General features: G+C 69.9%; 33 protein-coding genes. 12 read left to right on the forward strand and 21 right to left on the reverse strand.

The annotated features are described in order from the left end of the window. Positions 1–268: 268 nt before the first annotated feature. Positions 269–2113: a phosphoenolpyruvate carboxykinase (GTP) gene (locus ACFXDJ_RS08530; protein WP_384650637.1), complete on the reverse strand. Its 1845-nt coding sequence runs from the start codon at positions 2111–2113 to the stop codon at positions 269–271. A 218-nt stretch (positions 2114–2331) separates the two neighbouring features. On the opposite strand from ACFXDJ_RS08530, the gene ACFXDJ_RS08535 reads away from it, so the two are divergent. After that, a complete protein-coding gene (locus tag ACFXDJ_RS08535) occupies positions 2332–3018 on the forward strand; it encodes a hemolysin III family protein (RefSeq protein ID WP_384650636.1) in 687 nt (228 codons plus the stop codon). Positions 3019–3093: 75 nt separating this feature from the next. Continuing rightward, entirely contained in the window at positions 3094–3654 is a 561-nt protein-coding gene (locus tag ACFXDJ_RS08540) for a hypothetical protein (protein WP_384650634.1), read from the forward strand. 3 nt (positions 3655–3657) lie between these two features. Here the strand turns inward: ACFXDJ_RS08540 and ACFXDJ_RS08545 are convergent, their stop codons facing one another. From ACFXDJ_RS08545 to ACFXDJ_RS08570, 6 genes are all read right to left on the reverse strand, one after another. Beyond that, complete coding sequence (locus ACFXDJ_RS08545; RefSeq protein WP_384848484.1) at positions 3658–6081, reverse strand: galactose oxidase-like domain-containing protein; 2424 nt, start codon at positions 6079–6081, stop codon at positions 3658–3660. 52 nt (positions 6082–6133) lie between these two features. Next, complete coding sequence (locus ACFXDJ_RS08550) at positions 6134–7372, reverse strand: glycosyltransferase (RefSeq protein WP_384650630.1); 1239 nt, start codon at positions 7370–7372, stop codon at positions 6134–6136. A 5-nt stretch (positions 7373–7377) separates the two neighbouring features. Continuing rightward, the gene (locus ACFXDJ_RS08555; protein ID WP_384650639.1) at positions 7378–9015 is read right to left on the reverse strand and encodes an ArnT family glycosyltransferase; all 1638 of its coding nucleotides are present in this window, start codon (positions 9013–9015) and stop codon (positions 7378–7380) included. 83 nt (positions 9016–9098) lie between these two features. Continuing rightward, positions 9099–10439, reverse strand: a complete 1341-nt coding sequence (locus ACFXDJ_RS08560; RefSeq protein ID WP_384650628.1) for a glycosyltransferase — start codon at positions 10437–10439, stop codon at positions 9099–9101. A 298-nt stretch (positions 10440–10737) separates the two neighbouring features. Beyond that, positions 10738–12792, reverse strand: coding sequence for a thioredoxin domain-containing protein (locus ACFXDJ_RS08565; RefSeq protein ID WP_384650626.1), 2055 nt, complete (start codon positions 12790–12792; stop codon positions 10738–10740). Positions 12793–12839: 47 nt separating this feature from the next. Further along, complete coding sequence (locus tag ACFXDJ_RS08570; RefSeq protein WP_384650625.1) at positions 12840–14156, reverse strand: recombinase family protein; 1317 nt, start codon at positions 14154–14156, stop codon at positions 12840–12842. A gap of 247 nt (positions 14157–14403) precedes the next feature. On the opposite strand from ACFXDJ_RS08570, the gene ACFXDJ_RS08575 reads away from it, so the two are divergent. Further along, positions 14404–17649 (forward strand): tetratricopeptide repeat protein, encoded by a 3246-nt coding sequence (locus tag ACFXDJ_RS08575; RefSeq protein WP_384650623.1) that lies wholly within the window; start codon positions 14404–14406, stop codon positions 17647–17649. Positions 17650–17757: 108 nt separating this feature from the next. On the opposite strand, the gene ACFXDJ_RS08580 is transcribed toward ACFXDJ_RS08575, so the two are convergent. Both ACFXDJ_RS08580 and mca read right to left on the reverse strand, forming a co-directional pair. Beyond that, the gene (locus tag ACFXDJ_RS08580; protein ID WP_384650621.1) at positions 17758–17976 is read right to left on the reverse strand and encodes a hypothetical protein; all 219 of its coding nucleotides are present in this window, start codon (positions 17974–17976) and stop codon (positions 17758–17760) included. Between the two features lie 2 nt (positions 17977–17978). After that, positions 17979–18860 (reverse strand): mycothiol conjugate amidase Mca, encoded by an 882-nt coding sequence (gene mca / locus ACFXDJ_RS08585; protein WP_384650619.1) that lies wholly within the window; start codon positions 18858–18860, stop codon positions 17979–17981. Between the two features lie 123 nt (positions 18861–18983). Between mca and ACFXDJ_RS08590 the strand changes: the two genes are divergently transcribed. Both ACFXDJ_RS08590 and greA read left to right on the forward strand, forming a co-directional pair. After that, on the forward strand, positions 18984–19397 hold the full coding sequence (locus ACFXDJ_RS08590; RefSeq protein ID WP_384650617.1) for a DUF4307 domain-containing protein: 414 nt from the start codon (positions 18984–18986) through the stop codon (positions 19395–19397). A 208-nt stretch (positions 19398–19605) separates the two neighbouring features. Next, the gene (gene greA, locus ACFXDJ_RS08595; protein WP_330298260.1) at positions 19606–20103 is read left to right on the forward strand and encodes a transcription elongation factor GreA; all 498 of its coding nucleotides are present in this window, start codon (positions 19606–19608) and stop codon (positions 20101–20103) included. A 110-nt stretch (positions 20104–20213) separates the two neighbouring features. On the opposite strand, the gene ACFXDJ_RS08600 is transcribed toward greA, so the two are convergent. The 3 genes from ACFXDJ_RS08600 to ilvA all read right to left on the reverse strand — a co-directional run bounded on the left by ACFXDJ_RS08600 (position 20214) and on the right by ilvA (position 23492). Next, entirely contained in the window at positions 20214–21071 is an 858-nt protein-coding gene (locus ACFXDJ_RS08600; protein ID WP_384650614.1) for an ABC transporter permease, read from the reverse strand. After that, positions 21068–22099 (reverse strand): ATP-binding cassette domain-containing protein, encoded by a 1032-nt coding sequence (locus ACFXDJ_RS08605; protein ID WP_384650612.1) that lies wholly within the window; start codon positions 22097–22099, stop codon positions 21068–21070. Before ACFXDJ_RS08605 ends, ACFXDJ_RS08600 begins: the two co-directional genes overlap by 4 nt. A gap of 160 nt (positions 22100–22259) precedes the next feature. Further along, a complete protein-coding gene (gene ilvA, locus ACFXDJ_RS08610) occupies positions 22260–23492 on the reverse strand; it encodes a threonine ammonia-lyase (protein ID WP_384650611.1) in 1233 nt (410 codons plus the stop codon). A gap of 268 nt (positions 23493–23760) precedes the next feature. On the opposite strand from ilvA, the gene ACFXDJ_RS08615 reads away from it, so the two are divergent. Genes ACFXDJ_RS08615 through ACFXDJ_RS08625 form a run of 3 tightly spaced genes read left to right on the forward strand, consistent with a single transcriptional unit; the run spans position 23761 to position 25097 of the window. Then, the gene (locus ACFXDJ_RS08615) at positions 23761–24318 is read left to right on the forward strand and encodes a MarR family winged helix-turn-helix transcriptional regulator (protein WP_384650609.1); all 558 of its coding nucleotides are present in this window, start codon (positions 23761–23763) and stop codon (positions 24316–24318) included. A 48-nt stretch (positions 24319–24366) separates the two neighbouring features. After that, the gene (locus ACFXDJ_RS08620; RefSeq protein ID WP_384848487.1) at positions 24367–24852 is read left to right on the forward strand and encodes a sigma factor-like helix-turn-helix DNA-binding protein; all 486 of its coding nucleotides are present in this window, start codon (positions 24367–24369) and stop codon (positions 24850–24852) included. Further along, positions 24849–25097 (forward strand): hypothetical protein, encoded by a 249-nt coding sequence (locus tag ACFXDJ_RS08625; protein ID WP_384650605.1) that lies wholly within the window; start codon positions 24849–24851, stop codon positions 25095–25097. The genes ACFXDJ_RS08620 and ACFXDJ_RS08625 overlap by 4 nt, the downstream gene beginning before the upstream one ends. A 112-nt stretch (positions 25098–25209) precedes the next feature. Here ACFXDJ_RS08625 and ACFXDJ_RS08630 read toward each other — a convergent pair whose 3' ends face one another. Further along, a complete protein-coding gene (locus ACFXDJ_RS08630) occupies positions 25210–26367 on the reverse strand; it encodes a cystathionine gamma-synthase (RefSeq protein ID WP_384650603.1) in 1158 nt (385 codons plus the stop codon). A 119-nt stretch (positions 26368–26486) separates the two neighbouring features. Here ACFXDJ_RS08630 and ACFXDJ_RS08635 point away from each other — a divergent pair, with 119 nt between their 5' ends. Beyond that, positions 26487–27593, forward strand: a complete 1107-nt coding sequence (locus tag ACFXDJ_RS08635) for a hypothetical protein (RefSeq protein ID WP_384650601.1) — start codon at positions 26487–26489, stop codon at positions 27591–27593. Positions 27594–27679: 86 nt separating this feature from the next. Here ACFXDJ_RS08635 and ACFXDJ_RS08640 read toward each other — a convergent pair whose 3' ends face one another. Then, positions 27680–31954 carry a ricin-type beta-trefoil lectin domain protein gene (locus ACFXDJ_RS08640; protein ID WP_384650599.1) on the reverse strand — a complete coding sequence of 1425 codons (4275 nt, stop codon included), beginning with the start codon at positions 31952–31954 and terminating at the stop codon, positions 27680–27682. A gap of 340 nt (positions 31955–32294) precedes the next feature. Continuing rightward, positions 32295–32582 carry a hypothetical protein gene (locus tag ACFXDJ_RS08645; protein ID WP_384650597.1) on the reverse strand — a complete coding sequence of 96 codons (288 nt, stop codon included), beginning with the start codon at positions 32580–32582 and terminating at the stop codon, positions 32295–32297. A gap of 160 nt (positions 32583–32742) precedes the next feature. On the opposite strand from ACFXDJ_RS08645, the gene ACFXDJ_RS08650 reads away from it, so the two are divergent. Beyond that, positions 32743–39543 (forward strand): polymorphic toxin-type HINT domain-containing protein, encoded by a 6801-nt coding sequence (locus tag ACFXDJ_RS08650; protein ID WP_384650595.1) that lies wholly within the window; start codon positions 32743–32745, stop codon positions 39541–39543. Next, complete coding sequence (locus tag ACFXDJ_RS08655; protein WP_384848489.1) at positions 39543–39989, forward strand: DUF6896 domain-containing protein; 447 nt, start codon at positions 39543–39545, stop codon at positions 39987–39989. The genes ACFXDJ_RS08650 and ACFXDJ_RS08655 overlap by 1 nt, the downstream gene beginning before the upstream one ends. Before the next feature lie 113 nt (positions 39990–40102). On the opposite strand, the gene ACFXDJ_RS08660 is transcribed toward ACFXDJ_RS08655, so the two are convergent. The 6 genes from ACFXDJ_RS08660 to ACFXDJ_RS08685 form a co-directional block, all read right to left on the reverse strand. Next, positions 40103–41410 (reverse strand): tyrosine-type recombinase/integrase, encoded by a 1308-nt coding sequence (locus tag ACFXDJ_RS08660; RefSeq protein ID WP_384650592.1) that lies wholly within the window; start codon positions 41408–41410, stop codon positions 40103–40105. Further along, positions 41410–41637 carry a helix-turn-helix domain-containing protein gene (locus ACFXDJ_RS08665; protein ID WP_384650590.1) on the reverse strand — a complete coding sequence of 76 codons (228 nt, stop codon included), beginning with the start codon at positions 41635–41637 and terminating at the stop codon, positions 41410–41412. The genes ACFXDJ_RS08660 and ACFXDJ_RS08665 overlap by 1 nt, the downstream gene beginning before the upstream one ends. Further along, complete coding sequence (locus ACFXDJ_RS08670; RefSeq protein ID WP_384650588.1) at positions 41637–43082, reverse strand: replication initiator; 1446 nt, start codon at positions 43080–43082, stop codon at positions 41637–41639. Before ACFXDJ_RS08670 ends, ACFXDJ_RS08665 begins: the two co-directional genes overlap by 1 nt. 151 nt (positions 43083–43233) lie before the next feature. Then, positions 43234–43971: a DUF2637 domain-containing protein gene (locus tag ACFXDJ_RS08675; protein ID WP_384650586.1), complete on the reverse strand. Its 738-nt coding sequence runs from the start codon at positions 43969–43971 to the stop codon at positions 43234–43236. Between the two features lie 39 nt (positions 43972–44010). Then, entirely contained in the window at positions 44011–45426 is a 1416-nt protein-coding gene (locus ACFXDJ_RS08680) for a cell division protein FtsK (protein WP_384650584.1), read from the reverse strand. Further along, the gene (locus ACFXDJ_RS08685; protein ID WP_384650582.1) at positions 45423–45749 is read right to left on the reverse strand and encodes a hypothetical protein; all 327 of its coding nucleotides are present in this window, start codon (positions 45747–45749) and stop codon (positions 45423–45425) included. The genes ACFXDJ_RS08680 and ACFXDJ_RS08685 overlap by 4 nt, the downstream gene beginning before the upstream one ends. A gap of 179 nt (positions 45750–45928) precedes the next feature. Between ACFXDJ_RS08685 and ACFXDJ_RS08690 the strand changes: the two genes are divergently transcribed. Beyond that, entirely contained in the window at positions 45929–46777 is an 849-nt protein-coding gene (locus ACFXDJ_RS08690) for a GntR family transcriptional regulator (RefSeq protein ID WP_384650580.1), read from the forward strand. Positions 46778–46937: the final 160 nt, after the last annotated feature.

A 46937-nucleotide genomic window follows, 5' to 3' on the forward strand; every position in this document is an offset into this window, starting at 1 on the left:
CGCGGCCCGGGGTGCCCCGCGCGCCGCCGGGGGGGGCCCGCGCGCCGGCGCGCGCGGGGGGGGGGCGTGTGTCGCTGGTCCCCGCCGACCAAAACCCCCCGCCCGCGCACCAGCTTCACCGGGGCCCCCCCCCGTCAGCAGACGCACACGACCTATTTGGAAGGTCGCAGGGAATCCTAGGTCGGGGAATCCCGCGTCAGCCTGTGGCCGGGGACAGCCGGCCGCAGGAGTTCGGTGGTGCCGGGGCTTCGCGGCCCCGGCGGTGGGCTCAGCCCAGGCGCTCGACGAGCGCCTCGTACTGGTCCCACAGCTCCTTCGGCGTGTGGTCGCCGTAGGTGTTCAGGTGCGCCGGGACCAGCGAGGCCTCGTCGCGCCAGACCTCCTTGTCGACCGTGAGCAGGAACTCCAGGTCGGCGGCCGGCAGGTCCAGGCCGTCGGTGTCCAGGGAGCCGACGGTCGGCAGGATGCCGATGGGGGTCTCGACGCCCTCGGCGGTGCCGTCGAGGCGCTCGACGATCCACTTCAGGACGCGGCTGTTCTCGCCGAAGCCCGGCCACACGAACTTGCCCGCGTCGTTCTTGCGGAACCAGTTCACGTAGTAGATCTTCGGGAGCTTGGACTGGTCCTTGCCCTTGGCGACGTCGACCCAGTGGCCCATGTAGTCGCCCATGTTGTAGCCGCAGAACGGCAGCATGGCGAAGGGGTCGCGGCGCAGCTCGCCGACCTTGCCCTCGGCGGCGGCGGTCTTCTCGGACGCGATGTTCGAGCCGATGAAGACGCCGTGGTTCCAGTCGAAGGACTCGGTGACCAGCGGCACCGCGGAGGCGCGGCGGCCGCCGAAGAGGATCGCGGAGATCGGGACGCCCTTGGGGTCCTCCCACTCGGGGGCGATCGTCGGGCACTGCGAGGCCGGGACGGCGAAGCGGGCGTTGGGGTGGGCCGCCGGGGTCTCGGACTCCGGGGTCCAGGCGTTGCCCTTCCAATCGATCAGCTGGGCGGGGGCTTCCTCGGTCATGCCCTCCCACCAGACGTCGGAGCCGTCCGGGGTGAGCGCGACGTTGGTGAAGACGGTGTTGGCGTACATCGTCTTCATGGCGTTGGCGTTGGTGTGCTCGCCGGTGCCGGGCGCGACGCCGAAGAAGCCGGCCTCGGGGTTGATCGCGTAGAGACGGCCGTCCTCGCCGAAGCGCATCCAGGCGATGTCGTCACCGATGGTCTCGACCGTCCAGCCGGGGATGGTCGGCTCCAGCATGGCCAGGTTCGTCTTGCCACAGGCGCTCGGGAACGCGGCGGCGACGTACTTGGCCTCGCCCTGCGGCGGGGTGAGCTTGAGGATCAGCATGTGCTCGGCGAGCCAGCCCTCGTCGCGCGCCATGACGGACGCGATGCGCAGGGCGTAGCACTTCTTGCCGAGCAGGGCGTTGCCGCCGTAGCCCGATCCGTAGGACCAGATCTCGCGGGTCTCCGGGAAGTGCGAGATGTACTTGGTGGTGTTGCACGGCCACGGCACATCCGCCTGGCCCTCGGCGAGCGGAGCGCCGAGGGTGTGGACGGCCTTGACGAAGAATCCGTCGGTGCCGAGCTCGTCGAGGACGGCCTGGCCCATGCGGGTCATGGTGCGCATGGCGACGGCGACGTAGGCGGAGTCGGTGATCTCGACGCCGATGGCGGAGAGTTCCGAGCCCAGGGGGCCCATGCAGAAGGGCACGACGTACATCGTGCGGCCCTTCATGGAGCCGCGGAAGATGCCGCCCTCTTCGCCCTTGCCGGCGAAGAGCTCCTTCATCTCGGCCGGGGCCTTCCAGTGATTGGTCGGGCCCGCGTCCTCCTCCTTCTCGGAGCAGATGAAGGTCCGGTCCTCGACGCGCGCGACGTCGGAGGGGTCGGAGGCCGCGTAGTACGAGTTCGGGCGCTTGGCCGGGTCGAGCTTCTTGAAGGTGCCCTTGGAGACGAGCTCCTCGCAGAGGGCCTCGTACTCGGCCTCGGACCCGTCACACCAGACGATGCGGTCCGGCTGGGTGAGGGCTGCGATGTCGCCGACCCAGGAGACGAGCTCCCGGTGTTTGGTCGGGACGTCGGAAGTAGTGGTGGGAGCCGCGATGTCGCGCGCCACGATCGCTCCTTGTTGAGGGGTTGTTTGGTATTGCCCCGTGGGGGCTGCGACCCGGACGCTTCGCGCTCCGCTCATCCGGTGCCGACCGCACTCATCTGATCATCCGGTGGATGTGCGCATATGTCCAGGGGGCTTCTCACGTGAGCATCGCCACTCCGGTCAATCTTCCGTAAAGCGCACTAACGGAAACCTACGCAACCGTAGGTAGCATGGTCGACATGACTTCTGACGCCGCTGACGTGGCCGCTCCGGTGGTCGAACCCGCCGATCAGGAGGCCAAGCCGCTCATGCGCGGCTGGCTGCACACCGGCATGTTCCCCGCCGTGGTGATCGCCGGTCTCGTACTGATGGCCTTCACCGACTCGACCCGGGCCCGGGTGGCGTGCGGGGTGTACGTCCTCACCGCGTGCCTGCTCTTCGGTGTCAGCGCCGTGTACCACCGCGGTACGTGGGGCCCGCGCGGCGAAGCCATCCTGCGGCGGCTCGACCACGCCAACATCTTCCTGATCATCGCGGGCACCTACACGCCGCTGACCGTGCTGCTCCTCCCGGACTCCTCCGGGAGGACCCTGCTGTGGGCGGTCTGGATCGCGGCCGCGGCCGGCATCGCCTTCCGCGTCTTCTGGGTCGGCGCCCCGCGCTGGCTGTACACCCCCTGCTACATCGCCATGGGCTGGGCGGCGGTCTTCTTCCTCCCCGACTTCATGCGCACCGGAGGCATCGCCGTCCTGGTCCTGGTGATCGTCGGCGGCCTCCTCTACAGCGTGGGCGGCGTCATCTACGGCATGAAGCGCCCGGACCCCTCCCCGCGCTTCTTCGGCTTCCACGAGGTCTTCCACTCCTTGACCCTGGCCGCCTTCGTCGCCCACTACGTCGGCATCTCGATCGCCGCGTACTCGCACTAGGCGGGCAGCCCGGTCCGCGTTTCGCTGCCGGAACCCGGCAGTGATCTTCGGAGCGCGCGCTGCCACACTCGGGCCATGAGGTGGAGTTTCAAGGCGCACGCCGCCTTCGCGGGCGGGCTGAGTTCGCTGCTGTTGCTGGCCGCCGCGATCCGGGCGCTACTGCCGGGGGACGTGGCCCTACCGGGCGCGCGCCCGCTGATGGTGGCGGGCTTCGCCTGCGTCTTCCCCCTCTTCAGCGTCGCCATCGTGCGCATGACGCGGGTGCGGTCGACCAGGGCCATGAACGCGCTCGCGCTCCGGCGCCTGCCCGTCGCGGTCCGGACGGGCCTGGGGGTCCTCTTCATCGGGGGCATCGCCCTCTCCTTCGCCGCCTCGGCCCGGACCGGCGGCCTGTCCGATGCCGAGGTCCGGGACGGCCGGTACTACGCCCTCGACGACGCACGGCCCACGCACCACGTGATCGAGATCTCGCGCCGCCAGTACGAGGCCTCCCGCGCCGCCGAGGAACAGGCCGGGCTGGCCGGAGCCGCCGCCTTCCTCGGAGCCGCGGCGGGCCTCGCCCTCCTCGGCGGGGAACTGCGGCGGGGCCCCGCCGCGGTGGAACGCGACGGGGCCCCCTCCCCCACTGCCGGGTAGCCGCTACGTGCAGGCGTAGCCGTTGCCGTGGGGGTCCAGGCGGAGCGGGTCGCTGCCGTTGATCTTCAGGCGGGGCGGGAACTTGTGGGCGGCCAGCCAGTCGCAGCGGGCCTTCGTGGTCTCCTTCACCTCCGCCGGGAAGCGGGTCGGCACGCACACGTTGACCGTGCCGTAGTGCCGGTCGCAGCCGGCCACGCCGGGGGCCACCGGGACCGAGTCCCGCTGGGCCGGGTTGGCCTTCGGGGCCGCCTGCGGGGCGTCCGCGAAATCGTGCACGTGGGCCGTCGGAGATACGGCGGCCTGCGCCAGCGAGGGGGCGCCGCCGAGGTGGACCCAGGTGGCGACCGACGGGACGCCGTTCGCGTCGACCCCGAAGAGCATGTACCAGCCGGGCGGCGCCAGGTTGGGGTTGGTGGTGACGTTCAGGTCGATCGTCGTCCCGTTGACCACCGACATCGGCAGGTCCACGAACCGCTGGTTGGGGTCCGAGGAGTGGGTGACCGCGGCCGGACGGATCAGCTCCGCCTTGACGATCGGCCGGTCGAAGGTGATCCGCTGCGTGTCCCCGTACAGCCACTGCGTGTTGATCACCGAGGTGAGCTGCGGGCGCGCACCCTTGAAGAGGTACGGGGGCGTGTAGATCGACACGTTGTTGTTGTACGTGCCGTTGCCCGGGTTGTCGCCGACCGTCATGACCCGCCCGTCGGGCAGTAGGAACCCGCCGGAGTGGTACGTGCGCGGGATCGGGTCGGTGGGCAGCCCGGCCTGGTAGGTGTTGGTCACCGGGTCGAAGAACGAGGCCTCGTAGACCGGGTCGGCGCGGTCGTGCAGCCCGCCGCCGGTCTCCAGCACCTTGCCGTCCGGCAGCAGCACGGCCGCCGGGTACATCTTCCCCTCGGCCCCGGTCTGCGGCCGCTTGCCCGCGCCCACGTCGACCAGCCCCTGCGGGATGTCCGGGCCGGCCGTGTACACCGGGTTCGCCGCCTTGAGGTCGATCAGGTCGGTGAGCCGGTTCGCCGCCGGGTTGGTCTCGTTGTTGCCGCCGCCGATGGTCAGGACCCGCTGGTCCTGCGCCGGGGGCAGCAGCACGCTCGCCGACTCGTCGCGCTGGTCCTTGTTGCGCAGACCGGGCACGTCCGTGACGGTGTTCGCGTTGTAGTCGTAGATCGAGGAGCCGCTGCCCTGGGTGCCGTTGCCGAAGGTGTGGCTGCCCGTGTAGAAGAGCCTGCCGTCCTGCATGAGGACCATGGAGGGGTACAGGCCCCAGTATGACCAGGTCTGGTTGACCTCGTTCATCGGCAGCCACTTGTTCTGCGCCGCCGAGAACTTCTCCGCGGTCACATTGCCCGTGGAGTCCTCCTTCAGGCCGCCGAAGGTGATCACGTCGCCGTTGCCTAGGACGGTCGCGGACGGGTACCAGTGCCCGCCGTTGAGATCGTTGGTCCTCGTGTACGTCTCGGTCGCCGGGTCGAAGACGTAGGAGTCCTTGAGGCCCTGGTAGCCGATCTTGCCGTCGGCGGACGGATAGCCCTTGTTGCCGCTCATCACCAGCACCCGGCCGTCGGACAGCTGCACGTGGCCCGAGCAGAACATGTCCGAGGGCGTCGGGATCGTCTTGAACGAGCCGTTCGCCGGATCGTAGACGGCGGAGGTGAAGGTGCCCGCGTTGAACTGGGAGATGTCGTTGCCCGAACCCGCGATCAGCAGCACCTTGCCGTTCTTGAGCACCACCGCGTGCATCGAGCGCACCGGGTTCTTCGCGGGGATCACCTCCCACGAGCCCTTCGCGCACTGGTCCGCCGTCCCCGTGCAGCCGGGCTGCGGCGGGGTCGCGCCGACCTCCTCCACCGCGTAGTCGTCGCTGGTCAGCACGCCGGCCCCGTAGACGGACAGTCCCCAGGTGATCTTGTCGGTGCCGGGCGGTACGGCGGGCGTACGGACCTGCGTGCGCGCCCAGGCGGCGCTGACCGGCGGGTTGGCCAGGTCGGTCCAGTACTGCCAGCCCGCCGTGGCGTCGTGCCGGAACACCGTCACCGACACGTCCGGGGTGTCGGACTTGTACCAGGCCGACAGGTCGTACTGCTTGCCCGGAGTGACGGTGGGCGCGCAGGCCGCGTTCTCGGTGACCATCGCCTTGCGGTCACCGCTCACCCGGCGGGTCAGGGCCACCTTCATCGCCTTGGTGCCGGAGTGCGCGTCGGCGACGGTGGTGAAGCTGAAGTCGTTGTCGCCCCAGCCGGACTTCTCCCAGCAGGACGGCATGTCGGCGCCGGGCGCGCCGGCGGTCTCGAATCCGGGGTTGGTGAGCAGGTTGGGCGGTCCGGCCGAGGCCTGCTGCGGTGCGGTCAGCAGCAGGCCCGCGGTCATCGCCCCGACGGCCAGCAGGGCGGCCCGCCAGCCCGGCCTGCGCCTGGTCTTCCCTCGCATACGGACGTTCCTTTCGGTGTCAGGCCCTTCTTTGCGGCTCAACTCGTGCGGCTCAACTCCTGTGACTGCGGCCTGCCTTGCGCGGGAGATAGACGAGTGCTTCCGTCGCCGCGAACCGCAGGACGAACGTGGTGACCAGCGCGAGCGCGGTCGCGGTCAGTACGCCGAAGCCCAGCGTGCCCACGAACACGGCGATCAACGGGATCCGCAGCAGCAGGTCGGCGTTGGCCAGCAGCGTGAAGCGCCCCATCCGGTCCGCCCAGTGGCGGTGGCGGCGGCGGTCGCGGAACAGCAGGGTCTCGATGAGGAGGAAGTTCCACAGCACCCCGGCCTGGTTCGCCACCACCTCGGCGAGGAGGTAGTTCATGCTCACGGCGTGCGTGAGCAGCCACAGCGCGGCCAGGTTCGGGACGAAGCCGGAGAGCCCGACCAGGCCGAAGCCGATCATGCGGGCCAGCGGGGTCGCGGAGCGCAGCGCGGCGAGGTGGGTGAGGAAGCGCAGGCCTTCGCGGGCGGTGGACTTGGACTCCCCGGAGTAGCGGTCCTGGAAGACGAAGGGCACCTCGGCGACGCGCGCGGGCCGGCAGCGTACGGCCAGCTCCAGCAGGATCTTGTAGCCCAGCGGCTTCAGCGCCCCGCTCCCGCTCTCGCTGCTACCGCTGCTTCCGTTCTCGCCGCCGATCGCCGCGCGGCGCATCGCGAAGAACCCGCTCATCGGGTCGCTGATCCCGCGCAGGGCGCGCGGGAAGAGCCCCTTGGTCAGCCAGGTCGCCCCGCGCGAGACGGCGATCCGGTAGCTCCCGGCGAGCCCGGCCCGGCTGCCGCCGGCGATGTAGCGGGAGGCGACGACCAGGTCGGCGCCGGTGCGCGTCCCTTCGCCGACGAGTTCGGGGACCAGGTGGGGCGGATGCTGGAGGTCGGCGTCCATGACGACGATCCAGTCGGTGTCCGCCCGCTTGATCCCCTCCACCACGGCTCCGCCGAGCCCGCCCTCGGGGCTCTCTCGGTGCAGGACCGCCACCGGGAAGGCGTGCTCCAGGGCCGCCTTCTCGATGACGGCCGGGGTGTCGTCCGTGGAGTCGTCGACGAACAGCACCTCGCAGGGCAGGTGCGCGGGGAGGGCCGCGGCCAGCCGGCTCAGCAACTCGGCTATGTTTCCGGCCTCGTTGAAGGTCGGGATGATGAGGGTGACGCTGCCCTGGGCGGGCGGCTCCATGGGCTCCGGTACGGCCGGGGCATCGAACTCCGGGCCGGTCGTCGGGGCATGCGGGGTCCACAGGTCTTCGCTCATACCGATCAGCTCCCGTTGGCGACGCGGTCGGTGCGGCGGATCTCGATGCGGTCCTCGCCCGCGCCGAAGACGGCGACCGGCGTCGAATGCTCCAGCGCCGCCTTCACGTTGGGCAGCTGCACCGCGTCGCGGCGGACGGTGGGCGAGGAGACCACGTAGTCGATGTCCTGCCAGCCGTGCGGCAGGGTCTTGGTGACGGCCGGGTCGAGGTCGGCCTTGTAGAACCAGATCGCGCCGAGCCCCGGATCGTAGCCGTGGTGCACGGCGTCCAGCCACAGTGCGTCGTCGACCAGGACCCGGGTCCGTGCGGGGTCGTGCACCTCGTGGCCGAGCCAGGCCGCGGCCTGCCGGTACGGGGCGTTCGCGTCGACGGTGAGCGCCGTGCGGTTGCCGTCGTACCAGCGCGGGAGGACGTAGACGGCGGCCGAGGCGGCCAGGATCCCGACCAGCGCCCAGCGCCCGTAGGTGAGCGCGCGCCGCTCCCCCGCCGCGCGGCGGCGGCGCAGCACGGCGTGCGTGATGCTGGCCGCGCCCCCGGCGAGGACCAGCGCCAGGAAGGGCAGCGCCTGGATCACGTACATCGCCGGAAGGTAGCCGGAGGGTCGCAGCGCGACGAGGCCGAGGATGACGGCGGCCAGCGCCGGGCCGGCGAGCGCCCGGGCGGTGACCGACCACCGGATGGTGGCCAGCAGCAGGACCGCGCCGGCCAGTCCGCCGAGCGGCAGCACGGTGTCGTAGTACAGCCAGGACCGGAAGACGCCGTGCGAGCCGGAACCGGGGTCGAGGATGAAGCCGGAGCCGGGCCGGCCCATCTGGTAGGTGATGCCGTCGATGAGGGAGACGTGCCCGGAGCCGGGCAGCAGCTCGCCGTTGAGGAGGGCGTAGAGCGGGTAGGTCACGCCGATCAGCACGCAGGCGGTGATGGCCCCGGTGACGGCGAACTTGCGGGTGTCGCGGTGGCTGTGGCGCCACATCGTCACCAGCAGCGCCGGGAGCACCACCAGCATCGTCTCCTTGGTCAGGACGGCGGTGGCGGCCGCCAGCCCCGACCCGAAGTGGTGCCACAGGTGGCGGCTGGGGGACGCGGCGAGGCAGAAGGCCAACAGCATCCACATCACGGCGATGTTGTCGAGGAAGATCTCCCGCTGGAGCACCACGGAGAGCGGGGAGAGCCCGAAGAGCCCCATGGCGAGCCCGGCCGCCCAGCGCGGCAGCCAGAGCCGGCGCGCGAGTACGTAGATCAGGACGGAGCTGGCGGCGGACACGGCGAGCATCGAGAACCGCATGGGCGCGACGGTCATCGCGTCGGGCACGAAGAGGGACGGCAGGTAGGTCAGGCCCGCGATCTGGATCCAGCCGAGCGGCGGATGGTCGTACCAGTAGGTGTAGTGGGCCAGCCCGTGGCCCTGCTGGACGGCCCACGCCTGGGCGAGGTAGGTGCCCTCGTCGTCGCTGAGGGTCGGGAAGTTGGTGATGTTCCAGCCCTGTACGAGGACGATCGCGAGCAGCAGCGCCCCGCAGAGGATCAGGTCGGGCCGGGAGGAGCGGAACCGTACCGGTCCGCTGCGCTTGGCTCGGACGGTGGACACGGTGTCTGCGGCGCCGCGGCGCTGGACGGGGATCCGCGCCGAGGCCGGGGCCAAGGTCGCGGTAGCCGTCGCGGTCGCGGTCGGGTCGGTGTCGGCCGGTTGGGGCTCGGGATCAGTGGCCGTGGGCACGGTGGTGGTCACTGGTGACTGTCCTCTCGGCTCGTGGCGGACGCGGAAACGGTGGTCGTGGCGGAGCCGCCGACGGTGGTGGCTGCCCCGGTCCCGGCTGACGCAAGCGCCCCCGCGAGATGGGCCCCCGTGTGGCTGGTGAGCTCCCACTCGTTGCGGCCGCGCTGCTCGCGCCAGACCGCGCGGATCGCGGCGCCGGCCAGCATCACCTGGTAGAACGGGCCGCCGATCACGAGCTTGACGTAGTGCACGAAGCGCACCCGCAGCCCGTACTGGCGGCCGAAGTCGTGGAGGCCGACGATCTCGAAGACGAAGGTGACCATCGCGGTGATCATCGGCAGGAAGGTGATGATCGCGATGCCCACCGGCACGTCGAGGAAGACGGCGATGGCGAAGTTCAGCGGGATGACGACCCCGGAGGTGGCCTGCATGAACGGGGTCATCAGCGTGTACCGGGCCAGCCAGCGCTGGCCTCGGCCGGGCAGCTGCTGCCAGTCCTTCTTGCGGTAGACCTGGAGGAAGCCCTGGTTCCAACGGGTGCGCTGCTTGAGCAGGCTCACCAGCGAGCCCGGGGTCTCCTCGCGGGTGACCATGTCGGAGTCGTAGGCGACGACCACCTTCTTGCCGACCGAGGAGAGCCGTACGCCCAGGTCGCAGTCCTCGGCGAGGCAGTTCGGGTCCCAGCCGCCGGCCTCGCGCAGCACCTCGGTGCGCACGAAGACGGTGTTGCCGCCGAGCGGGATGAACCCCTTCTCTGCGTGCAGGTGCAGGCGGGAGCGGAACCAGAAGAAGTACTCCAGGCAGTTGCGCAGGCTGTACCAGCTGGAGTGGAAGTTGATGAGCTGCACCCCGCCCTGGACCACGTCGGCCCCGGTGGAGCGGAAGGCGTGGTCCACGTGCGAGAGCAGTTCGGGGTGGACCTGGTCCTCGGCGTCGAAGACCCCGACGATGTCGCCGCGGCAGTGCGGCAGGGCGGTGTTGAGGGCCTTGGGCTTGTTCTTGACCTCGTGGTGGTCGGTGATGACCCGTACGAGGCCGGGCGCGCGGGCCGCGGCGCGTTCGGCGACGGCGGCGGTCTCGGGGTCGTCGTGGCCGACGATCACGATGATCTCGTAGTCGCGGTGGCTCGATTCGAGCAGTCGGTCGATGGTGTGCTCCAGGACCGCCTGCTCGTGGCGGGCGGGCAGGAGCAGCGAGAAGGCCAGCCGGCCGCCGCCGTCCGGGCGGTCGAAGCGGGTCGAGGCGAGCGTCTCGGGCGTGCGCCACGCGTGCATCTGCCACCAGAGCGTGAACGCGGCCATCCAGAAGAGCGCGAGCGAAACGGCAGATATGAACACGGATGTGAACAAACTGTCCCCCACAGACATGCCGCAACCCCAGGCGGCGATCATCGAACCCCCCGGGGTCGGTGGCGCACGGCGGGCTCCCCGGCCCGCCACGCACCCCTCCCCCGCTTCCCCCGTACTTCCCTCTGCGCGCACCCCCCGGTGCGCGCCGTCGGTGCCAACTGTGCCGAGAGTGACTGATCGGTGACTCCCGAACGTCACGAGACTAGGCACCAAAGATGAAATCAGGACGCCGCTCGGATAAAAACCACGTTTCCGAACTGACCTTCAAACAAACGGAATTGACGCTACTCCACCCGTTTCAGGGATGAACCGTCCCCAACTGTTCCGCCAGCTCGACCGGGTCTGTCGTAGGCCGCGCGCAGACGAAATGTCGACACACGTACGCCGTGGGGAGGTCGCGCACCAACGTGCGCTCGGCCAGAAGGGGGAACTCGCCACCGCTGCCGTCCGCCGCGCGCGGCGGACCGCTCGCCACCACGGCCCCGGGAGCCGTCCCCAGCAACGCGATCCGGTGCAGTTCCGCCCGCGCCGGATCCTCCGGATGCCCGACGACCGCGACCTCGCGCGGACCGTCGACGAGCGCTTCGGCCACCGCCAGACCGTGCCCGATGAAGCGCGGGGCGCGCGGCCCGAGCGCGTGCACCACGGCGAGCGCCCGCTCGGCCGCCGTGCGGTGGGGCTCCGAGCCGGTGTGCGCGGCGTACGAGAGCAGCGCGCCGGCGGCGGCCGTCCAGCCGGAGGGGGCGGCCGTGTCGGTCGGGTCCTGCGGCCTGCGGATCAGTTGCTCCGCGTCGTGCGCGGTGTCGTACAGCGACCCGTCCTCGGCGGTGAACCGGGCCAGGACCAGATCCACGAGGAACCCGGCGAACTCCAGCCAGACCCCTTCCCCGGTGACGGCCGCCAGGGCGAGGAACCCCTCCGCGACGTCCCCGTAGTCCTCCAGCACCCCGGCGTTGGGGCCGGTCTTCCCGTCCCGGCTGGTCCGCGCGAGCCGGGCCCGCCCGTCCATGTGCACCCGTACGAGGAGGTCCGCGGCCTCGGTGGCCCGCTCGATGAGGTCGGGCCGGCCGAAGAAGGCCCCGCATTCGGCGAGGGCGGCGATGGCCAGCCCGTTCCAGGCGGCGACGATCTTGTCGTCCCGCCCGGGCGCGGGCCGCTCCGCGCGGGCGGCCAGCAGCCGCTCCTTGATGCCGGCGAGCCGCTCCGGCTCGATGTCCGGCCCCTGCGCCGGCAGTTGCAGCACGGAGCTCCCGTGCTCGAAGGTCCCTTCCTCGGTCACCCCGAAGCAGGCGGCGGCCAGCTCCCCGTCCGCCTCCCCGAGCACCTCCCGCAGCTGCGCGGGGGTCCAGGCGTAGTAGGCCCCCTCCACGTGCTTCCCGGTCTCCGGGTCCTCGCTGTCGGCATCGAGCGCGGAGGCGAAACCGCCCTCGTGGGTGCGCAGTTCACGGACCATGAACTCGGCCGTCTCGATCGCCACGCGACGCGCGAGCTCGTCTCCGGTAGACCGCCAAAGATGCGCGTACACACGACAGAGCAGCGCATTGTCGTACAGCATCTTCTCGAAATGCGGCACGACCCACTCCCGGTCCACGGAGTACCGCGCGAACCCGCCGCCGAGCTGGTCGTAGATCCCGCCCCGGGCCATGGCCTCACACGTATCGGCTGCCATCTGCAAGGCACCCTCGGACCCGGTCCGGGCATGATGCCGCAGCAGGAACTCCAGCACCATGGACGGCGGGAACTTCGGCGCCCCGCCGAATCCGCCGCGCGTGGCGTCGTACTCCCGCGTCAGCCCGAGCAGCGCCTGCGCGAGCTCCTCGGGGCCGGGGGTGCCGGCCTTCCCGTAGTCGAGCTGCCGCCCGGCGAGGTCCCGTACGATCCGCTGCGCGACCTCGGCCACCTCCTCGGGCCGCCCGACCCACGCGGTGCGCACGCCTTCGAGCACCTGCATGAAGGAGGGCATCCCGTGCCGGGGCTCGGGCGGGAAGTAGGTGCCGAAGTAGAAGGGCTCGGCGTCGGCGGTCAGAAACACGGTCATCGGCCACCCACCCTGCCCGGTGGCGGCCTGCACGGCCTCCATGTACACGGCGTCGATGTCGGGCCGCTCTTCACGGTCGACCTTGACGTTGACGAAGTGCTCGTTCATGTAGGCGGCGATTAGTTCATCTTCGAAGCTTTCGAAGCTAAAAACATGGCACCAATGGCAGCTTGAATAGCCGACACTCAGGAGGACAGGCACTCCCCGTTCCCGCGCCTCAGCAAAGGCCTCGGGCGACCACGGCCACCAGTCGACGGGATTGTCGGCATGCTGGAGCAGGTAGGGGGAAGTCTCGTTCGCAAGGCGGTTCGGCATGGAGCCATCCTGCCGCACGGCCTGGCGCGTGCCTGGTTACGGGGCCGTCAGGCCCCCGGTTCGACACCCCCGAGCCGATCAGCCCACTTCCATACGGGCACCACGCGGGAATAGTCCCAGGTCTGGCAACCCTTCCTTCCGGGCGCGATCACGAGGTGGACGAAGACCGAGGCGATCACCTTCCGCTTCTCCTCGCATCCCATCTCGCCCGACTGCCACCGCAGCCGCATCGGCTCCGGCAACCGAACCCGTCCCTCTCCGTCGCCAGGAAAGAGGAGCCTCTCGACGGCCTCCTCCACGAGGGGACCGCTGATGGCGCATCGCCCACAGCCACGGCCCGAGACGCAGATGTAGTTGTACGGGCTCTTGCGACTGCGGGCGCTCTTGCTTCCGCCCATGAGCTGATCGCACTCACCACAGCGCAGGAACCCGCTGACGAGATACTTCGGGCCGGCCTTGCGGTCGGTCAATCGCGGGCTGAGAGGCCCCCGATGCATGTACAGGCTCCCTGCCGAGAACGTCGAGCAGACCTCCGCCCATCGCTCGGGCGTGACGATGGCCTGCCATGCCCCGATCAATGGTTTCTCCGTATCCGGATCGATCAGCAGTTCTCCCCGGTTGGCGCGGAATCCGCACACCCTCGGGGCCGTGATGATCTGCGTGACCGTCTGCGGGTTCGGGCGCCCCCCACGCGTTCCCGTGACGCCCAGGGCATCCCACTCTCGCGCCACCTGTCCCATGGAGCCACCGGCGATCCGGTGCTCGATCGCCTTGCGGACAAGCTCCGCCTCCACCGGATGCAGGGTCTGCCGGTCCTCCTGCCATCCGAAGGGCCTCGGCCCGCTGTGCGGCAGCCCGTCCATGGCCCGCGACCAGTGCCAGTCCTGGACGCGGCGACTGCGCATCTCACCCTCAGCGACGGCCCCCTGGAGGGACTCGGCACCCCGTAGAAGGCCGACCTTGCTGTACGGGTCCCGCAAGCCGTCCCGGTCGACGTACACCCGCCCCGGCGCTGACGTAAGCGCCGCCATGAAGCGTATGAGGTCGTCCGGCCTGCGGTAGAGCCGGTCGTCCGCGACGGCTACGACGCCGTGCAGCGGACCGGCGGTGAAGGCGTGGCCGCGGTGCAGGTCGGCGAGCAGATGGTCGAACCCCGGCCGCTCCCGATCATCCTTGGTCGCGTTGCGCGCGTTGTCCGTGTAGGTGGCGACGACTATGCAGCCGTGCTCGCGGGCCGTGCGTTCATTGATCCGGTGCTGGTGACGCACGCCGCGTGCGTCACCCTGCGGCGAGTCCTGTGAGGTGCGTGCGTACGAGGCGACCGGGATGAGGCCGTCCTCGCCGGTGTTCGCCATGCCGTCCATAACCCGTTCCTCTTTCGAGAGTTCGTCCGATGCTCGACATAACAGCCGAGCAGACGATCGGGTTACGCGCTGATCAGTGCCGCAGGACCGGAGCCAGGTCTCGGGGCGTGTGCCCGGCGTACATATATGCACGATCTTGGCTGATGAATGGTCAACTTGCTCTGAACTAGCTCAAGTTCCCTCGCGCTCGCGCCCGTCCCGGCGGACACTTGGCGCACCATGCCGGAGCTCTCTGAGGGGGATGCCGATGCGGGACAGCCATCGCGGTGAGGCCGAGCGGCTGCTGGGTCGGGCCGTGGACGACGAGGCCCGGCGGGGGGCCGCCGGGGCGGCCGGGACTCCCGAGGCCCGGGCGGCGCTGCTCGCGCGCGGCAGGGAGGCGCTGGACTCGCTCGCGGCGAGTGCGGCCCCCGAGTACGAGGCGTACGTGCGCGCCCTGGACGAGGCGGCGGCCGGCGAGGAGTCGCTCGGCGAAGCCTTCCGGCGGGCCAATCTGTCAACGGCCCTGTTGGTGACGGCCGTTGCCGCCGCCTCGGCCATCGGAGCGGACCTGGCCTTCGGCGTGGCCGCCGGCACCGCGCTGACCGCCGGGGCCGTCGTCGGCGTGGCCGGGGCGACGGCCACCGTGGCCAAGGTGACGGCCCTGCACCTGCCCGCCGCGAACCGGCGCGCCGGGGAGCTAGGGCGGCCCGGCGGGGCGGAGCAGTTGAAACTCCAGTGGCTGTCGGCGCTGGAGGTGCGCGGGATACGCCCCTTCCTGGAGCAGCAGCGCAAGGTGACCCAGGGCGCCGCCCACACCCCCCACAAGGTGAACGGGAACGGCAACGGCAACGGCCTCCAGCTGCGCGGGGCCAACCGCAGCGCCGAGGCCCGGCGGCGGGCGATGCTGGAGCAGTCCTTCGGCCAACTCCCGCAGCTCGAAGGGGCGTTCGTGGGCCGCAAGGCGGAGCTGGAGCGGATCGGGCAGTGGGTGCGCACCGCCCGCGCCAGCACCGAGACCCGGCCGGTGGTCGTGGTGCTGCACGGCGAGCCCGGGGTGGGCCGCACCACGCTGGCGCTGCACGCGGCGCACGCGCTGCGGGACCAGTTCAAGGGCGCGTGCGTGGTGGACCTGCGCGGCGGCGGGGCCACCGAGGCCCCGTTGCCCACCCGTGAGGCGCTGCTCCACCTGATGAACCGGCTCGGCGCCCCCCGCGAGCAGCTGCTCTTCCGCGAGGGTTCTTCGGCGGAGCAACAGGTGCGCAGGCTCGGCGAGTTGTACCACCAGCACCTCCAGGGCACCCCGGTGACGGTGGTCCTGGACGATGCCGTCGACGCCGCGCAGGTACGGATGCTCGTGCCCGAACGCTCCGAGAGCCTGGTCCTGGTCACGGCGCGGGAGCCGCTGGAGCTGCCGGCGGACCTGGCGGCCTGGGTGCACCAGGTGCCGGTGACCCGGCTCGCGGAGGAGGCCGGCGCGGAGCTGGTCCGGGCGGGCGCGGGCGAAGCCCCGTACGGGGAGGAGACCGTACGGGAGCTGCTCGCGCTCGGCGCCGGGCTGCCGCTCGCGCTGCGCGTACTGGCCTCCCTCGGGGAGGCGTGGAGCGGCCGGGACGCGCCCGGGACCGGGGCCGGGGACGGGTTCGGCGGGTCCCTGGACTCCGCCCTCGACCTCGCCTACGCCGCCCTGCCCGAGGAGCGGCGCCGCCTGCTGCGCCGCCTCACCCTGGCCGGCCGGGCCTCGCTCGGGGCGGCGGCCGCGGCGGCGCTGATCGACGCGGAGCAGGTGGAGGCCGGGCGGCTGCTGCGCGAGCTGGCGCGGGCGGGCCTGCTGGACCACGTGCGCGGGGACCGGTTCCGGATGCACGACGCGGTGCGGGCCTACGCGGCGGCGCGGCTGGCGGCCGACGAGGACCGGGCCGCGGCCGCGGCGGCGCACGAGCGGCTGATCCGCACGTACGCGCAGCTCGCCGACTCGGTGATCCGGATGGTCGACGGAAAGATGTCCACGCGCGCCAACGCCCTGTCGAAGACGAGCACGGTCGGCGGCCACGGCTTCGCCTCCCTCGACGCGGCGCTGCGCTGGCTGGACGACGAGTCCAGCTTCATCACGGCGGCCCTGCGCCACTCCGAGGGCGTGGACCAGCAGGCGGTACTGGACCTGCTGGGAGCGCTCTGCGACTTCTGCCTGCTGCGCGGGGACCTGTACCGGCTCGGCGAGATCAACGAGCTGACCCAGGCCGTCGACCAGGGGCTGCTGGTGCGCTCGGTGCAGTGGCGTACCGGTATCGCGGCGCGCCAGCTCGGTGAGCTCGACAAGTCACGCACCACCCTGACCTCGCTGGTCGACCAGTACATGGAGGCGCACCAGGAGGCCGGCGCGGGCATGGCCCTGGTCTCGCTGGGCATCACCCTGCACCACCAGGGCAACCTCCCGGAGGCCTCGGCGCGCATCCGCGAGGCCCTGGTCCTCCAGGCCCCGGAGGAGCTCGCGGGCGACCGCGCGTGGGGGCTGCACGCGCTCGGCGCCGTGGAGCGCGACCGCGCGCACCTCGTGGAAGCCTTGCGGCTGCTGCGCGAGTCCCTCGTGCTGCACCGCAAGAGCGAGAGCGTGCACGGCGAGGCCTGGGCGCACTTCCAGCTCGGCCAGGTCTACCTGCGCCTGGGCCAGGTGCCGCGCGCGGAGGAGGAGCTGCGCCTGGCGCTGGAGCTGTACGGGCGCACGCGCGACGACCGTGGCCAGGCCTGGGCGCTGACCCAGCTGGGCCGGGCCCGGGTGGTGGACGGGGATCCGGGGCCGGCTCTGGAGCGGCTGCGCGACGCGCTGGCCCGCCACCGGGAGTCGGAGGACGCGCGCGGCGAGGCGTGGACCCTGTACTACCTCGGGCAGGCGCTGGAGGAGGCCGGGGAGCGCGACCGGGCGGTGCGGGAGCTGGAACGGGCCCGCACGATGTTCTCCCGGATGCGCGACGTGTACGGGCTGGCGCACGCCCGCCACCACTCGGGCCGGGTCACGCGCGACCAGCGGGCGGCGCAGACGGGCAACCTGCGCAACTCCGGCTTCGCCCGCCAGCTGCTGGTGGACGCCCGGGCGGACTTCCGGCGGATCGGGCTGGCGCACGGCGAGGCGTGGACCTGCCTGGAGCTGGCGGTCGTGGACGCGGGCAACGGGCGGACCGCGCAGGCGCTGGGCCTGTGCGAGGAGGCCGTCCGGCTGTTCATCTCCTACGGGGACCGGCGCGGGGAGGACTGGGCGCGCTTCCTGCGCTGCACGCTCCTGCCGTACGCGCTCCCGGGGGCTCCCGACGAGGCGCGCACGGAGCTGGCCCGTCTCTCGGCGGCCCCGCACCCGATGCGGGACGGGCGGCTGGAGGACTGCCTGGAGACCTACGCGGTGATCCTGGCGCGCGGCGTCGACCCGGCGGAGGGCTGGCAGGCGTGGCGGCTGTCGCTGGTGCCGAATCTGCACTCGCGGGAAATCATGGGGATCCCGGTGCCGCTGCCCGCCGAGTAGGGGGCGCCGAGGACGCGCGCGAAGGCCCGCCGCCCCACCGGTTCACGGGTGGGGCGGCGGTCTCGCGAAGGTCCGCGCGAAGGACCCGGGCGGCCTCTGCGGCGGCCCTTACGGGGCGCGCGTGCCGTCCGCCGGGGCGGGCTCCGGGGCTTCCTCGAAGTTGACCCGGCCCATGTGCCGGCTCATCGACTTCATCAGGCCCCACACCCCGATGGCGAGGGCCGCGAACACGATGAAGCCCAGGATTCCGGGGGTCACCTTGTTCTTGTCGAAGGTGTCTCCCGCCAGCGGAAGGAGCTGGGCGATTGCTGCCTGCGTAGCGCTCATAGCTACGCATTCTCCCGGATGCCGGCGAAGAGGTCGGACTCGGGGAGGGAAGTGTCCACGAGCGACTTCGCCAGCTCGTACTCCTCCGTCGGCCAGACCTCCTTCTGGATCTCCATCGGCACGCGGAACCAGCCGCCGTCCGGGTCGATCTGCGTCGCGTGCGCGATGAGCGCCTTGTCGCGGATCTCGAAGAAGTCGGCGCAGGGCACGTGGGTGGTCAGGGTCCGCTCCTTGCGCTCGAACTCCTTCCACCGCTCCAGCCACTCCCCGTAGGGGGATTCCATGCCGCGCGAGAGCAGCGCCTCGTGCAGGGCGATGGTGCGCGGCTTGTTGAAGCCCTGGTTGTAGTAGAGCTTCTGCGGCTGGTAGGCCGGTCCGAACTCGGCCTCCGGGTACTTCTCGGTGTCGGAGGCGTGCTCGAAGGCCACCATGGAGATCTGGTGGGTCATGATGTGGTCGGGGTGCGGGTAGCCGCCGTTCTCGTCGTACGTGGTGACGACGTGCGGCCGGAAGGCGCGGATCTTCTTCACCAGCCCGCCGGCGGCCTCGTCCACGTCCGCCAGCGCGAAGCAGCCGTCGGGCAGCGGCGGCAGCGGGTCGCCCTCGGGCAGCCCGGAGTCGACGTAACCCAGCCATTCCTGGTCGACGCCGAGGATCTCGCGGGCCTCGTCCATCTCCTTGGCGCGGACCTCGTGGATGTTCTCCTCGATGTACTTGTCGCCCTGGAGCTTGGGATTGAGGACGGAGCCACGCTCACCGCCGGTGCAGGTCACCACCAGGACGGACACCCCCTCGGACACGTACTTGGCCATGGTGGCCGCGCCCTTGCTCGACTCGTCGTCGGGGTGGGCGTGGACGGCCATCAGTCGAAGCTGCTCGGTCAAGACAGGATCCTCTGTGATTCGTCAGCATGGGCGGCTTCTATAGTGACCGAATCGGGGGGTGGAAAAATTCCGGGGGGTCGCCCCGGGATTTCCGGTGTTCGCCCGTCTCGAAAGGACCGATCGATGAGCGCGGTGCGCGAAGGACTGCCCGAGGGCCGTTACGGCCGGTCGGCGGACGAGCGTGCGGACCGGAAGCTCAAGATCGTGGGGTCCCTCCTCGGGGTCGGGCTGCTCGGTGTGGTCGGCTGGATCGGCTGGGACTACGTCGCCGGTCAGAGCGTCAGCGCCGAGGTGATCAAGTACAAGGTGATCTCCGACAACTCGGTCGAGGTGCACCTTGAGGTGCGCAAGGACGCCTCCGTCACCGGGGTGTGCACGCTGAGCTCGCAGGACGTGGACCACGGCGAGGTGGGCCGGGCCGACTTCACCTTCGCGCAGAAGGACAAGCGCGTGGACGAGATGGTGACGCTGAAGACCACCGGCCGCGCCACGATGATCGAGCTGATCGGCTGCCGGGCCGCGGGCACCGCGAACTGATCCTGGCCCGGCGCGGCAACACGCCGGATAATGGAACGGTTCCTTCCGGTTGCGTCCGGCTTCGTCCCGGCTCGCCGGGAGGCTCGCAAGAGGCCCTGACGCACTTCACACGCTTGGTGTCCTCCCCCTTTTCTTCCCGAATTGTTAGGCTCGTGGTTTCGTCCGCCGCTGGCGGCTTTGTAGTCCCCTGTACCGACGAGGAGCACCCGTGACCCAGACGAGCGAGAGCGTCACCTGGCTGACCCAGGCGGCGTACGACCAGCTGACGGCAGAGCTGGAGTACCTCTCTGGTCCCGCACGCACGGAGATCACGATCAAGATCGCTGCCGCCCGCGAGGAGGGCGACCTCCGCGAGAACGGCGGTTACCACGCGGCCAAGGAGGAGCAGGGCAAGCAGGAGCTGCGCATCCGCCAGCTCACGCAGCTCCTGGAGAAGGCCAAGGTCGGCACCGCCCCCGCCTCGGAGGGTGTGGTGGCTCCCGGCACGCTCGTCAAGATCGCTTTCGACGGCGACGAGGACGACACCATGGAGTTCCTGCTGGCCTCGCGCGAGTACGCGTCCTCGGACTTCGAGACCTACTCCCCGCAGTCCCCGCTGGGCACCGGCGTGATGGGCAAGAAGATCGGCGAGGACGCCCAGTACGAGCTGCCCAACGGCAAGCAGGCCTCGGTCAAGATCCTTGACGTCAAGCCCTTCACCGGCTGATCACCCTCCTTGCGAAAATCGCGAAAATCGCCCCGCCGAGCAGTTGCTCGGCGGGGCGAAGTGCTTTCACCGGCGTGCGGTACGCGGCCTCCGGTGCGGCGCCCGGCCGCTCAGGCCGTCGCCGAGCGGTACTTGCGCACCGCCAGGGTCCGGAAGACCACGATGATCAGCACGGACCAGAGGACCGACGCGAGGACCGGGTGCTGCATGGGCCAGGCCTCGGGGACCGGATAGCCGTCGGGCAGGTTGCCGAAGAGCTGGCGGGCCGCCTGGACGGTGGCGCTGAAGGGGTTCCACTCCGCGATGTGCCGCAGGAAGCCCGGCATGTTCTGGGAGGGGACGAAGGCGTTCGAGATGAACGTCAGCGGGAAGAGCCAGATCAGCCCGCCCGAGGTGGCCGCCTCCGGGGTGCGCACCGACAGGCCGATCAGGGCGCCGATCCAGGAGAACGCGTACCCGAGCAGGAGCAGCAGCGCGAAGCCGCCCAGGACCTCGCCGATGTTGGTGTGGGTGCGCCAGCCGACGATCAGCGCCACGATCGCCAGGACGACGAGCGTGAGGGTGGTCTGGACGAGGTCGGCGAGGGTGCGGCCGGTCAGGACCGCGCCGCGGGCCATGGGCAGGGAGCGGAAGCGGTCGATGAGGCCCTTGTGCATGTCGTCCGCGATGCCCGCGCCCGCGCCGGCCGTGGCGAAGGTGACGGTCTGGGCGAAGATGCCCGCCATCAGGAACTCGCGGTAGGCGGCGGGCGAGGTGTTGCCGCCGACGGCTATCGAGCCGCCGAAGACGTAGCTGAACAGGACGACGAACATCACCGGCTGGATCACGCCGAAGATGATCATCTCGGGGATGCGGGACATGCGGATCAGGTTCCGCTTGGCCATGACCAGGGAGTCCTTGACTCCCTGGACGATCCCGCCGCGCGGGCGGGGCGCCACCAGCTCCGGGGTCGTGGAGGTGAGGGTCATTTCACCGCCTCCTTGCTCGCCTTACGGGCCTTGCGGCCGCCCTTGGCTTCGGCGGGTGCCTCGCCGTCCTGCGCGTCGGCGTCCGCGAGCTCCGCGGCGTGGCCGGTCAGGGAGATGAACACGTCGTCCAGGGTGGGACGGCGCAGGCCGATGTCGTCGATCTCGATGCCGCGCCCGTCGAGCTCGCGGATGACCTCGGCGAGCAGCTTGGCGCCGCCGGAGACCGGCACGGTCAGCTTGCGGGTGTGCTCCTCGACGGTGGTCTCGCCCTTGCCGAAACCGGCGAGGACCTCGCGGGCGGTGGATATGTGCTCGCGCTCGTGCACGACCACCTCGACGCGCTCGCCGCCCGTCTGGGCCTTGAGCTGGTCAGAGGTGCCGCGCGCGATGACCTTGCCGTGGTCGACCACGCAGATGTCGTGCGCGAGGTGGTCGGCCTCCTCCAGGTACTGCGTGGTGAGCAGCAGGGTGGTGCCGCCGGCGACGAGCTCCTGGATGATCGCCCACAGCGCCTGCCGGTTGCGGGGGTCGAGGCCGGTGGTGGGCTCGTCCATGAACATCACGGGCGGGCTGACGACGAGGGCCGCCGCGAGGTCGAGGCGGCGGCGCATGCCGCCGGAGTACGTCTTGGCCGTGCGGTCGGCGGCGTCGCCGAGGTTGAACCGCTCCAGCAGTTCGGCGGCGCGGGCCTTGGCCGCCTTGGCGCTCATCTGGTAGAGCTGGCCGACCATTTGGAGGTTCTCACGGCCGGTCAGGTATTCGTCTACGGCCGCGAACTGGCCCGACAGGCCTATCGCGCGCCGCACTTCGTTGGGGTGCTTGAGTACGTCGATGCCCGCGACGACCGCTTTGCCGCTGTCGGGCTGGAGGAGTGTGGTCAGGACGCGCACGGTCGTGGTCTTGCCCGCTCCGTTCGGGCCGAGCAGACCCAGGACGGTGCCTTCGGGGACGTCCAGGTCCACGCCGTCCAGAGCCCGTACGTCGCCGAAGGTCTTGACCAGACCTTCGGCGTAGATAGCGCCTGGCATATGAATGCTCCCAGTGCGAATGGGGCCGGCAGAATCGTACATTCCTACGCAAATCTTAGGGGCGACGGGCATGCCTCGCCCAACCGCCACCCATCGGGTGAAGGCTATCGCGTCATATCGCGTTTGCGCTACGGGTGCGGGATGCCGCGCCGGTGGCGCATCAGCTCATGACCTTGTACCCCGCGCTGTGCAGCGAACGCGCGACCTCCGCACAGTGCTTCGGGCCCTTCGTCTCCAGGTGCAGCTCCACCTCGACCTCCGTGAGCCCGAGCCGCGGGTCGGTCCGTACGTGGCTCACGTCCAACACGTTCGCATCCACCACTGACAACACCCCCAGCAGACCGGCCAGCGCCCCCGGACGGTCGGTCACGCGCAGCCGCAGCGACAGGTAGCGGCCGGCCGCCGCCATGCCGTGGCGCAGGATCCGCTGGAGGAGCAGCGGGTCGATGTTCCCGCCCGACAGGACGGCCACGACCGGGCCGTCCCCGTACAGTTCGGGCTCGCTCAGCAGCGCGGCCACCGGGCTGCACCCGGCCGGCTCGACCACCAGCTTCGCCCGCTCCAGGCAGAGCAGCAGGGCGCTGGAGAGCGCGTCCTCCGACACCGTACGCACGTCGTCGAGGAGTTCGCCGATGATTTTGAAGGGGACGTCGCCGGGGCGCCCCACCTTGATGCCGTCCGCCATCGTGTTCGGGTTCTCGATCGACACCGGGTGTCCGACCTTCAGCGAGGGCGGGTAGGCGGCCGCACCGGCCGCCTGGACCCCGACCACCCGGACGTCCGGCCGCAGCGCCTTGACCGCGACCGCCACACCGGCCGCCAGCCCGCCGCCGCCGATCCCGACCAGGATGGTGCGCACCTCCGGGCACTGCTCCAGGATCTCCAGGCCGACCGTGCCCTGACCGGCGATGATGTCGTGGTGGTCGAAGGGGTGGATGAACACCGCCCCCGTGCGGTCCGCGTAGTCCTGGGCGGCCGCGAGGGTCTCGTCCACCACCTGCCCGTGCAAGCGCACTTCGGCGCCGTAGTCCTGGGTCGCCGCCACCTTCGGCAGCGGCGCGCCGACCGGCATGAACACCGTCGAGCGGACCCCGAGCAGGGAGGAGGCCAGGGCCACGCCCTGCGCGTGGTTCCCGGCGCTGGCGGCGACCACTCCGGCGGCGCGCTGCTCGGGGCGCAGGCCCGCGATGCGGACGTAGGCGCCGCGCAGCTTGAAGGAGCCGGTGCGCTGGAGGTTCTCGCACTTGAGGTGGACCGGGGATCCGGTGAGCGACGAGAGGTACCGGCTGCCCTCCATCGCGGTCACCCTGGAGACGCCGGAGAGCATCTTCTGGGCCCCCCTGATGTCGTCGAGGATGACCTGCGGGACGGGCTGCGGCACGCGGTAGTTCATGCGGCCAGTCTCTCAGCCGGTCCGCTGCGCGGCGCGGCGCGGCTTCGGGCCCCTCGGGTGCGGGGGCCGGGCCGGGCGCCGTGCCCGGAAGCGGGCACGGACGACGGGCCCTCGGCCCCCGGAGGGGTGAAATCCCGCCATGCGGGACGGCCCGCGAGCGCCGTTTCACGGCGGCCGTATCAGTTCTTGTACGCGCAGTACGAGCCGCCCCACGGCCGCGTACTCTGTCCCCCATCCTTGTAGGCCCCAGCGAAGAGAGCCCACGGCCATGCCCTCCACCTCGGCCAGTTCCGACCTGCCCGCGCCGGCCGGCGCGCCCGCCGAAGCCGGTCTCCTCGACGCGCTCCAGCACCAGGTGGCGGTTTTCGCCCGGCGCGCCGAGCAGACCCGCCTGGGCGGGGTCGGCCAGGCCCGCAACTCCATGGACCGGGCGGCGTACCTGCTGCTGAACCGGCTCGACCTGGAAGGCCCGATGGGCGTCAAGGCGCTCGCCGGCGGCATGGGCATCGACTCCTCCACCGTCACCCGCCAGGTCGCGCCCCTCGTCGACAGCGGCCTGGTGAAGCGGACCTCGCACCCCGAGGACGGGCGGGCCGTGGTGCTCGCGCTGTCCCCGCGCGGGCTGGCGCGGCTGGAGGAGGTCCGCTCCTCCCGGCGCGAGCTGATGGCCCGGGTGACGGACGGCTGGGACGAGGCGGAGCGCGAGTCGTTCACCGCTCTGCTGACCCGCTTCAACGTCTCGCTGTCCGAGCTGATGTCGGCCGGTTCCGAGGCGGGCCCCGACGCGGCCGCCGACCCCGCTTCCGCCGCCGGACCCGCCTCCTGATCCAAGTGGCCCCGACCCCTTGACCGGGGTGGTCCCGCTGGCCGCACTATGTGGATTGTGGACCACGGGCCGGGCCCCTACGCAGAGTTCGAAGCCTTCGTCGCGGGTGCGGCGGGGCGGCTCCTGCGCGTCGCGATCCTGCTCACGGCGGAGTCCGACCCGGGCCCGTCCGGCGCCGGCCCGTCCGGCGCGGCCGACGCGCCCGCCGCGCGCGGACTCCTCGGCGGCGCGCTGGCCCGTACGTACGCCAACTGGCGCAGCCTGCGCGGGGACGACCCGTACGACTACACCCGCCAGGAACTGTGCGCCGCCTTCGCCCGCACCGGCCGCCGCCACCACGGCGGCAGCGGGGTGCTCGCCCGGCTGAGCCCGCTGGAGCGGCTCGTACTGGTCCTGCGGCTCTACGAGGGGGTCGCGGAGGAGGTCACGGCGGCGCAGCTGGGGCTGCCGCCCGAGCGAGTACGGGCGCTCTGCGCACGGGCCGTGTCCCGGCTGCGCAAGGGTCCCGGCGTGGCCGCGGCAGGTGCCGCGTGAGCCGCCCGGATCCCAAGGAAGTCCAGGTCAGGCGGATGCTGGAGGGTCCGTACCCGACGGTGCCAGCCGATCTCGCGTCGGGCGCCGCCGCGCGCGGGGACCGGCTGCTGCGGCGGCGCCAGGTCCGGCGCCGGATCGGCTGGGCGCTGCTGATCGCGGTGGTGGTGGCCTTCGTGGTCTGGGCTTCGCTGACGCACGCCTGGACCTGGACGACGCCGTCGAGCGAGGTCTCGCCACCCTGGTAGCCCGCCGCCCCGGTGGCCCGCCGCCCCGGCAGCTCGCAGCCCCGGCAGACGGCTCCGCCCCCGGTGCGCGGCGGCAGCGGAGGCGGAGACGGAGTGAGGGTTCAGCGGGTGGTCAGCCGAGCGCCTGCGTCAGGTCCGCCACCAGGTCGTCCGCGTTCTCGATGCCGACCGACAGCCGGACCAGGTCCGCCGGGACCTCCAGGGCCGAGCCGGCCACCGAGGCGTGGGTCATGCGGCCCGGGTGCTCGATGAGGGACTCGACGCCGCCGAGGGACTCGGCCAGGGTGAAGATCTTGGTGCGGGCGCAGAGCGCGACCGCCTCCTCCTCGCCACCGGTGACCTGGAAGGAGATCATGCCGCCGAAGTTGCGCATCTGCTTGGCGGCGACCTCGTGGCCCGGGTGCTCGGGCAGGCCCGGGTAGAGGACCTTGTGGACCTTGGGGTGGCGGGTCAGCAGCTCGACGACCTTGCCCGCGTTCTCCGCGTGCCGGTCCATGCGCACGGCCAGCGTCTTGATGCCGCGCAGCACGATCCACGAGTCGAAGGGCCCGGCCACGGCGCCCATCGCGTTCTGGTGGTAGGCCAGTTCCTCGCCCAGCGCCTCGTCGGCGGCGACGAGCGCGCCGCCCACGACGTCGGAGTGACCGCCCATGTACTTGGTCAGCGAGTGCACGACCACGTCCGCGCCGAGCGCGAGGGGCTGCTGGAGGTAGGGGGACGCGAAGGTGTTGTCCACGACCAGCTTGGCGCCGGCCGTCCGCGCGATGTCGGCGACCACGGCGATGTCGGTGATGCCGAGGAGCGGGTTGGAGGGGGTCTCGACCCAGATGACCTTGGTCTTCGGGGTGAGGGCGGCCCGTACGGACGCCGGGTCGGAGGTGTCGGCCACCGACCACTCGACGCCCCAGCGGGAGACGACCTTCGCGAAGAGCCGGAAGGTGCCGCCGTAGGCGTCGTTCGGGATGACCACGTGGTCGCCCGGGGAGAGCAGCGTGCGCAGCAGGCAGTCCTCGGCGGCGAGCCCGGACGCGAAGGCGAGGCCGCGCCGGCCGCCCTCCAGCGCCGCGAGGTTCTCCTCCAGGGCGCTGCGGGTCGGGTTGCCGCTGCGGCTGTACTCGTAGCCGCCGCGCAGTCCGCCCACGCCGTCCTGCTTGTACGTGGACACCTGGTAGATCGGGGGTACGACCGCACCGGTCCGGGGGTCCGCCGTATTGCCCGCGTGGATGGCACGGGTCTCGAAGCTCTGGTGCTCGTGGCTGTCATCGCTCATGGCCCGATGCTAATGCCCGCCCACCCCCCGGCGCGGCTCGCCTCGTCCCCCGCTCCCCCTCCTCTCCTCTCCCCTTCCCGTATTGGCGTTCGCGCGGGTGGGTCTGGTTCGCTGGGGGCATGGACATTTTGTGGTTCCTGATCGCGGTGTGCCTGATCCTGGCCGCCTTCGGACCGTATATGCGGCGCAGGCGGGGCGGCCTGCGCCAGGTCGCACCGGGCAGCCCCGACGCCGCCGACCCCGCGGACTACGGATTCGTCCTCCAGGAGGAGCTCGACGTCCGGATCCCCGGCCCCGACCAGGACCTGATGGACGCCCTCTCCAACGTCCGGAGCACCGGGCAGTGGCAGGCCGCCTCGCAGCTGCTGGCCGGCACCCCGAAGGAGGGCGAGGTGCGCTGGCAGCGCGTGCAGGCCTTCGCCGGTTCGGCGGCGCTGGAGCTCTCCCAGGAGCCGGGGGCCGGCGCGCAGTGGCTGAAGGCGTGGCGGCTGGAGTCCCCGAAGGACGCGGGCGGCGCGCAGGTGCACGCTGAGCTGCTGGCACAGCAGATGTTCAGGCGTCCGCAGGGCATGAGCGAAGCAGACGTCCGGATCATCGCGGAGGAGGCCCGGGAGTCCTGTCACAAGGCCGCGCTGCTGGCCCCGGGCGACCCGGTCCCGTACATCATCGAGCTGGCGGTCGCCCGGGTGATGCACTACTCGGAGCCCGAGTACGACGCCCTGTGGGCGAAGATCATCGACCGGGCGCCGCAGCACATGGGCGCGCATCTGGCCGCGCTGAACTACTGGTGCGAGAAGTGGCACGGCTCCCGCGAGAAGGCCGACGCCTTCACCCACTACGCGGCGGCCCGCGCCCCGCAGGGCTCCCTGCTGGCGGCGCTGCCCCTCTTCGCCCTCTACGAGCACATCCCCGACGTGGTCCTGATCCGCAGCTTCCACCAGAGCGCGGCCGTGACCCGGGCGGTGGAGGGCGCGCTGTACGCGGTCCACAGCGCGCGCCCCGACGACCCGATGCTGGCGCACGTACGCCACCTGCTCCTCCTCTTCCTCGTCGGCGGCGAACGCTGGGCGGAGGCGATGGAGCAGGTCCGCCACGTGGACGGCTACGTGGGCGCCCTCCCCTGGTCGGCCGACCCCGACCCGGCGGCCTCGTACGCGGTCTACCGCGCGCTGGCGGTGGCGGGCTACGAAGCGAACGGCGGCTCCCCGGCAACGCTGCCGCACTGACCCGCCCGCAACGACAAACGGCGACGGCCGCCCCTTCCTTCGCAGGAGGGGGCGGCCGTCGTCACACGGTGTCCGGTGCCGCTGAGTCAGGGAGCCGGGTTGAAACCCGGCACGGGCAGCGGCGCGGTGGCCAGGGAGCTGATGGACCAGAGCTGCGCGTCGGTCCGGTTGCAGTCCCAGAGCTGGAGCTGGCGACCCGGGGTCGTGTCGAAGTCGTTGAGGTCCACGCAGCGGCCGGAGGCCGGGTTGTAGATCGAACCGTCGGCGCGGGGCAGGAACTGCTGCGCCGGGTGGTTGTGGCAGGTGAAGATCTGGAGCGGGGTGCCGTTGGCGGTACCCGCGTTGGTCGCGTCCAGGCACATCCCCTGGACGCGGAGGGTGCCGTCGGCCCGCACCTCGAACTGCTGGGCGGAGGTCGCGTTGCAGGTCCAGATTTGGATCTTGTTGTTGTCTACGGGCAGCTCGTTGTCGTTGTCCATGCAGGAGCCCGGGGCGGTTGCGAGCGACACCTTGGTGGCGGCCGCCTCGGGGGCGGTGGGGGCCGCGGCGTAGGGGTAGACGGCGAAGTTGCTGATGCCGCCGACGAAGGTGCCGAAGTAGTCCGGCTGTCCGTTGACCTTGTACCGGCCGAGGACGAGCGGGCCGCTGGGAGCCACGCCGGTGGTGGCCGCGTGGTTGCCGCTGGCGCCGAGGACGCCGTTGACGTAGAGGTTCATCAGGCCGGTGTCGGCGTTGTAGACGGCCGTCAGACGGGTCCAGGTGTTGGGAGTGAACCGGGCCGCTTCATTGGCGCTGTCGGACCAGTCGTACTGCCAGCCGTCCGTGTCGCCCTTGGCCAGCGCGAACCGCCACGTGTGGGTGGCCGCGGAGGCGTAGAGGGTGAAGGCGCTGTTGCGGGTGTTGTCCTGGCTGGCGATCAGCCCGCCGTTCGGGCCGGCCTTGGCCCAGGTGGTGATGGTGAAGCTCTTGCGGGTGTCGACGACGGGGCCGCTGGCGGTGATCGTCTCCTGAGCGCCGTTGAACGCCGCGTACGACGCGCTCCGGCCTTCGATGGATTCGGTGGGCCAGGTGATGCCGGCGACCGTGGCCGGGTACTTGTTGCCGCCGGCGCTGGGGGTGGTGCTGCCGGTCTGGCCGGTCAGCGTCCACTGGGCGGTGGGGGTGTTGAGGTTGCCCTGGCGGGTCGGGGTCTGATCGATGCCGGTGACGGTGGGGTAGAGGACGGTGGTGCCGTTGGGGGCGGTGCCCACGCCGTTGAAGGAGACGAGCTGCTGGGTGGTGTCGACGGCCCAGAGGTCGGGGATGCCGTCACCGGTGAGGTCGCCGTCGGAGCCGACGCGGGGGTAGCGGGTGGGGTCGATCTTGCCGGCGATGAGGCCGGCGGCGGGGTCGGTGAACCCGGTGAGGACGGGGGCGTCGGCGGTGCCGGTGATGCTGAAGGCGTGCAGGGTGCCGTCCGTCCTGGAGCGCGCCCAGAGGGTGGGCATGTTGGTGCCTTGGGCCCGGCCGGGGGCGATCAGCTCGTAGCCGTCCCAGCGGGTGTCGTTGGCCGAGAGCAGGATCGCCTGGGCATCTACCTGGTTGATGCGGCCGGCCGGGGCGAGCCAGAGGCGGCCGTTCTCAACGAAGAGGAGGGAGGTCGGAGGCAGGTTGGTGTCGCCACCGGGGTTGCTGTCTCCGGTGACAGAGCCGAAGGCGGCGATCTGGGTGACCTTGGACCAGTCGGTGCCCAAGGCGTAGGTGGAGCAGGTGATGGGGGTGAAGTCGGGTGTGGCGCAGGCGGTGGGCTTGGCCACCTTGATGGCCGCCTGGCCATCGACCAGTCCTGTACCACTGTTGGTGAAGTTGTAGAGGTTGGGCTTGCCGGGTTCGTGGGCGAGGAGGTCGTCGACGTTCTTGCTGCCGAGGCTGCCGCGGTGGGTGAGCTGGATGTTGTTCCAGCCGTTGCCGCTGACGCTGGAGCGGGCGAGGGCGACGGGGGAGGCTGCGGGGTCGCCGCCGCCGTTGATCTGGCGGATGTTGCCGGCGGCGTCGGCGAGGACGACGTCGGCCTTCTTGTCGCCGTTGATGTCACCGAAGATCGGCGCGGGGCTGTTCGGGTTCGACGGGACGTAGTAGCTGTAGGCGACGGGCTGGGACATGTTGCCCGCGTTGTCCTGCGTCTGCAGGTAGAGGTAGTTGGTGCCCCAGGCCTGCGGGGTGTACTTCACGGTGGTCGTGCCGCCGGGCAGGCTCTTGATGATCCGCGGGTCGGTGTCGGTGCAGTTCCAGTCGGATGCTGCCTTGACCGGGTCGGTGGTCCAGCGGGCGCAGGCCAGGCCGGAGCTGCGGGTACTGCCGTTGGTCGGAAGGTTGTCCGCACCGGCGAGGGTGAAGACGCCCTCCTCACCCACGCGCTTGGGGTGACCGCCCGTAGTGCCGGACGCTGGGAAGTCGGTCGAGGTCACGGCCGCAGACGGTGACGTCTGGTCGACGAGGAAGTAGCACCGCTCGCTGTCGGCGCTCCACAGCGTGTCGTCCTGGGTGTTCGCGAACCAGTAGTACTTGTGCCCGTCTACCAGGCCCCAGAAGGAGCCCCTGGCATCGCCGGAGGCGCTGTTCCAGCCAGTGGTGACCTGCTTGGTGCTGTTGTTGTCGTCCTCGTCCACGAGGGCGAAGTTCGTCTGGAGCTGACGCCCGGTGCGCGAGTTGGTCGCGACGGTCATCGAGACGCTGGAGTTGAAGCCGATCCAGCCCGGATTGTCCCAGGCGTTGGCCGTGCCCGGGGTGCGACAGGCGGAGTAGGAATTGGTGTCGGCGAAGCCGGGTGTAGGACTGGTGCGAAGGTTGTCGACGGTGGGACGGATGTCGTACGTCACGACGATGTGCGGGGTGTTGCTGAACCGCTGCCGATAGAGCTTTTCTTGTTCGTTGTCCGGCACGAGGCCGAAGATGAAGGCGTACCAGCCTTGCGCGGCAGCACTCTTCATCTGGTTCGTGACGTCGTACTGGATCTCGCCGGTGCCCGAACTGTTATAACTGCCTATCTTCGCGCAACCGCCCATGAGCGAATCTTTGTCGCACGGCTGACTGGACCAGCTCGTGGGGTTCGAGAGGACCTTTGAGCTCAGGTAGAGCCCCATCGGCGTGACCGTACTGGGGCTGGAGGAGGAGACGACGGTGGCGTAGAGCCGGGCGTCGAGAACCTCGGTGCCATAGATGTTCGAGTTGATCCCGATCTGGAAGTACGCGCGCTCGCGGCCCTTGCGAGCGCAGGACGAGTAGCCGCAGTAGCCGGATGCCGGGGTGTCCTGGCCGTCCGAGGTTCCGTTGAACTCGTTGGTGCCGGGATACGCCTCCTGGACCTGGGCCCAGGCCTGGTTGGCATTGTCCAAGGAGGGGTTGACGCCCGGGTCGATGTACCAGGGACCGGTGCCCTGGCCGAGCACGGAGGCGTCGGGGGTCAGGTCGATGCCGGTGGAGTCCGCCGAGACGGCAATCGGCTTGACGGCGGCGCCGCCACCGGGGCCGTCGGCACTGGAGGCGGCGGGCCGGTCGGCGGCGGGCGGTGCGGCGTCCGTGCCTGCGGCCGCGCTCAGGCTCGCCGACTTGCCCGCCTTCGCGCCCTGCGGAGCTGGGGCAGCGGCGGGGACCGCGGCCTCCGCCGAGTCCCACATGAAGGACGTGGGGCTGGAGAAGCGGGCCTTGCCCTGGGCGTCCTTGAAGGTGATGTTGCCCGCGGCGTCGGTGGTGGTGTTCAGCCCGGTGGCCTCCACGCCGAGGCGGATCTTCTTCAAGGCCGGGTTGGCAGCGGCCGCGGCCGTACGCACGATCAGGACCTGCCTCCAGCCGCCGAGCTGGGTGGCCGTCAGGCGCAGGTCGAGATCGGGCAGGACGTTCTCGTAGAGCGCGTCATTGCCGTCGAGCTTCGGCTTGGGCAGCTCGAAGGGCGCCTTGAAGGCCAGCTTCTTGCCGTCGCCCGTGGCCATCGTGGCCATCGGCCCGGTACCGCCGCCGGAGATGCTGAGCGGGGAGGGCACGACGGCCGGGGACAACGTGCCATCGGCGTTCACACGCAGCGTCGTATCGATCGCCCGCCAGGACCCGTCGGCCTGCCGCACCCGTTCCGGAGCGGCGCCGGCCTCGGTGGTGAGCGTCCCGCCCGGGTTCGCGAAAGTCTGCGAGTTCCCCGTAGTCAGGTGACCGACGGCCACCCTCTTGCCCATGTCCTTGGCCGAGGCCAGCGCCGCGTCCAGGTCCTTCTGCTCTGCGGTGGGTACGGGCTTGGGCGCGGGCGTGGCCGGGGAGGCCGCGACGGCATTCGGGGCGGTTAACAGCCCGACCCCGAGGGACAGGACGACGGCTCCAACCAAGGGGAGCATGGCGGCCGTGGACGCCCTCCGACGGCGGAGGGCCCCGGACCTGGGGTCGAGTGGTGAGGGTGATGGCCTCATGGGCAGAGGTCCTCGCTATGCGCGTCGGTGAACTGAGGTCACGCGCACGCTCCTTAGTCTCCGCAAATCTGTCAACAGTTTGTTGGATTGAGATGTCCAGTTCACGCCATGAAGAACCACATTGCCCGGCGGGTGACATTGGTCATGCAAAGGAATGTTGAGAAATTCCTGTACGAATAGATCACCTCCTCTAGGGTGCGCAGAATCTGAACTCGATCACTTCCGGATCGAATTGCTCCGTTTCCTGTGGGGGGATTTTGTTTTCTCGTCAAAATGGCTTGTTTTCGCGCGTACGCGCGAAACGGCCACGCGTCGCGATGGTCGCCGTGTTTGCGGTGCTCATCTCCGGCCTGGGTTTACCCGCGGCCGAAGCGGCGGCGAAGCCGCCGAAGGTGTGGGTGCCGCCGAATACGGCGCTCCCGCAGACCAAGCCCGTAAAGGGCTCGAATGCCAAGCCGGCCAATGCCAAGGCACCTGCGGGTAAGCCGTGGAGTCCGGATGCGAAGGCCAAAGTTCCGGCCGGTTCGGCGACTGTTCCGCTCCATTCGGCCAGCAAATCGCAGACTGTAGCTGGAGCAAAGCCTGTTCAGGCTGGTGAGCTGCCGGTATGGCTCTCCGCCGGTACAGGTGCGAACCCTTCGGCGAAGCTTTCCGAGCTCGCGGTCGCGCCTGCCGACGGTGTCGGCGACTCGGGTGAGGGTTCGCTGCGGGTTGAGGTGAAGGACGAGGCGAAGACGCGTGCGGCTGGTGTCGGGGGCGCCCTCGTCGCGCTGACGGATGCGGCGGGTTCGGCTGCTTCGGGGAAGGTCCAGGTCGGCTTCGACCTCTCCGCGTGGGCGAAGACGACCGGTGCGAACTGGGGTGACCGTGCGCGTGTGGTGCGACTGCCCGACTGCGCCCTGACCACACCGGGCGCGGCCGGCTGCACGGCCCGCACGCCGGTCGCGTCCCACAAGGATGCGTCGGGCCGTCTGGTGGCGGAGGTCGACGCTCCCAAGTCGGTTGCGGCCACTCCGAGTCTGCTGAAGTCTTCGGCGGGTGCACAGTCGGCTCCCGCGGCGGCACCTCAGGTGCTGGCGCCGCAGGCGGTGGCGCTCGCGGTGGAGCCGGGTCCGTCGGGTGCGAGCGGTGACTTCACCGCGACTCCGCTGGCACCGTCCGCTTCGTGGCAGTCCGGTTCGAACGCGGCGAACTTCACCTACGGCTACACGGTGGAGGTTCCCTCCTCCATCGCCGGACCGGGTCCCAGTGTGGGCCTGGGCTACGACTCCTCCTCGATCGACGGCCGCACGGCGTCGACGAACGCGCAGGCCAGTGGGTTCGGTGAGGGCTGGGACTGGAGCCCGGGCTCCATCTCCCGCTCGTACAAGGGCTGCAAGGACGCGGGGATCGCCGGCTCGGGTGACGAGTGCTGGGCGGGTGACATCCTGTCGCTCAGCCTTGCGGGTCATGTGGGTCAGATCGTCCGTGACGACACGACCTGCGTCTACCACCTCAAGGGTGAGGACGGCACGAAGATCGAGCGCCTGACCGGGCAGCGCAATGCCGCTTGGAAGGGTGAGGGCTTCAAGGTCACCACGACCGACGGCACCCAGTACTACTTCGGCGCCAACCGCCTCCCCGGCGGTGACGGCACGGACCCCGAAGCCAAGTCCGTCTCGACGGTCCCCGTCTACTTCAACAGCGGTCAGGACAAGTGCCTCGGCGCTGACACCCCCGCCAACGGGACGTGGCAACAGCTGGGCTGGCAGTGGAACCTCGACTACGTCGTGGACCCGCACCAGAACCTGGCCACCTACCGCTACGAGCAGGAGGACAACTACTACGGGCGGGGCGGCGGCCAGAACAACGGCACCGGCACGTCCACGAAGTACCAGCGCGGCTCCTACCCGACCTGGATCGGCTACGGCCAGCGCCTGCCCGAGCAGATCGCCGCGAAGGGCACGGCCAAGCCGGCCGCCCAGATCACGATCACCAACGCCGAGCGCTGCGTCGCGGCAGGTGCGATCACGTGTGATCCCGCTCAGCGTGTGAAGGCGAACGCGAAGTCGTGGCCGGACACTCCGATCGACCAGGAGTGCGCGGCCACCGGTCAGTGCCTGAACCTCTCGCCTACGTACTTCACGACGAAGAAGTTCCCGCAGATCTACACCGAGGTGTGGACGGGCACGGCATGGACGAAGGTCGACACCTACGATCTGACGCAGTCGTTCCAGGATCCGGGTGACGGCACGTCCCCGACCCTGTGGCTCGACAAGATCGAGCGGACCGGCTCGAACGGCAAGACCGCGATCAAGCTGCCTGCCGTCTCCTTCCAGGCGACCCAGTTCCCCAACCGCGTGGACGGTGTCGTCAGGCGCCCGGACGGTACGGACGCCTCGGCTCCGAGCTACCGCCGTCCGCGTATTCAGACGATCACCACCGAGACCGGTGGCCAGATCAACGTCGCCTACAAGGCCCCTGAGTGCTCGCGTCTCGCGGGGACGATGCCGTCCTCCGAGGACGGCAACACGATGGCCTGCATGCCGGTCAAGTGGTACCTGCCCGGCCAGTCCTTCGCCGACCCGGTCAACGACTGGTTCAACAAGGTGATCGTCCAGTCCGTCACCCAGCAGGACAAGGTCGGCGGCCAGGTCTCCACGGTCACCGACTACGAGTACGGCGGCGGCATCGCCTGGCACCGCAACGACTCCGAGTTCACCGACCCCAAGACCCGCACCTGGGACCAGTTCCGCGGCTACGCCACCGTCACCACCCGCACGGGCAGTGGCAACGCGAGCGAGGCCCCACGCACCAAGAGCGTCACGACGTACCTGCGCGGCATGGACGGCGACGTCCTCGCCAACGGCTCCACGCGCAGCGTGAACGTTCCCGACGCGCAGGGCGGCAGCATCAAGGACGAAGAAGTCCTCTCGGGCTTCGTCCGCCAGAGCGAAACCTACGACCGTGACGGCGGAAGCGTCATCGCGGACGAGGTCACCACGCCGTGGATCGGCCCGGTCACCGCGACCCGCGCCCAGTCCGCGGGCATGCCCGCGATCACGGCCCGCGCGGTGAACACAGCGAAGGTCACCAGCCGCGCGAAGCTTGCGAGCGGTGCGTGGCGCACGGGCGAGCGGTCGTCGACGTACGACAGTACGCTCACGACGCGTCCGCTCCAGGTCGACGACAACAGTGACATCTCGCGCACGGACCAGCGTCTGTGCACCACCTTCGAGTACCCGACCGGCCCCGGCGGGGCGGTCGCCGAACTCGCCTCCCGCACCCTGGTCATATCTGGAGTCTGTGGTCAGATCCCGACTGCGGCCAATACCGTCGGTGACACCCGTTCGTACTTCGACGGTCTGCCCTACGGGCAGGTCGGAGCGACCGCCGACGGCACGGGCACCGAGGTCCTGGAGAAGTACGACACGGCGGGCAAGCCTGTCTACCGCCTCAATTCCACCTCCACCTACGACGCCTACGGCCGCGTCACCAGCAACACCAACAAGGTCCGTACCGACGCCACCCACCCCGGCGGCGCCGTCACCACGACCGCTTACACCCCGGCAACGGGTGTTCTGCCGAGCTCGGTGACGCACACCAACCCGTTGGGCTGGAAGTCGACCACCACCCTCGACATCGGCCGCTCGAAGCCGGTGAAGACCACCGACGAGAACAACCACGTCGCCGAGCGTACGTATGACGCGCTCGGGCGGGTCGTGCAGATCTGGCAGCCCGGTCAGGACTCCACGAAGGACCTGCCGGTCCGCCAGTTCTCGTACACGATGAACGGCACGAACGCGCCGTCCACCGTTCTGAGCCAGGCGCTCATGAACGACAATTCCTACACCTCCAGCTACTCCATCTACGACGGCCTCGGCCGGGTTCGGCAGACCCAGGCCACGCCCCCTTCGGGCGTGGCAGGCCGCATGATCACGGACGCGCTGTTCGACTCCCACGGCTGGCAGACCAAGACCAGCGCCGCCTACTACACCGACCAGGGCTCGCCCTCCGCCGCGGTCTTCCTGCCCAACGGCGGCGTCCAGCCCGACAGCAAGATCCCTGCCCAGACCGTCCAGGTCTTCGACGGCCTCGGCCGGGTCACCGACTCCATTGCCCAGTCCTTCGGCGTGGAGCAGTCCCGCTCCAAGACCGAATACCCGGGCGCCGACGAGGTCCGCCAGACCCCGCCGACTGGCGGGTTCGCCACGTCCAAGATCACCAACGGCCTCACCTCGGTCCTGCGCCAGTACAAGGCGAACACCCCCACGGGCGCTTACGACGAGACGACCTATCTGTCCAACAGCCAGGGGCAGGAGCTGTCACGGAAGGACTCCGCCGGCAACGAGTGGACCTTCACCTACGACCTCCTCGGCCGCGTGGTCAAGACCACCGACCCGGACGCGGGCACCGGTACCACGGTCTACGACGACAGTAAGAACCTCGTCACCAGCACGGACGCCCGGGGCAAGAGCGCAACCTCGGTGGCTGACCTCCTCGGCCGCACCCTGGCGACGTACGAAGGCACGGCCGTAGACCCGGCCAAGCAGGTCGGCGCCTTCACCTACGACACCAAGGCCCTGGGCAAGCCCGACACCACCACCCGCTACGTGGGCGGCAAAACGGGCAGCGCCTACGTCTCCGAGATCACTGGTTACGACGGCGGCTACCGCCCCCTCGGCACCAAGGTCACCATCCCGGCCGTCGAAAAGGAACTGGCCGGCACCTACCAGACGACCAACACCTACGACGCCTACGGGCAGCTGCAGACCACCGCCCTGCCCGGCATTCCCAACGCCGGACTCGGCGTCGAAACCCTGGCCTTCGGCAGCGATATCGCGGGCAACTTCACCTCGCTCGACGGCAAGATCGGGTTCACCCGGACCCCGTACGTCGTGGACATGCGCTACGACCCCTACGGCCGGGCCATCCGTACCACCGTCGGCAAAACCGGCAAGCAGGTCGTCTCCACGACCGACTACGACGCCGGCACCGGCCGCCCCGTCCGCTCCACGCTGGACAAGCAGACGGCCACGACCGCGAGCGTCGACGTCCTGGACTACACCTACAACCAGGTCGGCCAGCTGACCTCGATCGGTGACACCCAGGACGGCGCCACCCGTGACCTGCAGTGCTTCATGCACGACTACCTGGGACGGCTGACCCAGGCCTGGACCGACACCGGCACCCAGACCACCGCCCCCCAGCCCAGCGTCCGCGGCATCGGCAGCTGCACCAACAGCACCGGCCCGGCGGTCGACGGCACCGGGAAGCCCAGCGTGGGCGGACCGGCCCCGTACTGGCAGCAGTACACCTACGACAACCTCGGCAACCGCAAGACGCTGGTCAAGAAGGACGTCACCGGCAACGCCTCCAAGGACACGACGGTCACCCAGACCTTCGGCACCGGCCCCAACACCCCCTCGTCCGACCCGAAGACGGGTGGCGGCACCGGCGGCCCGCACGCCCTGATGACCTCCACGGAAACCAGCACCGCGGGCACGAAGGTCACCTCCTACACCTACGACGCATCCGGCAACACCGCCTCCGTCACCAGCACTCCCGGCACCAAGGCTCTGACCTGGAACGGCCAGGGCAAGCTCGACAAGATAGTCGGCACCGGTGAGAGCGCCGGCACCAGCTACCTCTACGACACCGGCGGCAACCAGCTCATCCGCCGCGACCCCACCAGCACCACCCTCAGCCTCGGCACCGACCAGATCACCCTGGACACCGCCAGCGGCAAGGTCTCCAACGTCCGCACCTACGCCGCCCCCGGCGGCCTCTCCATCACCCGCACCACCAACACCACCAGCGGCTCCACGCTCACCTACCAGAGCTCGGACCACCACGGCACGGGCGGCGTCCAGTTCAACGCCGTCGACCTCAGCCACATCCGCCGCGCGAGCGACCCGTTCGGAAACGAACGCGGCACCCAGCCCGCCCCCGGCGCCTGGGCCGGAGACAAGGGCTTCATCGGCGGCACCAAGGAGAAAGCCACCGGCTTCACCCTCCTCGGCGCCCGCGAATACGACCCCACCACGGGCCGCTTCATCAGCCCCGACCCCATCATCGACGCCGGCGACCCACAACAGTGGAACGCCTACGCCTACTCCAACAACAGCCCCGTCAACGCATCAGACCCAAGTGGCCGTCTCGGGTGCGAGGACGCGGAAGACTGCGCCAACAAGCGTGTCAGCAACGCCGGTCGGAGTGCGGTCGTCGCCTCCGAGGCGGGTACAGAACCGTCCAGCGCGGAGCTGGTCGAGAACAACCGCAAGGTCTCCGACGCCAAGAAGCAGCGCGACCAACTCATCGACGAAGTCGTCGACTTGGTCGCCGATCTGATCGGCTTCAACGACGCCCGCGACTGCTTCACCAAGGGCGACGCCATGGCCTGCATCAACACGGCCCTGAACTTCGTCCCCTGGGGCAAGCTCTTCAAGGCCGTCAAGATCGGCATCAAAGCCTTCAAGATCTACAAGGAAGTAAACAAGGCCTACGACGCCATCCATGCGGCGGAACGCGGAGCCGCGAGGGCCGCAGAGGCCTACAGCACGGCCAAGAGAGCGATGAAGGAAGCCCGCGCCGCCGAGGAAAAGGCAGCCAAGTCGGCATCCGAAAAAGCAGGTAAGGAATCTGCCGAGGACAGCGCGGGGACCGAAAGCAAACCCGCCAATGAAAGCGCGGACGCCGAGTCCAGCGGCGGGGCCTCCGAGTCCAGCCCCAGCACCTCCTGCCCGGCCGTGAAGACGAACAGCTTCCCCACGGGCGCTCAGGTCCAGATGGCTGACGGCACCACCAAGGCCATCCAGGACATCCGCATCGGCGACACCGTGTTGGCCACGGACCCCCAGACGGGCGAAACCCGCCCGAAGAAGGTCACCGCCACCATCACCACCCCCGACGACAAGGAATTCACCGACCTCACCCTCACCGACGAGGCCAGCCCTCGCGGCCCGCCGACAAAAATCACCTCGACATCTCATCACCCCTACTGGAGCGAAACCCGTCACCAGTGGATCGACGCCGGCGAACTCACCATCGGCGAACAGCTCCGCCAGCCCAACGGCACCACCCTCACAGTCAAGGCGACGCGCGATTACCCCTACGCCGTCACCACCCACAACCTCACCGTCGATGACTTCCACACGTACTATGTGCTGGCGGGCGCCACACCGGTCCTCGTTCACAACTGCGGAACCGCAGATCCTCACAGTCTCAAGCGAACCGAGGCGCTTTCCGGTAACGCATCCAAGCGGAACGTGGACAATCTGACGGCGTCCATGAAGGAAGGCGGCTGGCAGGGTGGTCCGATCAAGGTTGCGCAGCATAATGATGAGCTGTACATCCTGGACGGTCACCACCGTGTCGCAGCGGCCAAGCGTGCTGGGATTGATGTCCCCTATCAGGTCGTGCCGGAAGAGGAGCTGATCGCCCGCTACTCGGGCGGCATCGACGATGTGATTACCGCATGGGCTGAAGTGGGGCCCGATAAACTCGTGAACCGTCACAAGAGGCCGGGGTACAGATGATGAGCAACGCTTCCGCCGAGGTGACGGAGTATGTTGAGACCCTCGCTCGCGTTCAAGCGGAAGTCTTGAGAAGTCTCCCTGACCTGGGTTCGAGCCTGGCAGCGATCGTGAGGCGTGTGCGTACAGGCCAGCTGTCAAAGTCTGGATCAATCTCGGGTGGGATCGAGTACGCGGTACACGGAGACGGTTGCCTGTTTGTTTCGAGCGATGGTCAGGAAATCGATATCGATTTCCTTATCGACGGAACCCCTGTATTCGATTCGTGGCGGATTGAGAGATTCTCCGCGAGTCGGGGGATTGCCTCGAAAGTCACGGGAGATGAGTTGACCCAGGAGTGCCGTCTAATGGCTTCATCTGGGACTCTCGAAGAGGTCAGTGAAGGATGGTTCTCGGTGAAACCCGAGCAATCTACTGATGGTCGACTGATAGGCGATAGTCAAGGCTAACGCGGCGACCAAGTTGCAATAGAGCAGGTAATGCATGAGGCCCCACCGGTCGATCTTCCGGTGGGGCCTCTGGCGCGTGCTGGAGTGTCTGACGGCAGTAGTTGACGGCAACGTCAGCGGATGGGTGCTGCGCAGGGTGGCGGTTCGTCACGGTCGTCGAGTTGGCTGGTGGTCTCGTCGGAGCGCCGGAGGGCGCGGCCGAGGAGGTCGATGGCGTCGCGCTGGAGGCGGAGTCTGACGTGGGCGTAGACCGTGGCGGTGACGCCGATGTGCGCGTGCCCGAGGAGTTCCTTGATCACGACGAGTTCGACCCCCTGCTCCAGGAGGAGAGTGGCGGTGGAGTGCCGTAGGTCGTGGAAGCGAATCCGGCGGAGCCCTGCCAGATCGAGGAGGACGCGGAAGCTCCGATTGAGGTTCGCCGGATCGATCGGCCCTCCTGCCGGCGTACTGAAGACGAGGCCGTTGTCCCTCCAGTCCTCCGCTGCCGCCTCTCGTTCTCCTTCCTGTACCTCACGGTGTTCCTTGAATGAGTGGATGCACTCGCTGGGGAGGGCAATGCGTCGTTCGGATGCGCGGGTCTTGGTGGGCAGGACGGTGAGTCCGCCGGTCTGGGTCCGCTGGAGGGTGCGGCGAATGCTGGCAGTGCCTGCCTGGAGGTCGAGGTCTTCCCACTGAAGGCCGAGGAGTTCGCCCTTGCGGAGTCCGGTTCGGAGGGCGAGTTCGTACAGCGCGAACAGGCGGTGATTGCGGACAGCAGCGAGGAACTGTCGGGCTTCATCTGCCGTGAGCGGTTCGAACCGACGGGGGCGCGGCGTACCCGTGCGGACGTTGCGGGCGACATTGCGCGTGATCTCCTCCTCTCGGACGGCGTGCTCCAAGGCGGACTTGAGGACAGAGTGGATGTACGCCAGCGTCAGCGGGGAGAGCCGCTTGGAGCAGCACGCTCCGGCGGCGCAGCAACGGGGCTGGTCACGGGCGGCATCGATGCTGCGGGCGCAGCACTGGCAGGTGGTGCGGACCTGGTTGAGCCAGGTACGGACGTCTTTGGCGGTGAGCTTGGCGAGCTTCTTCTTGCCCAGGCCGGGGACGAGGTACTGCTTGACGCAGGCGGTGTATCGGGTGTGGGTGTTCTCGCGGAGCTGATGGACGGCGACTGCCTCCAGCCAGTACGTCAGGTACGCGCTGACACTGCCCTGCGCGGAGGGAATGGGAACGCCGCGGTTGCTGGAGACGATCTTCTCGGTGAGCTTGGCCAGGGCTTCCGCGCGGGTGGTGCCGTAGACGCGGATGCGCTTGCGGGTGTTGCCCGGGGCGAGTACGTAGCCAGCAGCTTCCCAGCGGCCGTCCTTGCGCTGGTAGACGGTCCCGTCGCCGTTGGCGCGGACGCGGCGGGAGGGGCTGGGGTCGCGGGGCGTGGTCATCAGGCGGCGGCTTCCTGGTCGAGTCGGGTGCGGATGAAGTCGGTGAGGGCGTGGGTGGGGATGCGGCGGGCGCGTCCGAGGGTGATCGAGGCAAGCTGCTGGGTCCGGAGTAGGTCGTAGACAGCGGAGCGGCCGAGCTGGAGGCGGGCCATGACCTGAGGCACGGTCAGCAGTTCGTGCGACGCACTCAGCGCCTTATGGGGCGCGGTGGGCTGGTATGAGGCCATCAGCAGCCCTCTTCCGCTACGAACTGTCGTTCCAGTTCCCTGCGGTGCCAGACGGCGGCAGCGAGGAATCCGGCGCCGGGGCTGTATCCCGATCCGTGGTAGGCCCAGTGGCCGACGACGAGGGTTGTCGTCGGGTCAGGCTCGGGCAGGCCGGCTTGGGCGCGGGCCTGCTCAGTGCGCCAGGCGCGGCGGGCGTCGCGTAGCGCGCCGAGGGTGATGGAGTAGCAGCGGGACTTGGTGGAGAAGTGGCCGCGGAAGCCGAGCATGTGCGCCCACTTCCAGAGCTTGAGGCCCGCGAATTCCGGGAGCTTGCCCAGCTCCCAGCAGGTGCGGATCATCTGCCGCACATGACGGGCGACCGCGAGCCGGGGCAGGGGCCGGGCCTGTCCGGTGCCGTTGCAGGCGGCGCACTGGAGCGGGGTTCCGTGGGGCAGCAGGGTGGCGCCGCGTCCCTGGCAGGGGCGGCAGAACAGTGCGCGGTCGAGGGTGCCGGAGGCGTCGGCGGATTTGGTGGCGTACTTGGCCACGTAGGCGGCGACGGCCTGGTCGGTCAGTTCGGCGTCGGTGCCGAAGGCGGCGATTTCGCGTACGTCGAGCTGTTCGCCCCAGGCGAGTTCGCGTTCCCCGATCGCGTCCGACACGACGGTTACACGGACGCGAGCGGCAGCAGCCCAGATGGCATCGGCGAGCAGGGTGACGGTGGCGGACGGAGGTGGGGGCTGGGTGCTGCCGTTGGGGCCGTCGAGCCGGATGACGGCGTGGAAGTGGGCCAGGCCGCGTTTCTGGTACTCGGCGACCTTGGCGAAGGAGACCCGCAGGACGGCGCGGGCGGCCTTCTGGGTGAGGCCGAGCCGGGCCGCGATCTCGCGGCGCAGGTAGATCGTGAAGCGGGCCCACAGAGCGGAGGCGTGGGCATTGAACAAGACCGCGCCGGCGTAGTCGTAGGTCTTCGGGTTCAGGGGTGTGCCCAGCAGCGCGTCAGTGGGTTCGTGGAGCTTGCCGCAGCGGCAGGGTCGGGGCCCGCCGTCCGTGTTGGTGGGGCGATTGTGGACGGGGCCGAAGGAGGGGGCGGTGAGGGTGGCGAAGACGCGGGGGTGGGTGCGGACCGTGTCGGGCACGGTCTTGCCGCCGGTCAGGCCGGCCCGGATGAGGTGGTAGGTGTCGGCGGCGTAGACGCGGGAGCAGGCCGGGCAGCGGGAGGAGCGGCGGTTGCCGCACGTGGTGAGCAGGGTGCCCGTGGGTTCGTCGGTCGTGGTGTAGGAGCGCAGTACCTCACCGGTCGTGGTGTCGACGGTGGTGGTGTGGCCGGTCAGGCGTACGGGTTCGGTGCAGCCGCCGAGGTGTTCGATCTGCTGGTGTGCGCGGTCGAAGTCGGGGTGGTTGACCAGGTGGAGCAGGTCCCGTATGGCGGGGCTTGCCACGTGGCGCAGGTCCAGGGTGACCATGTCGGGGCGTGTCCCTTCTGGCGGGTGGGTGGCCCCGAGCAGCAACCAGCCAGCGAGGGGGCGTGTTGGTGCTGCTCGGGGCATGACGAACCGGGCCCATCGGTGGGGCGGGGGTTCAGGTGGGGTGCTCCGGCCGACGGCCGGGGGAGGTTCAGAGGTGAGCGAGCACGGCGGTGGCCACTGGCAGGGCGACGCCCATGCGCATTGCCAGCTGGGCGGCGGTGATCGGCGCTCCGTGTTCCGCGTCGTGGTTGTCCGTGATGTGCCGGGCTGCGTCGAGGAGCGCGGCGGGCAGTGACGGACGGGAGCCGGTTACGGCCGTCTTGGTAGCAGAGGCCGGGGCGGGTGCGGGTGCCGCGATCACGGAGGGCACGACGGCCGGGGCCGAAACGGGCGTGGCGACGGGGAGCGGCTCGGGTGCCGGGTCGGGCTCCGGCTCAGTAACGGGGGAAGGGGTAGGGATGGACGTGGTGGCCTCCAGGCGTTGGGTGGCGGTGTGGAACTGGGCCAGGAAGGCCGGGCCGACGCGGCCCCAGCCCAGGAGCAGGAGCGGGGCGACGGTGTCCAGGCAGGCACGCCCGTAGTGGCCACTCAGCAGCGGTTCGGCGGTGTTCAGTGCGAGGGTGAGTACGCCGCACAGGTGTAGGAGTCGGGTGCCGGCCTTCAACTCATGTGCAGGGACGCCGCGCAGGGCCAGGAACCGTAGTGCGACCAGGAGCCCGACGACGGACAGGTCCACCATGGGGGCGATCAGCGGCGCGATCGGGCGCGGTACGCCGAGTCGCAGCGCGAGGGCCCATACGTTGCCGAAGGAGAAGACGAAGGCCAGGGCCGCGATAACTGCCATGACCATGGTCACCGTGTGGCGGGTGAATCGTTCCTCCGCCATGTGCGGGACCTCCTCTCGGGCGGGTGATTTTAGGAGCGCTCAGGACTTGGAAGGAGGGACAGGGCCGTCCGACTCGTCGTCGCCGGAGGCGGCCCAGCCGATCGAGTCGAGAAGTGCGTCCAGGCACATGGCCGGGTCGGCGGTCAGGTGGGCGGTGGCTTCCGCGACGCGGGCCGCGTCGGCGTCGGAGACGTACGGGGTGCGGATGCGGGTGTAGCCGGGTCGACCCTGCATCGCCATGACCGCGACGCCGACGTAGGCAGGGTCCTGCAAGGTCACGGGGCTGGCGTCCGGCCAGTTGCGGATGTCGTCACCCAGCGCGGCCACCGCGGCTTCCACCGTCTTCTGCGCGAACGACAGCCCGACCGGGCACACGTCGCGGATGAACGTCGGGAGGGCGTCGCCAGTGGTCTTCTGGCTGATCAAGATGACCAACATGCCGACGCTGCGGCCCTTCTTGACCAGGTCCTCCACCAAGCGGGCGTTCTCCGCCGTCAGCGCGGCCAGGCGCTTGGTCTCGGCATCGCTGCCCTTGTACTCGCGGAAGAACGTGTGCGCCTCATCGATGATCAGGACCGTCAGTGGCCATTCCGGCGAGGGGCCGATGTGCCACATGTTCTTCACACCCAGCACGTCACGGATCACCGAGGACCGCCGCCGACGCAGCTCTACCAGACGCCTGAACAGCGCGTTGGCTTCGTCGAGGTCGTCGCCGCAGAACGCGAACATCCGCTTGACGAGGTCGGCGTAGTCGCCCTCCGAGGCCCGTGACACCTTCCCGTCCGCAGTCGCGATCTGCACGGCAGGGGACGGTGCGAAGTCGCAGACGAACTTGTTGACCCCTGAGGTCTTACCCGCCCCCGGGGTGCCGGCCACGGTCACCCCGGGCACGTTGGCCAGGGAGACGCACACCTGGGCGGCGTACTCGTCCACGCCCAACTCCCAGCGAGTCAGGTCCGCGGGCGGGCGGCCGGTGGGCCGGTGTGCGGTCGGCGTGGTCAGAGGATCGGAGCGCACGCCCCGGATCACCACCCGTCCGGGTCCGTCCGGCAGCACGGAGACCCGCGTGCACCGCCAGGCATCCGCCAAGAATCGGGCCGCCTTCTGGTACTCCTCCAGCCCGACCTGCGGCAGGGTCTTGGCCCGCACGATCACGCCGAACCGGTCGGGCTTGACCTTGATCCGGGGCGTCAGCACCCGGGGCGCGGGGGTGGGGCCGTCCTTGGACGCGGTGATCTGGGCGAGCAGGCCCGGCGTCTTGTCGGTGACCGTCAGACCCGCCATCCGCGCCAACCGCACCCAGCTCCAGCGGACCCGGACAGCCTGCCGCATGCTGACCCGCGTGCCCTTATCGGCCCGCACGTACCTCACCACGACCAGCAGCAGCCACACTCCCAGCAGCGCCGCCGCGGCCATCAGCACCTCCGGCGCGTGATCGCCGACGAGGCCGGTCACTGGGCCGCCTCCACCGCGACCAGCTCCAGACGGGCGGCGCGGTAGGCGACACCGTCGGAGAGCTGCCCGTTGAAGATCCGCGCCCACGGGGTCGCGAACAGGTCCACCGGCCGCACCATCGCCCCGGGCTTGAGCCCGGCCACAAGGCCCGACTGCGGGACCGTGATCTTCATGATCTCGGCCCGGCCGTCCTCCATGAGCATCACGGTCACCGTGTAGAGCGACTCGCCGGTCTCCCGGTCGGTGGCGACCTCTCCGGTCTGCTGGTCCTTGATCTTCAGCACGGGCTCGGTGCCCGCGACGCACACCGCCGTCTTCAGCATGCCAACACGAATACGGACAGCCATGCCAATCACATCCCTTTTCGATGGAGCCGCTTGATCGACTCGGCATCACCTTAGCGCTACGGCGATACGGACGCAACGCTCGATTAGGCGGGACGGGCGATACGGTCGGTCGCGCGGCCGTATGCCGTAGGCGCTACGGACGGTACGGTTGGCCCATGACACTGCCCCTGGACGAGGACTCACGGCCCCCATACCTTCAGGCCGCTGAAGTGCTACGGGCCGCGATCGTCAGCGGCGAGCTCAAGCCGGGCGAGCAACTGCCCTCCGCGCGCCGGCTACAAGAGCGCTTCGGTGTCGCCAGCTCCACGGTCCAGAACGCGCTGCGTGTCCTCAGGCAGGAGGGGCTGGTCTTCTCCGTGCTCGGCAGGGGCAGCTATGTCTGCCTGCCCCTGGAAGAAGCGGGCGCTGACGGGCAGGGAGTCGAGGGGCGAGCGGATGAGAACTCCGTCGGCCCCGGGTGGCGTTCAGCCAGAGCAGAGGACAACCGCCCCCCGTTCGTGCGGACCGCGGACACCCTGCGCGAGGAGATCAAGGAAGGGATCTTTCCTCCGGGCAGCCAGCTCCCCTCGGCGCGAGAGTTGCAAGAGCGGTTCGGTATCGCCAACTCCACCGCCCAGAACGCTCTTCGCCTGCTGAAGAGTGAGGGGCTGATCTACGCGGTCAAGGGCCGCGGGGTCTTCGTCCGCACCGCCCCGACTCCCGGCAAGAGCTACGAGCCGAAGGTTGTCCAGTCCCTCCTGCGGGAGGAGGTCGAACGGCAGGCTCGGAGCACTGCCGGCGAGTTCGCGCACCTTTCCGACTCTGAACTCAAGACGCTTGCGGATGAGCATCGCGGCGAGCTCGACCGAGCCCGCGAGGCGTACCAGGAAGCAGTCAGCAAGGGCCGGAAGATCACCAGGGAACTAGCCCGCCGTGGCCAGCTTGGACCCCCTCTCCACGATGACCCGGCAGCCGCTCGCAAGGAGCTGGAGACCAAGCTCTCCCAGGCGAAGAAGCGCGGCTGACCCGAGGATACTTACGGGCTCAGTCGTCAACGCTGGGTGAGCTGTTCAGAGTTTCTTTACTTGATCAAGGCGGCCCGCTGACGCGGGCCGCGGGGGGGGGGGGGGGCGCGGGGGGGCGGCCCCCCCCCCCGCCGCCCCCCGCCCCGCCCCCCCGCGCCGC

This window comes from Streptomyces sp. NPDC059443 (assembly GCF_042750105.1).
GTDB lineage: Bacteria > Actinomycetota > Actinomycetes > Streptomycetales > Streptomycetaceae > Streptomyces.

Bases quoted from the DNA above. Each gene is read 5' to 3' on its own strand.
- ACFXDJ_RS08535 (WP_384650636.1), top strand. From the start codon at position 2,332: ATGACTTCTGACGCCGCTGACGTGGCCGCTCCGGTGGTCGAACCCGCC.
- ACFXDJ_RS08540 (WP_384650634.1), top strand. From the start codon at position 3,094: ATGAGGTGGAGTTTCAAGGCGCACGCCGCCTTCGCGGGCGGGCTGAGT.
- ACFXDJ_RS08545 (WP_384848484.1), bottom strand. From the start codon at position 6,081: ATGCGAGGGAAGACCAGGCGCAGGCCGGGCTGGCGGGCCGCCCTGCTG.
- ACFXDJ_RS08550 (WP_384650630.1), bottom strand. From the start codon at position 7,372: ATGAGCGAAGACCTGTGGACCCCGCATGCCCCGACGACCGGCCCGGAG.
- ACFXDJ_RS08565 (WP_384650626.1), bottom strand. From the start codon at position 12,792: ATGCCGAACCGCCTTGCGAACGAGACTTCCCCCTACCTGCTCCAGCAT.
- ACFXDJ_RS08570 (WP_384650625.1), bottom strand. From the start codon at position 14,156: ATGGACGGCATGGCGAACACCGGCGAGGACGGCCTCATCCCGGTCGCC.
- ACFXDJ_RS08575 (WP_384650623.1), top strand. From the start codon at position 14,404: ATGCGGGACAGCCATCGCGGTGAGGCCGAGCGGCTGCTGGGTCGGGCC.
- ACFXDJ_RS08580 (WP_384650621.1), bottom strand. From the start codon at position 17,976: ATGAGCGCTACGCAGGCAGCAATCGCCCAGCTCCTTCCGCTGGCGGGA.
- ACFXDJ_RS08590 (WP_384650617.1), top strand. From the start codon at position 18,984: ATGAGCGCGGTGCGCGAAGGACTGCCCGAGGGCCGTTACGGCCGGTCG.
- ACFXDJ_RS08600 (WP_384650614.1), bottom strand. From the start codon at position 21,071: ATGACCCTCACCTCCACGACCCCGGAGCTGGTGGCGCCCCGCCCGCGC.
- ACFXDJ_RS08605 (WP_384650612.1), bottom strand. From the start codon at position 22,099: ATGCCAGGCGCTATCTACGCCGAAGGTCTGGTCAAGACCTTCGGCGAC.
- ilvA (WP_384650611.1), bottom strand. From the start codon at position 23,492: ATGAACTACCGCGTGCCGCAGCCCGTCCCGCAGGTCATCCTCGACGAC.
- ACFXDJ_RS08615 (WP_384650609.1), top strand. From the start codon at position 23,761: ATGCCCTCCACCTCGGCCAGTTCCGACCTGCCCGCGCCGGCCGGCGCG.
- ACFXDJ_RS08620 (WP_384848487.1), top strand. From the start codon at position 24,367: ATGTGGATTGTGGACCACGGGCCGGGCCCCTACGCAGAGTTCGAAGCC.
- ACFXDJ_RS08630 (WP_384650603.1), bottom strand. From the start codon at position 26,367: ATGAGCGATGACAGCCACGAGCACCAGAGCTTCGAGACCCGTGCCATC.
- ACFXDJ_RS08635 (WP_384650601.1), top strand. From the start codon at position 26,487: ATGGACATTTTGTGGTTCCTGATCGCGGTGTGCCTGATCCTGGCCGCC.
- ACFXDJ_RS08640 (WP_384650599.1), bottom strand. From the start codon at position 31,954: ATGCTCCCCTTGGTTGGAGCCGTCGTCCTGTCCCTCGGGGTCGGGCTG.
- ACFXDJ_RS08655 (WP_384848489.1), top strand. From the start codon at position 39,543: ATGAGCAACGCTTCCGCCGAGGTGACGGAGTATGTTGAGACCCTCGCT.
- ACFXDJ_RS08660 (WP_384650592.1), bottom strand. From the start codon at position 41,410: ATGACCACGCCCCGCGACCCCAGCCCCTCCCGCCGCGTCCGCGCCAAC.
- ACFXDJ_RS08665 (WP_384650590.1), bottom strand. From the start codon at position 41,637: ATGGCCTCATACCAGCCCACCGCGCCCCATAAGGCGCTGAGTGCGTCG.
- ACFXDJ_RS08670 (WP_384650588.1), bottom strand. From the start codon at position 43,082: ATGGTCACCCTGGACCTGCGCCACGTGGCAAGCCCCGCCATACGGGAC.
- ACFXDJ_RS08675 (WP_384650586.1), bottom strand. From the start codon at position 43,971: ATGGCGGAGGAACGATTCACCCGCCACACGGTGACCATGGTCATGGCA.
- ACFXDJ_RS08685 (WP_384650582.1), bottom strand. From the start codon at position 45,749: ATGCTGAAGACGGCGGTGTGCGTCGCGGGCACCGAGCCCGTGCTGAAG.
- ACFXDJ_RS08690 (WP_384650580.1), top strand. From the start codon at position 45,929: ATGACACTGCCCCTGGACGAGGACTCACGGCCCCCATACCTTCAGGCC.